Annotated in this window: 55 protein-coding genes and 1 riboswitch (1 of these 56 running past the window's edge); of the genes, 36 read left to right on the top strand and 19 right to left on the bottom strand. The window is 38.1% G+C overall.

Annotated features, from left to right (window positions below):
• The 3 genes from cbiD to SCALIN_RS13460 form a co-directional block, all read right to left on the bottom strand.
• Positions 1-610, bottom strand: a 610-nt coding sequence (gene cbiD / locus SCALIN_RS13450) for a cobalt-precorrin-5B (C(1))-methyltransferase CbiD (RefSeq protein ID WP_133111908.1), incomplete at its 3' end; no start/stop codon positions are given.
• A complete protein-coding gene (locus SCALIN_RS13455; RefSeq protein ID WP_162532316.1) occupies positions 588-1,355 on the bottom strand; it encodes a sirohydrochlorin chelatase in 768 nt (255 codons plus the stop codon). The genes SCALIN_RS13455 and cbiD, both read right to left, overlap by 23 nt.
• Entirely contained in the window at positions 1,348-2,760 is a 1,413-nt protein-coding gene (locus SCALIN_RS13460) for a cobyrinic acid a,c-diamide synthase CobB (protein WP_096894987.1), read from the bottom strand. Before SCALIN_RS13460 ends, SCALIN_RS13455 begins: the two co-directional genes overlap by 8 nt.
• 211 nt (positions 2,761-2,971) lie before the next feature.
• Positions 2,972-3,174, top strand: a riboswitch (cobalamin riboswitch).
• Between the two features lie 148 nt (positions 3,175-3,322).
• Here SCALIN_RS13460 and SCALIN_RS13465 point away from each other — a divergent pair.
• The 18 genes from SCALIN_RS13465 to SCALIN_RS13540 all read left to right on the top strand — a co-directional run bounded on the left by SCALIN_RS13465 (position 3,323) and on the right by SCALIN_RS13540 (position 19,760).
• Positions 3,323-4,090 carry an energy-coupling factor ABC transporter permease gene (locus tag SCALIN_RS13465; RefSeq protein WP_096894988.1) on the top strand — a complete coding sequence of 256 codons (768 nt, stop codon included), beginning with the start codon at positions 3,323-3,325 and terminating at the stop codon, positions 4,088-4,090.
• Positions 4,091-4,334: 244 nt separating this feature from the next.
• Positions 4,335-5,456, top strand: coding sequence for an IS110 family RNA-guided transposase (locus SCALIN_RS13470; RefSeq protein ID WP_096894989.1), 1,122 nt, complete (start codon positions 4,335-4,337; stop codon positions 5,454-5,456).
• Between the two features lie 430 nt (positions 5,457-5,886).
• Positions 5,887-6,222, top strand: coding sequence for a hypothetical protein (locus tag SCALIN_RS13475; RefSeq protein WP_096894990.1), 336 nt, complete (start codon positions 5,887-5,889; stop codon positions 6,220-6,222).
• A 201-nt stretch (positions 6,223-6,423) separates the two neighbouring features.
• Entirely contained in the window at positions 6,424-7,206 is a 783-nt protein-coding gene (gene cbiQ, locus SCALIN_RS13480) for a cobalt ECF transporter T component CbiQ (RefSeq protein ID WP_096894991.1), read from the top strand.
• Between the two features lie 148 nt (positions 7,207-7,354).
• A complete protein-coding gene (locus tag SCALIN_RS13485) occupies positions 7,355-8,224 on the top strand; it encodes an energy-coupling factor ABC transporter ATP-binding protein (RefSeq protein ID WP_096894992.1) in 870 nt (289 codons plus the stop codon).
• A gap of 299 nt (positions 8,225-8,523) precedes the next feature.
• Positions 8,524-9,261, top strand: a complete 738-nt coding sequence (locus SCALIN_RS13490) for a hypothetical protein (RefSeq protein WP_096894993.1) — start codon at positions 8,524-8,526, stop codon at positions 9,259-9,261.
• Between the two features lie 613 nt (positions 9,262-9,874).
• Positions 9,875-10,861 (top strand): protein rep, encoded by a 987-nt coding sequence (locus tag SCALIN_RS13495; protein WP_096894994.1) that lies wholly within the window; start codon positions 9,875-9,877, stop codon positions 10,859-10,861.
• Between the two features lie 336 nt (positions 10,862-11,197).
• Positions 11,198-11,527: an excisionase family DNA-binding protein gene (locus tag SCALIN_RS13500; protein WP_096894995.1), complete on the top strand. Its 330-nt coding sequence runs from the start codon at positions 11,198-11,200 to the stop codon at positions 11,525-11,527.
• Complete coding sequence (locus SCALIN_RS13505; RefSeq protein ID WP_096894996.1) at positions 11,511-12,689, top strand: tyrosine-type recombinase/integrase; 1,179 nt, start codon at positions 11,511-11,513, stop codon at positions 12,687-12,689. Before SCALIN_RS13500 ends, SCALIN_RS13505 begins: the two co-directional genes overlap by 17 nt.
• Positions 12,690-13,242: 553 nt before the next feature.
• Positions 13,243-14,265 carry a protein rep gene (locus tag SCALIN_RS13510; RefSeq protein WP_096894997.1) on the top strand — a complete coding sequence of 341 codons (1,023 nt, stop codon included), beginning with the start codon at positions 13,243-13,245 and terminating at the stop codon, positions 14,263-14,265.
• Between the two features lie 39 nt (positions 14,266-14,304).
• Positions 14,305-14,565, top strand: a complete 261-nt coding sequence (locus SCALIN_RS13515) for a hypothetical protein (protein ID WP_096894998.1) — start codon at positions 14,305-14,307, stop codon at positions 14,563-14,565.
• A 100-nt stretch (positions 14,566-14,665) separates the two neighbouring features.
• Positions 14,666-14,830: a hypothetical protein gene (locus tag SCALIN_RS22280; protein WP_162532317.1), complete on the top strand. Its 165-nt coding sequence runs from the start codon at positions 14,666-14,668 to the stop codon at positions 14,828-14,830.
• A 2-nt stretch (positions 14,831-14,832) separates the two neighbouring features.
• Entirely contained in the window at positions 14,833-15,138 is a 306-nt protein-coding gene (locus tag SCALIN_RS13520) for a hypothetical protein (RefSeq protein WP_096894999.1), read from the top strand.
• Between the two features lie 29 nt (positions 15,139-15,167).
• A complete protein-coding gene (locus tag SCALIN_RS23415; protein ID WP_261341031.1) occupies positions 15,168-15,290 on the top strand; it encodes a hypothetical protein in 123 nt (40 codons plus the stop codon).
• Positions 15,291-15,490: 200 nt separating this feature from the next.
• Positions 15,491-16,678 (top strand): hypothetical protein, encoded by a 1,188-nt coding sequence (locus SCALIN_RS13525; protein ID WP_096895000.1) that lies wholly within the window; start codon positions 15,491-15,493, stop codon positions 16,676-16,678.
• Between the two features lie 23 nt (positions 16,679-16,701).
• A complete protein-coding gene (locus SCALIN_RS13530) occupies positions 16,702-17,037 on the top strand; it encodes a hypothetical protein (protein ID WP_096895001.1) in 336 nt (111 codons plus the stop codon).
• A 424-nt stretch (positions 17,038-17,461) separates the two neighbouring features.
• A complete protein-coding gene (locus SCALIN_RS13535) occupies positions 17,462-18,850 on the top strand; it encodes a type II secretion system protein GspD (protein ID WP_096895002.1) in 1,389 nt (462 codons plus the stop codon).
• Between the two features lies 1 nt (position 18,851).
• Positions 18,852-19,760 (top strand): zonular occludens toxin domain-containing protein, encoded by a 909-nt coding sequence (locus SCALIN_RS13540; RefSeq protein WP_096895003.1) that lies wholly within the window; start codon positions 18,852-18,854, stop codon positions 19,758-19,760.
• A gap of 70 nt (positions 19,761-19,830) precedes the next feature.
• Here the strand turns inward: SCALIN_RS13540 and SCALIN_RS13545 are convergent, their stop codons facing one another.
• From SCALIN_RS13545 to SCALIN_RS13580, 9 genes are all read right to left on the bottom strand, one after another.
• Positions 19,831-21,600 carry a DUF2326 domain-containing protein gene (locus SCALIN_RS13545; RefSeq protein ID WP_096895004.1) on the bottom strand — a complete coding sequence of 590 codons (1,770 nt, stop codon included), beginning with the start codon at positions 21,598-21,600 and terminating at the stop codon, positions 19,831-19,833.
• Entirely contained in the window at positions 21,590-21,931 is a 342-nt protein-coding gene (locus SCALIN_RS24080) for an ABC-three component system middle component 6 (RefSeq protein WP_420885437.1), read from the bottom strand. The genes SCALIN_RS13545 and SCALIN_RS24080 overlap by 11 nt, the downstream gene beginning before the upstream one ends.
• On the bottom strand, positions 21,843-22,430 hold the full coding sequence (locus tag SCALIN_RS13555; RefSeq protein WP_096895006.1) for a hypothetical protein: 588 nt from the start codon (positions 22,428-22,430) through the stop codon (positions 21,843-21,845). Before SCALIN_RS13555 ends, SCALIN_RS24080 begins: the two co-directional genes overlap by 89 nt.
• A gap of 2 nt (positions 22,431-22,432) precedes the next feature.
• Entirely contained in the window at positions 22,433-22,630 is a 198-nt protein-coding gene (locus SCALIN_RS13560) for a hypothetical protein (RefSeq protein ID WP_133111912.1), read from the bottom strand.
• 453 nt (positions 22,631-23,083) lie between these two features.
• A complete protein-coding gene (locus SCALIN_RS13565) occupies positions 23,084-23,812 on the bottom strand; it encodes a hypothetical protein (RefSeq protein ID WP_096895008.1) in 729 nt (242 codons plus the stop codon).
• Positions 23,812-25,623, bottom strand: coding sequence for a restriction endonuclease subunit S (locus SCALIN_RS13570; protein ID WP_230406623.1), 1,812 nt, complete (start codon positions 25,621-25,623; stop codon positions 23,812-23,814). Before SCALIN_RS13570 ends, SCALIN_RS13565 begins: the two co-directional genes overlap by 1 nt.
• A gap of 59 nt (positions 25,624-25,682) precedes the next feature.
• Entirely contained in the window at positions 25,683-26,291 is a 609-nt protein-coding gene (locus SCALIN_RS24265; RefSeq protein ID WP_203415501.1) for a class I SAM-dependent DNA methyltransferase, read from the bottom strand.
• 11 nt (positions 26,292-26,302) lie between these two features.
• A complete protein-coding gene (locus SCALIN_RS13575) occupies positions 26,303-28,828 on the bottom strand; it encodes a DEAD/DEAH box helicase family protein (protein ID WP_096895164.1) in 2,526 nt (841 codons plus the stop codon).
• A gap of 51 nt (positions 28,829-28,879) precedes the next feature.
• A complete protein-coding gene (locus SCALIN_RS13580) occupies positions 28,880-29,161 on the bottom strand; it encodes a hypothetical protein (protein WP_096895009.1) in 282 nt (93 codons plus the stop codon).
• Between the two features lie 380 nt (positions 29,162-29,541).
• On the opposite strand from SCALIN_RS13580, the gene SCALIN_RS13585 reads away from it, so the two are divergent.
• Genes SCALIN_RS13585 through SCALIN_RS13595 form a run of 3 tightly spaced genes read left to right on the top strand, consistent with a single transcriptional unit; the run spans position 29,542 to position 31,801 of the window.
• On the top strand, positions 29,542-30,411 hold the full coding sequence (locus tag SCALIN_RS13585; protein ID WP_096895010.1) for a hypothetical protein: 870 nt from the start codon (positions 29,542-29,544) through the stop codon (positions 30,409-30,411).
• Between the two features lie 20 nt (positions 30,412-30,431).
• Positions 30,432-30,698, top strand: a complete 267-nt coding sequence (locus SCALIN_RS13590) for a helix-turn-helix transcriptional regulator (RefSeq protein WP_096895011.1) — start codon at positions 30,432-30,434, stop codon at positions 30,696-30,698.
• A gap of 53 nt (positions 30,699-30,751) precedes the next feature.
• Entirely contained in the window at positions 30,752-31,801 is a 1,050-nt protein-coding gene (locus SCALIN_RS13595) for a tyrosine-type recombinase/integrase (RefSeq protein ID WP_096895012.1), read from the top strand.
• A gap of 127 nt (positions 31,802-31,928) precedes the next feature.
• Here the strand turns inward: SCALIN_RS13595 and SCALIN_RS13600 are convergent, their stop codons facing one another.
• Positions 31,929-33,470, bottom strand: a complete 1,542-nt coding sequence (locus tag SCALIN_RS13600) for a sigma-54 interaction domain-containing protein (RefSeq protein ID WP_096895013.1) — start codon at positions 33,468-33,470, stop codon at positions 31,929-31,931.
• Between the two features lie 368 nt (positions 33,471-33,838).
• On the opposite strand from SCALIN_RS13600, the gene SCALIN_RS13605 reads away from it, so the two are divergent.
• The 8 genes from SCALIN_RS13605 (at position 33,839) to SCALIN_RS13640 (ending at position 42,333) form a co-directional block, all read left to right on the top strand.
• On the top strand, positions 33,839-34,270 hold the full coding sequence (locus tag SCALIN_RS13605; RefSeq protein WP_096895014.1) for an Hsp20/alpha crystallin family protein: 432 nt from the start codon (positions 33,839-33,841) through the stop codon (positions 34,268-34,270).
• Between the two features lie 112 nt (positions 34,271-34,382).
• Positions 34,383-34,802 carry an Hsp20/alpha crystallin family protein gene (locus tag SCALIN_RS13610; RefSeq protein WP_162532318.1) on the top strand — a complete coding sequence of 140 codons (420 nt, stop codon included), beginning with the start codon at positions 34,383-34,385 and terminating at the stop codon, positions 34,800-34,802.
• Between the two features lie 20 nt (positions 34,803-34,822).
• The gene (locus tag SCALIN_RS13615) at positions 34,823-35,233 is read left to right on the top strand and encodes an Hsp20/alpha crystallin family protein (protein WP_096895016.1); all 411 of its coding nucleotides are present in this window, start codon (positions 34,823-34,825) and stop codon (positions 35,231-35,233) included.
• Between the two features lie 314 nt (positions 35,234-35,547).
• Positions 35,548-38,154, top strand: coding sequence for a preprotein translocase subunit SecA (gene secA / locus SCALIN_RS13620; RefSeq protein ID WP_230406624.1), 2,607 nt, complete (start codon positions 35,548-35,550; stop codon positions 38,152-38,154).
• A gap of 108 nt (positions 38,155-38,262) precedes the next feature.
• Positions 38,263-39,492: a 3-deoxy-D-manno-octulosonic acid transferase gene (locus SCALIN_RS13625; protein WP_162532319.1), complete on the top strand. Its 1,230-nt coding sequence runs from the start codon at positions 38,263-38,265 to the stop codon at positions 39,490-39,492.
• Between the two features lie 127 nt (positions 39,493-39,619).
• On the top strand, positions 39,620-40,789 hold the full coding sequence (gene metK / locus SCALIN_RS13630) for a methionine adenosyltransferase (RefSeq protein WP_096895019.1): 1,170 nt from the start codon (positions 39,620-39,622) through the stop codon (positions 40,787-40,789).
• A gap of 149 nt (positions 40,790-40,938) precedes the next feature.
• Positions 40,939-41,649: an MORN repeat-containing protein gene (locus SCALIN_RS13635; protein WP_096895020.1), complete on the top strand. Its 711-nt coding sequence runs from the start codon at positions 40,939-40,941 to the stop codon at positions 41,647-41,649.
• A 105-nt stretch (positions 41,650-41,754) separates the two neighbouring features.
• Entirely contained in the window at positions 41,755-42,333 is a 579-nt protein-coding gene (locus tag SCALIN_RS13640) for a tetratricopeptide repeat protein (RefSeq protein ID WP_096895021.1), read from the top strand.
• Positions 42,334-42,533: 200 nt separating this feature from the next.
• Here the strand turns inward: SCALIN_RS13640 and ahcY are convergent, their stop codons facing one another.
• On the bottom strand, positions 42,534-43,907 hold the full coding sequence (gene ahcY, locus SCALIN_RS13645; protein WP_096895022.1) for an adenosylhomocysteinase: 1,374 nt from the start codon (positions 43,905-43,907) through the stop codon (positions 42,534-42,536).
• A 509-nt stretch (positions 43,908-44,416) separates the two neighbouring features.
• Between ahcY and SCALIN_RS13650 the strand changes: the two genes are divergently transcribed.
• Both SCALIN_RS13650 and SCALIN_RS13655 read left to right on the top strand, forming a co-directional pair.
• Entirely contained in the window at positions 44,417-45,223 is an 807-nt protein-coding gene (locus SCALIN_RS13650; RefSeq protein WP_096895023.1) for a hypothetical protein, read from the top strand.
• A gap of 174 nt (positions 45,224-45,397) precedes the next feature.
• A complete protein-coding gene (locus SCALIN_RS13655; RefSeq protein WP_096895024.1) occupies positions 45,398-46,081 on the top strand; it encodes a hypothetical protein in 684 nt (227 codons plus the stop codon).
• Between the two features lie 49 nt (positions 46,082-46,130).
• On the opposite strand, the gene SCALIN_RS13660 is transcribed toward SCALIN_RS13655, so the two are convergent.
• The 5 genes from SCALIN_RS13660 to SCALIN_RS13680 all read right to left on the bottom strand — a co-directional run bounded on the left by SCALIN_RS13660 (position 46,131) and on the right by SCALIN_RS13680 (position 53,247).
• Complete coding sequence (locus tag SCALIN_RS13660; protein WP_096895025.1) at positions 46,131-49,199, bottom strand: efflux RND transporter permease subunit; 3,069 nt, start codon at positions 49,197-49,199, stop codon at positions 46,131-46,133.
• On the bottom strand, positions 49,196-50,392 hold the full coding sequence (locus SCALIN_RS13665) for an efflux RND transporter periplasmic adaptor subunit (RefSeq protein ID WP_096895026.1): 1,197 nt from the start codon (positions 50,390-50,392) through the stop codon (positions 49,196-49,198). Before SCALIN_RS13665 ends, SCALIN_RS13660 begins: the two co-directional genes overlap by 4 nt.
• 127 nt (positions 50,393-50,519) lie before the next feature.
• A complete protein-coding gene (locus SCALIN_RS13670) occupies positions 50,520-51,824 on the bottom strand; it encodes a TolC family protein (RefSeq protein ID WP_096895027.1) in 1,305 nt (434 codons plus the stop codon).
• A 196-nt stretch (positions 51,825-52,020) separates the two neighbouring features.
• On the bottom strand, positions 52,021-52,380 hold the full coding sequence (locus SCALIN_RS13675) for a hypothetical protein (RefSeq protein ID WP_096895028.1): 360 nt from the start codon (positions 52,378-52,380) through the stop codon (positions 52,021-52,023).
• Positions 52,381-52,524: 144 nt separating this feature from the next.
• Positions 52,525-53,247 (bottom strand): tyrosine-protein phosphatase, encoded by a 723-nt coding sequence (locus SCALIN_RS13680; RefSeq protein ID WP_096895029.1) that lies wholly within the window; start codon positions 53,245-53,247, stop codon positions 52,525-52,527.
• 228 nt (positions 53,248-53,475) lie between these two features.
• Between SCALIN_RS13680 and SCALIN_RS22285 the strand changes: the two genes are divergently transcribed.
• From SCALIN_RS22285 to SCALIN_RS13695, 5 genes are all read left to right on the top strand, one after another.
• Positions 53,476-53,631: a helix-turn-helix domain-containing protein gene (locus tag SCALIN_RS22285; protein ID WP_162532320.1), complete on the top strand. Its 156-nt coding sequence runs from the start codon at positions 53,476-53,478 to the stop codon at positions 53,629-53,631.
• 926 nt (positions 53,632-54,557) lie between these two features.
• Entirely contained in the window at positions 54,558-54,725 is a 168-nt protein-coding gene (locus SCALIN_RS22290; RefSeq protein WP_162532321.1) for a hypothetical protein, read from the top strand.
• A gap of 57 nt (positions 54,726-54,782) precedes the next feature.
• Positions 54,783-56,495 (top strand): 2-oxoacid:acceptor oxidoreductase subunit alpha, encoded by a 1,713-nt coding sequence (locus SCALIN_RS13685; protein ID WP_096895030.1) that lies wholly within the window; start codon positions 54,783-54,785, stop codon positions 56,493-56,495.
• Positions 56,492-57,346: a 2-oxoacid:ferredoxin oxidoreductase subunit beta gene (locus SCALIN_RS13690; RefSeq protein WP_096895031.1), complete on the top strand. Its 855-nt coding sequence runs from the start codon at positions 56,492-56,494 to the stop codon at positions 57,344-57,346. The genes SCALIN_RS13685 and SCALIN_RS13690 overlap by 4 nt, the downstream gene beginning before the upstream one ends.
• Positions 57,347-57,380: 34 nt before the next feature.
• Positions 57,381-57,671: the 5' portion of a hypothetical protein gene (locus SCALIN_RS13695; protein WP_133111916.1), read on the top strand. It continues 63 nt past the right edge of the window; only the first 291 of its 354 coding nucleotides appear in the window; its start codon is at positions 57,381-57,383; its stop codon lies beyond the right edge, outside the window.

Below are 57,671 nucleotides of genomic sequence, written 5' to 3' on the forward strand. Positions count from 1 at the left end.
GTGCGTATGCTACATTAATTTCCTGAACAACACTGGCCTTGTAGGCAGCGGTAGAATATGGTTTTACAATTCCGGTTGTTCCCAGTATGGATATTCCATTAATAATTCCCAATCGTTCGCTAATCGTTTTCTTAGCGCGCTTTACACCATCGGGAACACTGATAATGACCTGGGCTCCTTTGTATTGTTTAACAGGAAGTTCTTCTAATACCATCTCTGAGATATTTTTACGCGGTATGGGTGTAATTGAAGGGCCGCCGATGTCCAGGCCTAGTCCCGGCTTCGTAACCTTACCCACACCCTCTCCATTGATTAAAGTAATACCCTCTTCTTCTGTTAAACTAACAGTTGTCGTAATTTCAGCACCATGCGTGCAATCCGGATCATCCCCGGCATCTTTAATAATACTGGTGATAGCTACACCCTCGCTTATTTCACAGCGTTTTAAAGGAAATGTAACCGTTTTTCGATTTGGCAATGTAGTTTTTATTTTCGATAATTTCTTTCCTGTTACCAGATAGCGCGCTGCTGCCTTGGCACTCGCAGCGGCACAGGCTCCTGTGGTAAATCCGGTTCTATGCCCCTTCTTATTCCGTGCCGGCAGTGTCATATGATTTTTCTCTCAAGCGATGTTCAAAAAGATCAAAGAATAAAGGGTCTTCTCCCAGTGTAGTTGCCAGTTTAATGGTTAGTTCAGGGATATTTTGTGCATAACGATCGACGAGAGCACTAAGCCGTTGGTACAATAATCCGTTAAAAATCAAATAAGGTTCCAATAAAATAGTCCTGTGACCTTCTTTTATAAGGTAATTAAGTGTTTCTTCAACTGTCGGTTTTGCCATGGCAATAAAACCGTGATCTACTCGCTTGTAATCTGCCTTTTCTGTAACCAGTCGTACCAATTTACAAAAATCACTGGTCGCATCCGGATCACTGGATCCACGGCCTATCATCAAAACCGCAGCATCTGATGTCTCGATCGCATTTGCGGCACATGCCTGGGTAATTCTCTTGTTCACTAAGTCCACCATTTTCTGATCCACACCCATGGCTTGTGATAAATAAATTTTTTTGTCTCTAAAAGTGTCCCTGATCTCATTGACAACATCCGCAATATCATGCTTGATATGTTCTGCTGTTAATAAGAATAACGGCAGAACCGAAACCTCTTCGGCACAAGCCAATGCATCATGGAGTGCGTCCTTCAAACCTGGTTTTGCCAACTCAACGAAAGCAGTTCTAAAATCAAAATCGGGAACCTGCCTGGCAAATTGTTCGACAAAATGTTCAAATGCATCATTGGATTTCTGAACACGGCTGCCGTGTCCTACAACGATAACAATGTTTTTAGGCATAAACCTGGTCCTTTCGCTGTTGTAATTGGTGAAAGTTTTGTGCTTGCGCAAGAAAATGCCTTGCTCTTTGCGGATATGAGAGAAAATGGCAATGCACATAGCTGGCCAGGACATTATTTAAACAATATCCTTCGTCTCGCTCTTGTCCCTTTCTTTTTTTGATTGATCGGTGGATGGCAGCAACTCCTTCTCCGTTCCATTGGGAGTAGTGGAATTCATGTCCGCGAAATTGTTCTCCCTTACGACCCAGGAAACAATCGTCAAGCATTTCATTTTCACAATACCCAAAATTCACAAGTTTTTTGGTCATTTCAATTTGTCCGGGAATTATCCCCAGCATGGGAAAGACTTTGCCGTCTAAAGATTTTACGGATTCAGCCAGGTAAATAAGCCCTCCGCATTCGGCATACGTGGGAATGCCATCTTTAATGGCCTGTTTAATTAAAGCATGCATGTCCTGGTTTTCTTTAATTTCTTTAGCATAAACCTCCGGAAAACCACCACAAAAATAAAACCCATGTATATTTTCCGGTAATGTCGTATCCTCAAGCGGACTAAAAGCAATGAGTTCGGCACCACAGTTTTTTAAAAAATCCAGATTTGCCTGATAATAAAATTGAAATGCACGGTCATAAGCATAGGCGATACGAATGGGTTCCTGGGGTAATGTTGCTTCAGGGATAATATTGAATGGTTTAACGGATAATGAATCTTTTTGCGCTCTCTTCGCATGGATCATAATTTGCTCCAGATCAATTTTTTGACAGCACTCTTCCAGCCTTGTCAGACAATCATGCAGCTCTTCATTTTCAGAGGCAGTTTTTAAGCCAAGATGACGTTCCGGGATCATAATGTCTTCATTTTTGAAGAGAGTACCCAATACCGGAATGTGATTATATGCTTCAACAGCTTCGGTTAATAATTTCAGGTGATTCTCCCCGGCCACTTTATTGAGGATCACGCCACATATATGAATGTCCGCATCCAGTGTTTGATAGCCTTTGATCATGGCAGCTGCTGAGCGTGCCATTTTACCAGCATCTACGACTAGAATAACAGGAGTCTTAAGTAATTTGGCGAGGGCAGAGCTGCTGCCTTCGTCGGTCGTTGGTGAAACACCGTCAAAGAGACCCATGACACCCTCAATAACGGCAATGTCACAATCCTGGGATGTCTTTTCAAATAACCACTGACATGCATCTTTACCCATCATCCATTCATCCAGGTTATGCGATGCCCGGTTTGTTGCAACTGTGTGATAACTAGGATCAATATAATCAGGGCCTACTTTATAAGCCCCGACACGTAAGCCGGCCCTGGTTAATCCAGCCATAATAGCCAGTGTAACTGATGTTTTTCCGACGCCGCTGTGTGTTCCGCTAATCATGATTCTCGGTATACTCATATCGTGCTTTTATCTTGGAATTTATGAAAATAAGTTTATGTTTTTACTGAATTTAAAGATATAACGATAGGCATACCGTGTCAACCCATTTTTTATCAAGTACTATCTGATCATAGCTTTTTTCTTCGTGTTTCCTGAATCGAATGATTAGGTTGACAGGGTCAAGTATTAAAAGTAGAATTATCCGTTCTCACTGTTGATCTTAAACAATTTAAAGAATATGGTTACCGGTAATTCCATCATGAATGTTAAGGATGGAATTTAAAAGGGAATCCCTGGTAGAACAGGGAACGGACCCGCCGCTGTAGTCGATGACGAAAATTGCCAGGCCACTGTTCGCCACAGGCGTATGGGAAGGCGCAATGAGTAGGATGACTCGATAGTCAGAAGACCTGCCGGTTAACTGCTTCACATGATCTTCGATGGTAAAGAAGGTGAAGGCGTATATGGTAATAAGCAGCTTATGCATTCGTATGCAGACTTACTAAAAGCCCGTACCTTTTTACTACGAAAAGATACGGGCTTTTTTTATATCTATTTTTTGTGACTATATACAATTCAAATGAAGAAAATATTATTAGGCATATCTGTTACCTTTGCTATTTTATTGTTACCCCATGTCGCGCATGCAATGCATATTACTGAAGGGATATTGCCTCCAAAATGGGTTATATTCTGGTTTATTTTAGTGATACCGTTCATTGTCATTGGTACGCTCAGACTGAAGAAAAAGAAAAAAGAAGTACCGGGTTTCCTGCCATTAGTGGGATTAGTTGGGGCCGCCGTATTCGTTTTTTCATGTTTTCCAATTCCGGTGGTAGGTTTGAACGGGATGGCAACTGCACATCCGGCGGGAACGGGAATGAGTGCGATCTTATTAGGGCCTTTTGTGAGCGTTGTTATCGCAGGCATTGCTCTTTTCATACAGGCGCTTTTTCTAGCGCATGGAGGACTTACGACTCTGGGCGTTAATATCTTTTCAATGGGTGTACTCGGTTCATTTTCAGGGTATTTTGCATTCAGACTGGCGCAGAGGATGGGGTTCAAGCTGTTCTGGTGTGGTTTTCTGGCCGGAGTAATTTCTGATATATGTACTTATATAGGGACTTCTATAGGATTAGGACTCCTGGTATTTAAAGAGGGGGAGACATTTTCTGTTGCTATAATGCACAGCGCGAAGGCAATGCTGGAGATTTTCGTTGTGTTTATGGCTACTTCTCAGGGACCATTGTGTATCGCTGAAGGTATTGTGGTTGGATTTGCTCTAACCTATGTATATAAAGTTCGTCCAAGTATTTTATACAACCTGAAGGTTGTTAAAGCACAATAATTTAATTATATAGGGATTTTCATTTAATCGCTTGTAGCAAGAATATACGCCCTTGTCATTCTGAGTGAAGCGAAGAATCTCTTGTAAGTAGGCCAAAAGTATTTTGTGAGTTTAATGAGATCTTCCTGCAGAGATTCTTCAGTCGTTCCTCCTTCAGAAGATATGGATGACAGTCCTTCCTTTAAATATTAGAATTAAAAGTTGACCAATTATTAGTTCTAATTTTAAGAAAGGAGTCATCCATATGAAGAAAGCAAAATATTATGGTTCAATAGATGTTGATGATAGTAGCTTTAACGTAGCTCTAATAAAAACTGTAGGTGAAGAGCTTCTCCATTTTAAATGTAGTTCTAATGTAGGTGCAATGATAAAAAAGATAAAGCAAAAAAATATTCATTTAAAAGATATCCAATTGTGCTATGAAGCGACTTATCTTGGGTATACTTTATACCGAGAGCTAAAGGGTAAAGGTATAAGATGTGAAGTTATAGCCCCTTCTTTAATCCCCAAAGCCCCAGGTAATAAGGTAAAAACAGACCGCCTGGATTGTATCAAATTAGCCAAATATTATTTAAAAGGGATGTTGACTCCTGTCCATATTCCTGACGAGGAAGATGAGACAGTTCGTGATTTAATCCGATCAAGAAAACTGTTAGTTGATCAAGTAAAAAAAATAAAAACACATATCATCAGCCTCTGTAAAAGAATGGGCCTTGACTATCGAAAACAGAGAGGAATCTCCAACGCTGCTTACTGGACCCAAATTCATTATAAGTGGTTAGAAAAAGAAATTAACCAACTTCCTAAGGATTCCCCCTTACGACTTAACCTTTCCAGCTTACTGAGTACTTGTCATAATATAGAGACCTTTATTTCCACTTATGACGAACAAATAAGCGTAATCGCTGAACGTCCTAAGTATAAAGACAAAGTAAAGGCATTGAATTGCTTTCGGGGTCTAAAGACCCTCTCCTCCCTGACTCTCACGACTGAACTGGGAGATATAAGGCGTTTTCCTCACCCTTCAAAGGTAACGGCCTATTCAGGGCTTTCCATCAGAGAATACAGCTCAGGAGGAAAAGAACTCCGCTTTGGAATTACAAAGCAGGGAAACCGTATTCTTAGAACTGTTGTAATTGAAGCATGCCAGTTTTCTTTCAAGCCTCCTAAAGTCAGTAATATTCTTAAAGAAAGAAGAATAGGAGCTGATCCTGAATATATTAATATTGCCGATCGTTGCATGCATCGGCTTAGTAAAAAATCTATTAGAATGTTTATGAATAAAAAACATAGAAATAAAATAAAGGTCGCCTGTGCTAGAGAAATGCTCTGCTTTGTCTGGGAAGCATTGCATAAGGCAGCTTGATAAATACAAACATATAAACTAATTTTATAAGGACAAGGTTGAATTTAATAGAAAATTATTTAGCAATAAGATCTTGCATGAGATAGCCCACGAGTCATTCTTAGGTTAATACACCTGTGCTCAGATTGTGGTATTCTCATCGAACACCATCTTAATGCGGTAACCAGCCCGCGAATATGAGGTTGATTGTACCAGATTCTCATTGCATTAAATAAATTTTCATTTTGGCCTATTTGACCTTGACAGACTGTCATCCATATGAGAATGACATGTTGGCGAACAACGTCAGCCCGAAGGGCATTAATTGTTATGTTAGGATTTTCCATTTTAAACCTTTTCGCTTAAATATGTTGTGAAAAAATATTTTACTATTTTCGTATTCATATTATGTGTCACTCAATCGCATGCTTTGTATGCGGCGGAACCAGACATGCCTGAGCCAATAGACGCTATTGAAGCTGTGCAAACAGTAGCGTCTGAGGAAGAGGGAAAATGGACAGGAATTGATGTAAGCATAGTAGGGAAATATGCCAAGAAATATGGTCGTCCTCCAAGGGACCCTTATATTAACACAGACCAGGGGGATCTTCTCTTATTTGTATTTACCTTTTTTGGCCTTGTAGGCGGTATCATCATTGGCTACAACTTCAGAAAATTATTTGTTGAGGGGAAAGATCAGGGTCTTCACCGCTCCTCGGACAAAAGGCGCCGAGGACAAGAAGACGCTGAGATCGCAAAGAAAAAATTAGAAAAAAAAATTTCATAATTACGAATTTGAATCTAAAAAAATCCCAAATCGTAATTCGTGCTGGTTGAATCATGTTGATTGAACCTAAACGTTTGGGTTCCGACTACAAGTCTGAACCAGTCTGTGAAATTAAGCGTAAAATAAAGAGTCTCGAATAACTGATAAACAGGATTTAACCTATCTTGTTTATCCTGTTATCCTGTCTAAAGATAGATAATCATGGAAATATTAAAGCATGTTGTCATGGATCATTTCGCTCAAAGGAGCAATTGGCTTACCAATATAGAGGTAAGGGTGAAACTGTTTTATATCGGTATAGGTTTGATCCTTAATACATTATCTCACGACATAACGGTTCCATTAGTGTTCTTTGTTACATCTTTAATATTGTTAATGACCATAAAGGTATCATTTTTGACTTTAGGTCTCCGAATGATGATGCCGTTCTGTTTCGGGATATTTATCCTGATTATCATGGGCTTGCATCAGGGTGAGACCGTAATGTTTTCCGGTACACTTTTCGGTTATGAACTTGCTTTCAAAAAAGAGGGATTACAGATTGGCCTCTTGTTATTCACAAAGGTGGCAGGGGGGGTAATGCTCATGCTTTTATTATCATTCACCACAACAATTACAAAAATATGTATGGCTGCTCGCTGGATGAAGATACCGGAAACCCTGATTGAAGTTTTGTCATTTGTATATAGATACCTTTTCTTACTGATTGAAGAGACGGAGACAATGATGTCTTCGCAAAGAAGCAGACTGGGCTATGTTACATGGTTTAAGACAGTAAAATCATTTGGAAGCCTTGGAGGCATGCTGATTATCAGGTCAATTACAAGAGCTGAAAATGCCCATATCGCAATGGTCTCCAGGGGTTATGATGGAGGGAGGGTGCTGACAGTCCAACTTACTCCAATAGCAGGAAAAGATTATACTATGCTTTTATCATGTGGAATTTTACTGGCACTTTTATCCTATTTTGGGTTTTTCTGGTAGGAGATTTATAAATTGAGAAAGATTGGCAAGCTTATAACCACCCCATTTCCCCTCCTTTGTAAGGAGGTGATTCAGAGGAGATCTTTCACTTTTATTAACAATATTATTAACTGCGAGTATCTGAGAAAATTGGTGTCCTATTTAAATTATGACGATTAAGATAAAGGTCGAAGAGTTAACTCATAAATACCCTGATGGCACGCAAGCACTCAATGGTGCGGACCTTGATGTTCGGGAAGGTGAATTCCTTGCTATTCTCGGTGCAAACGGTTCTGGGAAGACAACACTGCTCAAACATCTGAATGGTCTTTTAAAGCCTGTTTCCGGTTCAGTAGTTTTAGATAATAAAGCATTGAATGTGTTTACGCCAGGTGATGTTTTCAGGAAGGTTGGAATGGTTTTTCAAGATCCTAATGATCAGCTCATTGCACCTACGGTTGAGGAGGATGTCGCTTTTGGCCCTACTAATCTAGGCCTTAGCTATGATGAAATTATGAGTAGGGTTAATACTGCTCTCGATCTGGTTAAAATGAAAGAGTTTGCCAAAAAGGCAATCCATGCACTCAGTTATGGTCAGAGCAAACGAATATGCATTGCCGGCATCCTCGCCATGGAACCGGAAATAATCATATTAGATGAACCAACCAGTGGACTTGACCCTGATGGTGTAAAGACCGTAATGAAAATACTGAACGATCTGAATAAAAAACAGGGTATTACCATAATACTTGCTACAAACTCTGTTGACCTTGTGCCTGTCCACATGGACAGGGTTGCTATTATGGATAAAGGTATCGTTGTGCAGGAAGGTACTCCGGAAAGAATTTTTACCGGCTCAGAAAAACTTAACAGCCTTAAGCTGGAGCTGCCGCAGATAGCACAATTAATGGAAGTATTGCGTGACAAAGAAAGACTACCAATAGATTTACTCCCTTTGACAATCGGTCAAGCCAGGCAGGAACTTGTACATCTATTCAACAATGAAAACAATGTCCGGCATGCCAGTTCAATTTTGTAGATAGAACCTTTAATTTTCAAATACCAATCCTGTTATTCTGTCTAATATCCTGTCCCATGGAGCCTTCCTTACTGTTGTCCCAGTCCTTCGTAAATATTCGTAAGTGTTGTTTCCAGCGGGGATTGTCAAGTTGATTCATGATGAAAAAGACAATAAATTTTATTAAAACCATCCTATACACTGTCTTTTTTTGTTGAATAAATTATTAGTTGACAGTATATGGCCGTTGTGGTATATACGTCCAGAGTGTCCAGTATAAAAGTATTTGTGTTTGTAACTCTTAAGGATAGAGACGGTTTATGGCTAAAAAGAAAATTGTTAGTACAACCGAAACAATAAAAGATGGTATCCCTATAGTACTGACTGATGTAGTTGAAAAGTTAGGACTACAGACTGAACCTGGTGACAAGATATTATTTACCAGAATAAGTCAGAGTGCATTTATGGCTACAATTGAAAAACCTGTAACAAAAGAAATCGAAAAAGATGATAATACAATATACACTGGAGAAATATCTTCAGCTTTCATTGTGGAAGAATTATATAAATATAATAGGGAGAAGAAATTATCAATTAAGACGGAAGAAAGTAAAAGCTTAATAGCGTTTGCAAAAATAGGCATCAAAACCTTTTATATGATTGTTGAAGCACATTATCATATAAGTGACAGAATGATACGTAGATACATTAGTAGAGGGCTAATACCACCTCCGGAAAGACACGGAAAGAATGCATATTACGAAGAATTGAAAACTAATGTTTTTAGCTATTTGAATGTAATTGATACTTTCAAGAAACGTTATAATCTTTCGTTAGACGACATAGGAGTGATAATAAATAATTATCGTAATCAGATTGTTGAACTGGATTTTATATTGTCAGGTATTGAGATTGAATATAACAAGCCTAGACGAACATCTCCAAACTATATATGGATAAGGAAACGTTTCTTAGAAAGGATTCAAGCCAAAACAGAAAATCTAGAAAAGTTAAACATAAAGGCTCTAGAAAGAGAGATAAAGCGTAAAAAATCTTAAAATTTTTTGCACTCATGATGGACATTGCGTCCATCATGACCATTAAAATATTACTCAATCTATGTATATCTGTAAAAAAAATGCAATCAAATATTCAGTATAAAACAAAAAAATTATGGAAAGGCGAAAACGCGGCAACATTGCCCTGAGTAATTACCGAATGATGGAGAAATTGAGCCAATTGCACATTTGAAGGGACGTAGAAAAAGAATAGAAATTCAAAATTTATTTGATGTTAAAAGTAGGTGAAACACATCTGTACTTTTTTTAATTTGTTTATTGTAGTTTTATTATTGCAAAAAAAAGGAAGACATAAGCAGCAACTTATGTCCTCCGGTTTATTATTCCCATTCACCAATGAAAAAGAACAATAGGATGTTCATATTAGTTAATAAATCCAATATATCAACAAAAAAACCAGTGTTGAGTACGCCCACCATGCGCACGCAAACACTGGTTTTTTTTTGGCTTCAAATTGGCTTGTTTACCAGAAAGAGGCTATAGACTTGATACTAAGAAACAACCGGAACACTATTTTTTAAGATATTGAAATACAATGACTTACAATATGGCAGTTTTTGACCGTTTTTATAGCCTTTTCAGGAGTAAAATTATGTGTAAATGCGCAGTGAAAAAAGAGGAAAAACCTAGAGTTATGACCGTTAAAAATAGCTGGAGACTTAGAGCACTTTTCCGTATTGAAGAATATATCCGTGATGTTGGCCAGGACTCCAGAGCTAAAAGGATGGGTTATTGTGGAAATACTATTTTTGTAAAAGTTAAGAAAGGAGACCCATCCAATGTTTTGTATGAACCGCAACTACGTTGTAAAGATCGAGTTTGTCCAGTGTGTAACTCATACCGTGCGTCTATTCTATCTCGAAAGGTGGAAAAACTTGGTAAAGATATGGAAAACCCTCATTTACTGACAATAACTGCGAATACATTAAACAGAGATAGTTTGAAAACTGCGGTTGAGTGTTTTAAAAAATCAACAAGTTTACTCAAAAAAGAGCGTTCATGGTGGAAAAGATATATCCGGGGAGGAGTAGAACATATTGAAATTACATACAAAGAAGAGACTGGCTGGCATGTTCACTCACATATGCTCGTTGATCTGGCTATTGATCGTAAAGTTGAGAATATGCAGCTTACAGATAATGGTTATTTTCTAGACCCAATAAAGAAAGACTTTGAACACGTTCTTAGGAAAGTTGGCCTTGGCACTATTTCTGATATCAGGCCGGTAACTAAAGGATACGGAAAAGAAATCTCAAAGTACTCAATGAAATTTGGTCTTGATATTGAAGAAGCCAGGCTTAAAGAGATAATTGTTGATATGAAGGGAAAAAGGATGGTGTCAAGGTTTGGCAATTGTTATGGCCTTAAAGACATGGAAGAACTTACTCCGAAAGAGGAAGAACAATATGAAACACTTGGAACTATTAAGGAAGTTGTTGATAAATGCTTTAAAGAGACGGGTGTTGATAGTGATCTGGTCGGGTTTGCACTCGGAGCGGTAAAGATAGGACTCATAGAGTTATGGTCAGCTAGCTATGAACCTGAACCTTTTCAAAGCAGAAAAAATGATTCATCTTAATGTGATTTCTACTTCCCTGATCCTTTAGTAAAAAAATGGAAAGGAAAATCACAAACCCTTTTCGTTTACGCTTTTTTTATAATGCTTTTAAACAAAAGGTTTCTGGAAGTATATAAAAGCATGACAAACGCTTTTTTTTGCATGATTTTTTTTTACTGTAAGAAATTTCAATATTGAAAAGGAATTCACATAAAAGCTTAGAATACTCTGTGGGTTTAGTATTTGTAATATGTTTTTTTACTCCTTAAAAAAAGAAACCAGAAAAAACTTTTTACAAATACGGCTAAAACAAAAGGTGTTGAAATAGGGATGTTAAGTGTTTGACAGGTCTGTATTATGAAATTTGAAATTGATAATTCACAATTAATAAATGATATTGTTGAGAAGGTTGTTAAACGAATAACTCCCCTACTCACGCAGAATCATAAAAATAACGATAATGAATTAATGACCGTTAGTGAATTAGCAAATTATCTCAAAGTAAAAATATCATGGGTTTATGAGAAAGTACATGTCCGGGAGATTCCATTTCATAAAGCAGGTAGGTTTCCACGATTCCGAAAAAAGCATGTTGATTTATGGTTACTTAATCCATATCATCCTGATTTGAGCGCGTATAATCTTAATCACGGAAAGGAGGTGAGAAATAATGAAAGGATTGTATAAGCGTGGCAAGAAGTACTGGATGGCCTACAGTGTAAACGGACAGATGCGTTTTGAAAGTACAGGAGTAACTACAAGGCGTGACGCTGAGTACATTCTGGGTTGTCGTAGAAAAGAGATCAAAGACGGTAATATACCTGAGATTAGACAAGTCAAGAACTATAAGTTTGCAGAACTAGCGCAGAATTATTCAAAGTGGGCTGAAAGGCAACGGATATTTAAGACAAAGAGAATTTGGATAAAACAGCTAGTTGAGGTCTTTGGTAATCTCGATGTGAAAGACATGGATACAAGAACCATTGAACAATGGCAGAGTAAGCGACTGAAATACAATAAACCTGCCACTGTGAACCGTGTACTTGCATGTCTAAAACATATGGTTAATAAAGGTGTTCAATGGGAAATGGCTAATGAAGAAACATTGAAGAAAGTCCGCAATGTTAAGCTGCTTGAGGAGAATAATGAAAGGCTCAGATTCTTAACCGTTGAGGAGTGCCAAACACTCATTGATTGCTGTTCAACGCACTTGAAGCCTATTGTAACGGTTGCGCTTCATACTGGTATGCGTAAAGGTGAAATTCTGGGCTTAAAGTGGGAGCAGGTGGATTTAAAACACGGCTTTATTTTGCTTGATACAACCAAGAACGGTGAACGCAAGGAGATTCCCATTGACAACACACTGAGGAGGATGTTTGAAGATATGCCGCATAGTATTGAAAGCGTTTATGTTTTTACTGATAAAGATGGAAACCCATACAAATCAGTTAAACGTAGCTTCAGTACAGCAATGAATAAGGCTGGAATCCGTGATTTCAGGTTTCACGATCTTAGACATACCTTTGCAAGCCATCTTGTTATGAATGGCGTAGATTTGACCAGCGTGAAGGAGCTGTTGGGGCATAAGTCTTTGAAGATGACTTTGAGATATGCACACCTTGCACCAGGGCACAAGATGAAGGCGGTAAATATACTCGATAATGTACTAACAAAACCACATGCAGAAAACATGCAACTTGACAATTACTTGACAGTTTTCAATTCTGAAGAACCTACCACTTATCCTAAGTCCTTGTTTGATAATATGGGCGATACTGGACTCGAACCAGTGACCCCTTGCTTGTCGAATGAGGGCACGGCATTTTTTACAAATTTCATAACCGCCTGATTCAGTATCAGTTATGTCGCTATCACATTAACTGACATTGATTTATAACTTTATTCTTTTCCTGTTGAGTCCTGTGGTGTCTTGGTGATTACGCTGGATTCTACTACAATCTGACTACAATTGGAAATACGGTAAGAACCAATAGCTAAAAAGACAATGGAGAGTTTTGAGGTTAAGAGAAAAAGGAGATACAGTACTTACCAAATAGTTTTTTAGAATTTGTTTTTAATTTTATTATTTCAAAAAAAAGGAAGACATAAGCGGCAACTTATGTCCTCCGGTTCATTATTCCCATTCACCAATGAAAAAGAACAATAAGTATAGCTTAGTTAAAATTAATAATATATCAACTAAAAAACCAGTGTTGAGTACGCCCACCAAGCGCACGCAAACACTGGTTTTTTTTTGGTTTCATTTTGGCTTGTTTTCAAGAAAGAGCCTTAGACTTGATACTAAGAAGCAATTGGCACCCGATTTTTTAAGTCGTTGAAATAACAGTATTTACAATTTGGCTATTTTTGGCCGTTTTTATGACCCTTTTGGAGGTGAAATTATGTGTAAATGTACCGTGAAGAATGAGAAAAAATCTAGCTTTGTTACCGTTAAAAATAGCTGGAGGTTAAGAGCTTTATTTCGCATTGAAAAGCTTATTCGTGAAGTTGACCAGGACTCCAGAGCTAAAAGGATGGGTATGTGTGGAAATACTATTTTCGTGAAAGTTAAGAAAACAGACCCAACCAATATTTTGTATGAACCGCAATTACGTTGCAAAGACAGGGTCTGCCCGGTGTGTAATGCATATCGTGCTTCGATTCTTTCTCGCAAGGTGGAAGAACTTGGTAAAGATATGGAAAATCCTCACTTATTAACCGTTACTGCAAATGATCAGAATAGGTCGAGTCTGAAAACTGCTTTCCAATGCTACAAGGCATCAATGAGACTCTTAAAGCGTGAGAAGACATGGTGGAAAAAGTATATCCGGGGAGGAGTTGAACACATAGAGGTCACGTATAACGAGGGAACCGGCTGGCATGTTCACTCACATATGCTCATTGATCTGGCTGTTGATCGTAAGGTTGAGAATATGCGGCTTACAGATAACGGCTATTTTCTAGACCCTCTAAAAAAAGACCTTGAACATGTTCTTATGAAAGTTGGACTTGGCACAATTTCAGATATCAGACCGGTAACTGAAGGGTACGGAAAAGAAATCTCAAAGTACTCAATGAAATTTGGTCTTGATATAGAAGATGACAGACTCAAAGAGATTATAGTTGATATGAAGGGTAAGAGAATGGTTTCAAAGTTTGGAAACTGTTTCGGACGCAAGAAGGAGGATGATAAGGGTAGCGAAGATATGGAAGAACTTACACCGGAAGAGGAAGATCAATATGAGACATTAGGAACGATAGAGGAAGTCGTGCATATGAGTTTTCAAAAGTCTGGTGTTAACAGCAAATTGGTCAAGTATGCTCTTGAAGCCGTAAGGATTGGATTGATTGAAATAGTATCTAATGAAATGATTATTCGTAAGTCTCAAGAGGCTTTTTTAAATGTGGATTTGGTAACTACCTGATCCGGTTATATTTTTTTAGTTTTATGAAAGGTGGTGTATATGGAATTTACTGGAACGATATTTAATGGAATGGTTGTAAGTGCTGTAAGTTCAGGTGAGAAAGGCGTTGGATTAAAGGTTATGTGTAGGGAGTTACAAGACACGTATAGGGTTTACATCCCTGCTGACAGGGTAAGAGGTGAACAGCTTTTGAAAATATGTGACTCCGTCTATATCCATTACAACAAGTTATTTCCTTCGGGTAATGAAATACGTATGGATGCACAAAATATCGTGCTGAACAGCGGTAAACAAAAGTAGTCCATTCTTAGGAGGGAGGTACGCGCTACTGCACATGGAGAGATTTCCCCAGCCTCCCTCTTAAACTTAGCTTGAACTTAAAATTTGAAAGGTGTGAATAATGTTTGTTATAGGTGCTTTTGGTGATTGGGGTGGAGTGTGGGACATTCTTCCGGTTAATGTAACCGGAAATGTGATGTTCGATTATTTTTTTACCTTAGTGTTGTCATTCGGTGTTTTGTCCATGATGGTTGGATGGTTGTTTAACATAATGACAAGGAGTTAATCTTGGCTATTACAAATTATGATTGCGGTGATATGTCTGACGTTGTTATCAGTTCAAATAATTATGATGGCCTGATCAAGCTAATGTCTGATGGCGTTCGTGGTGAAATTGTAATGTCGTCAGGAATGGAACCAGTCAGTTTTATCTGTTCTGGCCAATTGTCAATTAGTGCTCCACTGAATTCAATACATGTTTTTCTCTCTTCCGTATCCTTGCAGGGTGTATGGTCAGAGAATTTTCTTATGGGCTTGGCTGGTGTGGTCTGTGGTTCTCTCTTGGCATACGTTTGCGTTAAATATGCAGTTTAACCTTTATAACAGGAAAGGAGGTGATAATCGTGGATTTTAGCACATTAACCATTGATACCGCTCAGGTGCTTGTTCTGGCAGGTGTAATTGTAACTGCTATTGCAGGTATATGGGCTGTAAAAAAGGTTATCAAACTGGCAAATCGTTCTTGACGATACGTTGCCGGATGTTGGTTGGCTTTCTAGGGGCTGGCCAGCATTTTTATTCACATGAAATGAGGTTTTAAAAATGGATTATTCAATGATCAGCATCGACACAACAAAAATTTTTATATTTGCTTCTACAATCGTAGGACTATTAGCGGTTATTTGGGTAGTTAAAAAAGTCATTCACACAATTACATATTCTTAAAATGAAAATCAAAAAAATCCTATTAATTATCTGTTTTACTTTGTCTTTGACCTTTGCCTCTTTACATTACCAGCAAAAGAAAGCAGAAGCAATTGCGCCATGGGTTGCCTATGTGGCAATTAATGCTGCCATTAGTCTGGCCGTTGGTGCAGTAATGTATTATTTCGATAGTGCGGGTAATGGACAAATGCAGACCATTACGGCAGTTGATACAAATACAGGTCAGGTAGATTTTGATGTTAAAGGTAGTGGTTCTTATGTTTATCCAATTTGGACAAGTACCGTAAATGGGAAAAAGATTTATCCTGTTGATGGTGCGACTTTCACTGCTTTAGATGCTGCCTGGACTTGGAATGCTCAAACGTTTGGCATGACTCAAGAATGGTGTGACATACAATTAAGTCAACCCGGTGTAGAATTTGGTTATTATGCGTCAACCGCCGCTTACCATTTTGCAAAATATACTGGCGGTGATCTTATTATTGATGGTGTCCAACAAAGCACGTTTCAATCTGTTCCTGTTCCCGGTGGTTTGGGTAATTCATTTTCGGGCACAATAGATGATTTCCCGGTTGAATTTTACGAATTCCTTGAAGATGTCCCCCCTGCGCCTGATTGTTTTGATGGTATACAGAATCAGGATGAAACCGGTATTGATTGCGGTGGAGTTTGTGAATTAAACTTTGGTCTTGTGTGCCCTCCGGCTGAAACTTGCTTTGATGGGATAATGAACCAGGACGAAACCGGTATTGATTATGGTGGTGTATGTGGTACGGGAACTCCGGTTTCACAGCCTCCGGGAAATTTTACTGATGCTAATCAAGACGGTATAGACGATATATCAGGTCTTGATAGCACTGGTTCTATTCCTGTTGGTACTGTCTCCGGTTCTATTGGTACTGCGGATAGTTCTACCTATGATACAAGCCTTCCGGGTGATGTCTCAGAAGTTGGGGAAACGGACTGGACTGGCTTAATTACCGGATATCTTGCCTCTAATCCTCTGGTACTTCTGGCCACGGGTAGCCAGATCAACGTTACTGGTGCTACGTGTTCACTTCCCATGACACTGTTTGGGAAATCCATGACGATTGATTTCTGTTCACTTGATTGGATGGTTGATCTGTTTGGAAGCTTTGTATTGGGATTAATGGCCATAAGGGCCGTTTTTATAGCAATGGGAATTTAATTTAATTCAAGGGAGTTTAACAAATGACTGCATTAATAAGCTGGTTACTATCGGCCTTTGGCAGTTGGGTAGGATATAGCGTTGTCCGGTTTACTGCTATGAAGTTATTCATCTGGACAATAGTTATAACGGTTCTACCTGTTCTTTTTAGCCGTCTTATCTATATGTTGATTGAAGGCGTTATGAGCACGTTAAACACTATTGATGGTACTTATGGCGTCAACAGCTATCTAATCAATTTTACCGGGATTACGGCATGGTTTGCGGTACACCTCAAAATCGTTGAAGGGTTCTCGTTAATCATGTCTGCGGTAGCCTTCCGTATGGCAATCAGGATGATTCCCTTTGTCCGATTATAAGCAACTATCATATTTTTAAACTAAACGTTTCTGGAAGTATATAAAAGCATGACAAACGCTTTTTCTTGGCGTGATTTTTTTTACTTCCAGAAATTTCAATATTTGAAAGGAATTCTTATAAATGCTTAGAAAATTTGTGTCTTAGTATTTGTAATATGTTTTTTACATCGGGATGCACTCTTTAAAAAAGAAACCAGAAAAAACTTTTTACAAATACGGCAAAAAAACAAGAATTTTACTTCCATGATTTTTTAGTAATAAAACGGAAAAGGAAATCACAAACCCCCTTTTCATTTACGTTTTTTATCAATGCTTTTAAACTAAAGGTTTCTGGAAGTATATAAAAGCATGACAAAAACGCCTTATCTTTGGCGTGATTTTTTTTACTTACAGAAATTTCAATATTAAAAAGAAAGTCCTATAAATGCTTAGAAAAATCTGTGTCTTAGTATTTGTAATATGTTTTTTTACTCCGGGATGCGCTCTTTTAGATAAGAAACCAGAGAAAAAACTTTTTACAAATACGGCTAAAACTAAAAATGTCGAAAACTGGCAATGGAAGGTCAAAGATGGCAAGGCAAAGGAATTTGAAAAAGGTGCAATTGATGTTGATATGCAGTTTGAGAAAGTGAAACTCAAAGATGTTGTCAGTCTCTTGATGGGTATTATCAAAGAGAATTTCATTATTGTTGATGATCTTATCGGTTCTGTAGATATTGAAATTAAAGGCAAGTTCAAAAGAGATGAAATCATGAAAATGGTTCGCACTGTTCTAAATAGCAAAAACTATCAACTGATAAAAAACGGTGCATTATATGGAATTCATAACAATGAAAACCTGAATGATCTTAATATCCAGATTTCACCGGATGACTCAAAAAATGTGTATCTCTATCGCCTTCAATATGAAAGCTCTGAAAATCTTAAATCCTTACTGAATGATGTCTTCCCGGAAATTACAATTACAGAAAATAGAAGTATCAATGTATTAATCATTAAGGCCAGTATAGAAGACTATCAAAAAGTTAAAGATGTAATTAAAACATTTGATAAACGTCCAAAGCAAGTACTGGTCGAATTTACTATTATGGAAGTCACTTTGAATGATGCTCTTCAATATGGTGTCGAGTACTTCTTTAACACGAACAATAATAGAGGCGGCCAAGTATCTTTGCTAACAGAGGGAATAACGTCTTTAGCCTCTGGTCTTTCCGGGAAAGGTCTCAAGGCTTTTACTTTCCACAGAGATGTAAACTCTTTCATCACCATTCTAAATTCTGAAAGTAAAGTAGAGATACTTTCAAAACCTCATGTATTGGTCCAGGACGGACAGACCTCCGTTATTAAAATCGGTAGGTCTGAGCCTATTCGAAAAGGTACTTCTGTATCAGAAAATGGTTTAAGATCTGAAAACATAGAATATCGAGACGTTGGTGTAATACTAAACGTCAAGGTTGATGTTGAAGAAAACAATGTTGTTAAATTATATCTTAGTCAGGAAATTAGTGACATTATTCAAACTGTTCAAAACCCTTTGATTGACTCTCCATCGTTTACAAAAAACTCACTTGAAATGACTACATTGATTAATGACGGACAGAAAATTTATGTAGGTGGCTTAATGGAGAATTCTACAAATAAGAAAACCAGAAAAATACCGCTTCTTGGTGATATCCCTTATCTTGGGAAGATGTTCAGGTCTGAGGATACCAATAAAACTAAAACGGAGTTGATCTTGCTTCTCTCTGTTGAAATTCTCTTTAATGAAAAGGACTTTGAAAACCAGAAACTCAAATTTGTGAGGAAAATATAAAATGGCTATAAGATTAATTCAGGGAAAAATAGGCTCCGGTAAAACTTACTATGCAGTTAATCATGTTTTAAAATCATACTACACCTGGTCTGATGAATTAGACTCCTGGGTTCCTAAAGCAAAAGACATTGATGTGAGAGTATATACAAATATAAAGAACATGAAACTTGGTGAAGACCTGGACAAGTTTATTTCTGATGCCGGTGGACTTTCTACTTTTTTTAATAATAAATATCAAGAGACTTTCTGCATGAACTCTAATGTAATTTATATAATTGATGAAGCACAGTCAGGAAATTATTTTCATCGCAAGTTTTATGATGTTAATGTGTTTCTTTTCTTTCAAATGCATCGTCATTTGGGTTGTGATATCTATTTGATAACCCAAGACGTCCGTTGTCTGGCGAGAGAGTTACAACAGTTGGCTGAGTACGTAATAAAGGCGGTACGTCGTTCTAATTCTATTGGCAAGAGTTTTACTTATAAATTTTATTCTGGTGATGAATGCTTTAAGACAAAAAGAATAAAACAAGATCAAAAGGTCTTTGGAATGTACCGTTCAATGATACTTGGTGAGGGTGAAAAAATTAAAAGTATTCCGTTTAAGCATATACTTATTTTTGTTGGTTTGGTTGTATGTGCAGGATTGATTTTTCGATTTGGTTTTATGAAGATCTTTCACAATATGAATAAACACAATATTCGAACTCCTGTGTCTGTTATTGATGATGTTCAGAAACCTCAACTTGAACCGGAAGAATTAAAGAGGGAGGATAACAACATGTATAGAATCGTTGGTATTATTGACGGTCATTATATTGTGCAGACGTCTAAAGGATTAAAAAAAGTAAAGGTCATTGTACCAAATAAAAAAAGTATACGTGATGAAATTAGAATTGAGAAATTATAGCTTTGGAAGCTATTTTTTATGTCAATGGATCAGATTTAATCCTGTTCTTCCATTGAAACTCCTAATTGCCTTATCCCCAATCACTTCCAAGCAATCTGTTTGATGGAGTAAGGGTCAAGATTGCCTCTTGTTCTATTTTTTGAGGATTAACTTTATCTGCATTGCCAAACTCATCACTTAAAGTTCCTTCTTCGTTAACTGTTAAAATGTATTGAAATGTTTCGCTTCTTGCTTTTTTTTCTAAGTATTCGTAAACAGCAATAAAATGTGCTTTGTCCATATGATCAAAAATTCCGTCATGAATTAAAAAATGTGGAAGATTAATATCCCTTTCAATGGCATGAAATAATACAGAAATATCATAAATCAATGTTTTTGCACTATTTTTCCCTGTAGATAAATCTGCTGGTAAAAAAACTTCCATATTAACCTTACTATCAGCACGTGGCTTTGGTTCAAAGGTAAATCCATAGCTTTTATCTTTATTTTCAGGATATATCGCATTGTGAACTTCAAAAAATATTTTTCTAAAGATAGAAATGTCATTCTTTATTTCTTGAATAAAGTTTGTGATTTCTGAATATAATTTAGCGATTTCAGCTTCTCTTTCTGCTTTTTCGCTATTCAAATCTTGATACAACTTTATTTTCCCTTCTAGGTCATTTAGTTTTTCTCTTTTTTTACTCAAATTTAAATATGCTTCAGATAAATCTTTTATTGCATCTCTTGTTTCTAAAAATTTAAATATTTTAGCTCTTTCTAATTCAAAATCATCAATTTTATTTTTCCTCTTTTTTATCTCTATCTCTATATTTTTAATTTCAGATGATAAAAATTCTTTTCGTGAATCCGCAATATTTTTTCTAAACAGCACTGCATCATCGAGCGTTTTCTTTATATTTCCTGCTAAAAGTTCATTCGCTTCAGTATATAACTTTTTAATTTTCAAAGTTTGTAATGAATCGTCTAATTCATAACTTTCTTTATAAGACTTAACTTTATTCAGATCTAAATGATTCTGATACCATAAATCTTTTATTATAACGGTTAGATTGTTACTTTCTTTTTCAATGTCTTGATATTGTTTTGCCAACTGAAATTTTTCAATATTTGTTTCGTGCTCTTGAACCTCTCCCTTTAATCGATCAATCTTATTTTCAGCTTGAGGTATATCATGTAGATTATAAGTATCTGTAATAATGCTTCTTATTTCTTTTAATGCTTCAATTTTATTTTTTAAATCTGATTTAATATCAAAATTTTTCCAAAAAAGAGAATTATCAATTCCCAAGAAAAATAAATGATACGGTATCAGCTCCATTTCTGGAGAAATTGAAAATTTTATAGGATCTAAAAAGTTTACTTTTGTTTTAGGATTTTCCTGCTTTTTAATAAAAAATGGTAATAATTTTCTTAACCAGGTGTTGTGATATTTACCCTTGTAATCTTCATTTTTGAAAATTAAATCACAAAGATATTCCTTCGCCTCTTTGATTGATTCAAAATAAATAGGGTCATTTGTTTTTCCCACAACTATATTTTTACTCGATTCCATTAGAGACCTCTTGATTACGTAGTTACTATCTTGAATTGTAAATTCCAAAGCAATAGAATAATGTCCAATTTCATTGTTCTTCATTGCGGATTTGATATGCTTTGTTTTTGATGAAAGAAGTGCGTAATCAAGAAAGTTTAATAGTAAAGATTTTCCAACTCCATTTAATGAGTTTCCGGGATCACTATTTTTGTCTTTTTTTGCAAATATAAAATTTACTCCGTTTATAAATTTAACAGTTTCAAAAAGCCCCAATGGTTCAGAGTAAAGTTTATTAAGTATCATTTTTTTGTTTCAATGAAATATTGTGTTTGTCAACTCGTATGATGTCTGATAACCAAAGAAAAGTAATACTGTTGTAATATTGGTTCAGATTGATAGATTTAATTTCTTTTAAATTTTGAAAAAGCTCTTCAATATTCCAAATTCTTCTTTTTTTTAAAATACTCAAAATGTCCCCACCAATTACTAGTAGATTTTTTTCAAGTCGTTCATGTTTTGACGGAATTAACATAAATTTACTATAATCAAAAAATAGCTTCTTTAATTGCTCTAGCTTTTTCACTTTTTCCAAAATCACACATTTCAAAAAAGTATAAAACAATAGCAAGAGCATTCATGTTATAATCAGGGTTTTCTGTCTTTGATTCTTCAATACAATGCACTGCCATTTGTTCAATAATGTTTACATTTTCTATTTTTTCATAATTATTTTCTGAATTTTTTAAAGTTCTAAAATCTTTTTGTAATTTAAAAATTAATGCATCAATTTTAGACTCATCTATTTCTCTTTGAGAATTAACAAACTTTTTTACTAAATCTCTTTTTTGCGTTGTTTTTAATGCCATTTCATTGACTGTTTGCAAACTATCTCCAGAAAAATTTAATGGAATTTTTTTTAAGCCCTCTCCAATCGATAATTCGGTAAAATCTGATTCTGCAATATTTTCTTTGAACAGGAATTCGAAAATTTCTCCAATAATACCAAAGTCTTTTTTCTCTTGCTTATCTGGTGCGTGATAATTAATCGTTATGCTCTTATCAATAGCATCTCTTTTGCCTTGAAGTCCTTTGGAATTATCGTCTATATTCTGATTTTGAGATTTACCAAACATAGTTAGTTTTCAAAATTAATACTTTTATCAACTGCATCTCTTCCGCCTTGAAGTCCTTTGGAATTATTTTTTATATCCTGATTTTGCGCAATTTTTGAAATATTTCTGTTTATACAAAAACCAATTATTGCAATTACAATACTCACAATAACCCCTATTGCAGCGATTAGTCCTTGGTTATTATTTAAAAATTCAATCATAATTTTAAGAAAACCAAGCAAGTGTATTTAGTATAATATTTTTGTGTTTTAAATTGAAATTCATTTTCTTTAGTGAAAGCATGGAGTAAAAGACAATATCAGATTACAGCCCCTCTCTTTTTAATTAAGGTATGATCTGATAGAGACTTTTATTTGATATTTTCAAAATTCCATCAAGAGGTAGTTTCATATTAACCTCCTAACATAGATTAGACTGTCTAATTGCGGTAACATAATTCAAATATTTGACATAAAACTATGGTTAACATATATGCCTTAAGTTATTACGTCAATAGAAATATACCATTGGTGGATTGATTATGCTGCTATTGAATTCATATATTTCCCCTTTACTTCCTTATAAGGAAAATAACAGTTCGAAATATTTAAATAACATTGGGCAGTGTATTTTCTTATCATAAGTTTTGCCCTACTCATTTTGCTAACGTTGAGCTAAGTGGCAACTGTTTCTTCCTGTGAATATTCATTTTTTAGTTCTTCAAATATCTTTTCAATCTCTGCATAGTTTGGTTGTTCGCTCAATTTTATAATATCGTATTCCAAACAGAACTCCAAGTCTTTTTGAGATAGATAATGCTCATGTATCAGTTCTTCATTGATTTGCTCTTGAACATTAATGTACCGTCTATCATCTTCGTTCTGGCTTTCAATTAAGAATCGCTCAAAGCAGTCTTGAATTGCAGACTTGCTATGCTGTTGAATCTCTTCTGAAAATCGCAGTATTTCAGTGATTTTATCGTCAACTGTGTCCTGGGTGTTGTAATAAATATGTCCGTTACTGTGAACCACATCATTTCTTGCGTCGACAATCTTCTTGTATTGGCCAATTTTCTCTTTTCCAAGACCGAAGAACCTGAAGAGAGTAAATATCCTTCTCTCCTGTTCCTGGCTGAAAGTGAAAGGAGAGGTTGCTGACTCAAAACAAGTGTGAAAACCTAAGGTAATCTTTTCGAAATCTTCTTTATGGATTTTCTTGATTTGCCAGACATTGAAATAGACAAAACTCATGAAGAGCATATGGTAAGCGATAAATGAGAACTGATACTTGTCGTTCTGATAGTTGCTCTTGAAAGAATCCCACAGAAACTCAATGTATTCTTCTTCGTTTTGGTTTTTAAAACGAATTGGCAAGTAATTTGATAGTTCAAAAGATTCTTCCATTACTCTCCCCAAACCTTAGCAATCCTGTCCTTTATCTTCTGTTCAAAGATGTCAATAAGCTGCTTGTTGGCATTCACCAATGCCAGTTCTTTTTCGATTTCCTCTACGATTTGGTGTTGGATTTCTAGAGGAGGAAGAGGAACAAGCGTAGTTTTAATAAAATCAGTTGGAACCCTTTGAAGTCCACCCGTCCCTGTCATATTTAACTTTCCTCTTTCTCTGAAATTATCTGTGATTATGTTTAGATAGATCCATGTAGAAAGAATTTTTTCATTTGGTCTAACTACATAATATTCACTTGAACCAAATCCAATTCCATTTACTAAGTCTCTTGCTATTCCGGCTTTACCATTTTCAAAACATGGAGTGACTTTTGCCAATAACACATCATCATTTTTGAAATATGTATATCCTTTAATTACTTCACCTAAAGGCTTCGTTTGATTAGCTATGAAGCCAATTTGATTTTCATTTAAATCGGCCATAGGAACGAATGAAACTTCTAATTCCTCATCTAAATCTTTTAACACTGATTTTTTTGGATTTATCTCACAAGTTTTCCCCAACTCCACCATCTCCCAATCCGGGTTAATGTCAATTTTGGGCTTGTAGTTGTTCACCACGGCTTTGGCGCCATCTATGATTTTTTGATAGCCTTCTATTTCGGCTACTATTTCTTCCTGAATGGATAAGGGCAGGAGCGGGATTTTTATTTGTTTAATTCTTGATAAAGCTAACTTTGGAACTCCTACAGCATGTGTTAGTGAAATTATCTGATTTTTTGAATTGTCAGTCCTAAGAATCAAGGATAAAAACCTATTATTAACCTTGCTCTTATTTTTAATTATAAGTTTAGCTGCATTTTCTGTAAGGTTAGCGTTATCAAGTTCTTCGGGAATTACTCCTACCAATCCAATTGTTCCGGCTATTGATATATAAACATCTTCCTTGTCAATGGTGTAATTTGAAATTTGAGATTGAACTTCTTGGGTCAAATACTTAATGTCACTTTTATTCAATTTCACATCATCAAAATCAGCAACTCTTATATAAGGATAGTCTGTTTTTACATCAGAGTATGTTGCTCCCTTAGGCAATCGTTTTCCACCTTTGACATCTACAATTTCTCCCAGGTTGATAATAGGAAATACTGTATTTTCTACATGGTGTATTCTATACCTCTCCCCACTCAGATTATAATCACCATTCTTAGTGATTTCGGTCTTGACGACAGCATGAGCAATCAATGAGTCCTTGGAATCTCCTGTTCGCACAAATTCACGTGTCAGCTCAATGGCTTCATCCAATTGGCTGCCTTTTACCACTGTGCGTTGTGCCCCAAGGTTGTAGCCGTCGTTGTCAATTTTTACAAAGAGGATTTCGTTGCGCAGCTTGGCGACTTCTTTGCCCATCAGCAAAATGGAAGTCTTTACGCCACTGTATGGATTGAATACACCAGCGGGTAAACTTACTACGGCATAGAGGTAATTCTCTACCAGCATTTTTCGCAGGTCTCTGTAAGCCGTACCACTCTGGAAAATCACGCCTTCAGGTACAATGATGCCCGCCTTGCCTTTTGGATTCAGGTGTTCGGCTATATAATCCACAAACAACACTTCACTGCGGTTACTACTGATGGTAAATTTCTTGTGCGGACGTATACCACCCTTCGGACTCATAAAAGGCGGATTGGCGAGAATCACATCATAGCTGTCGTTCCAGCGTTCCTCACTGCTCAAGGTGTCATATTCGTGTATGTGCGGGTCAGAAAAACCATGTAGATATAGATTCACCAAACTCAATCGCACCATGTCTGGTGAAATGTCGTATCCCTCAAAGTTTTGAATCAGTTTTTTGCGCTGGTCAGGCGTTAAGCCTTTTTTGTTTTTTCTTTTATGTGCTTGAAGGCAGAAATCAAGAACCCTGCTGTTCCACAGGCAGGGTCAAGAATGGTATCGGTCTTGCTTGGGTCAACAATCGCCACCATAAAATCAATGATATGCCTTGGAGTTCGAAATTGTCCTGCATCTCCTTGCGAACCCATTACCGAAAGCAGGTATTCAAAGGCATCTCCCAGTTTTTCGCTGTGGGTGTATTCAAACTTGCCAATGGTTTTCAGAAACAGTTTCAGCGTTTCCGGGTCACGATATGGCAGGTATGCGTTATTGAAGATATCCCGAAACAGTTGCGGAATGTTCGGATTTTTTACCATGCTTTCAATGGCTTTCGCATACAAGCTGAGCATTTCGGTAGCGGTTACCTTGGTATCAAACAGGCTGTCCCAACTGTACTTTTCAAAATCACCTGAAAAGAATTTGGTCGTTCCGCCTAGTTCAACGGCTTCTTTGTCCATGTCGTCCATGAACTTATAAATCAAGCCAATGGTAATCTGCTCTATCTGTGCTTTTGGGTCGGGCAGTTTGCCTACCAATATGTCACGGCAATCGTCTATTCTTTTCTTTGTTGCGGTATCTAACATAAATTCCCTTACTAAGCAGCGAACCGCTCTAAATTGACGTAATCATTAATATAAACCGGAATTACTTCACGGTATTTGGTGGCCACTTCCTTAAACTGTGAAATGGTCAAAGTTGGGTTGGTTTGCAAAGCGTGAAAGTCCTTTGCTTCAATGATTTTGCGTATGCCCTGGTCAACGACATACGCCTTGAAGAAGTATTTTAAGGCTCTCAGGTTCACATCTTCTTCAGGCGGATAGATGGAGATGAATTTGTCAAATTCCGCTTCCAGTAATTCGTCTTTCGATTTGAACTTGGGGATTATTCCAAAAATCTTTTCTACCACTTCACGGATGGAAACCTTACGGTCAATCTTGGCTGCTTTTCGCAATTTTTCCAGGTTGAAATATTCTTCGGGTTTATCAAAAATCTCCTGTTGAATATGGCTTATCACATGTTCCCAGTTACCCAGTTCTACATTTTTTTTGATGATGTCATCCATAATTATGCGATCTTCAAACTTATTGAACAGCATGCGATCTACCTTCATGCCTTCATAGCCTATATGTTGTTCTTTTAAAGTCGCTATAGGGTCAGGACGATAACTGGTGTATTGGTCAATGTCGACACCACCACCGCCTTCACCGTCACCTTTTTTAGGCTTTGGCAGTTTCAGTTTCTCGTCATAGTCGAACTTCTCTTCAAAATATTCACAGTTGGCAAAGAAGTCGAAGAGTTTAAAAACCTCTTTATCATGCTTAATGATTTCTTCTTCTCCCAATTCGTTTTTATGCTTAAAGTCGAATGTGTTATTTCGGGTACCTCTGCCTTTTATCTGTACAAAATCAGCAGGACTGAAAATCGGTCGCATCATGCAAATGTTGAGCAAGTCCGGGCAGTCATAGCCTGTGGTCATCATGCCGACCGTAACACAAACTCTTGTTTTACTGGATTTGTAACCTTCCAGCCAGGTGGTTTTCCCATTGAAGTTGTTATGGGTAAAGTTGATGGTCATTTGTTGAGCATCACCAACCTGTGAAGTAACCTGTACCGCAAAATCAGAATTGTATTTGCCCGGGTAAAGTTTTTCTGCGAAATCGTTTAGAACCTCTGTCAGCTTTCGAGCATGGTTCTGGCTTACAGCAAAGACGATGGTTTTCCCAATTTCATTGGTAATCGGATCACCCAAAGCGTTTTCTAAAAAGGTTTGACAGAAAACGATGTTGGTTTTGTCCGAGAAAAACTTTTTCTCGAAATCACGGGAAACAAAGGTTTCTGTTTCTTCCCCTTCTTCGGTGGTTACGGCTACTGCATAGCCTTCGTCAGAAAGCAGTTGGGTTGTAATTTCTGTTCGGGCATCCAGAACTCTCGGGTTAACCAGGAAGCCATCTTTTACACCGTCCAATAAGGAATAGCGATAGGTTGGATCGCCACCTTCACAGCCGAAAGTTGCATAGGTATCCCGCAGCATTCTTCGTTCAATTTCTCTCGGATCTTTTTTATTTACCTTGTCTGGATCAACACCTTTTAGATAGTCTCTTGGTGTTGCGGTTAAACCTAATTTATACCCATGAAAAAACTCAAATACGGCTCTTGCATTACCTGAAATGGAACGGTGAGACTCGTCTGAAATAATCAGGTCAAAATCTGTCGGCGTAAACTCGTAACGGTACTTATCATTGAACATCAAAGATTGAATGGTCGTTACGATAATATCCGCTTGCCTCCAATCGCCTTTATGCTCTTTATAGATGAACGTGCTGTAATCAGGTTTCAGGTTATTCGTAAATGCTTTCCAAGCCTGATCTTCAAGTTCTAAACGATCAACTAGAAACAAAACCCGTCTTGAGTTTTGTGTTCTAAGAAATAATCGGATAATTGCAGCAGAAATCAAGGTTTTACCGGTCCCGGTTGCCATTTCAAAAAGAAAGCGGTCTTTGCCTTCGGCTACTGCTTTCTGTAAGTGTCTAATAGCGCTTAATTGATAAGGCCTGAGAAATTTTAATCCGTTTGCCCAAATGAAATCCTTGCTGGCTTCAATGCTGCCGTTCCATTCGGGTCTTTCAGCATAGTCAGGCATTTGAATAGATGTAATATAATCGTTGGCAACAGGTTCATTAGCTAATGCATTTCGGTCAGGATTCCACTCTTTGATGGCTCCAATTTCGCCGGGCGATGGAAATTTATAAATAGGTTTTGGATTGCCTTTTTTTGTGTCCCAGAGGTAATGTACAATACCGTTCGAAAGAATTATGAATTGAGCATCAACAGTTTTAGCATATTCTCTGGCTTGTACTTTGGCAACTAAAGGGTGAAGGCTTTCCTTTTTCGCTTCAAGTACGCAAATCGGTTTGTTGTTGCTATCATGTAGCAAAAAGTCTAATGAACCATTTTTGGTCTTTTCATAGTCATTTCCCCAAGCGTCAATCTCTTCCTGGGTGATCTTCACATGATTTTCGAGCAGAATGTTAGCTACGCCTTCCTCATTGTCAAAGAATCTCCATCCTGCTTCTTCGAGTAGCTGGTTTATTTTAATTCTGGCATGAGCTTCATTTTTCATTCTTCTATTATCTTTTGTCATGCGATGGTTTGATTGGTTTGATAGCTTCTCTTATATCCTAGCCCACAAAGCACATTTGTTTGCTTTGCCACGAATATTGTAGCTCCAAGATTGTCTTGGCAGTCTCTCTACTATGCTTCCTTCGAATGGAGTAATAAGTTTTGCGATTTCACTGTGTGCATATTCCGTAACGCCTGAAGTTGCCAAGTGGGCAGAGACAAAGGTAAGATAATCATCGCTGTAGTCTCTAATCAAAGTATCAATTATAAAATGACTATCAAATGCAACTCCTCTTTCAATTTCCTTTATAATATTTTCTATTATTTCTCTCATTTTTTCCCCTTCTCATTAATCTTCTGGTTAATAGGGATAACCTCTGCGAATGATAGATATATATGAAAAATCTTACTTATACGAAAAAGTAAAACTATACCTTTGAAGCTGTTTAAAATGTGACAAAAGCGATCTGTTGCTGCTTACTGTTCAGGTTTATTATAAAAGAGTGGGATTGTTTTGCAACATAAAACATCTTAGAGTAAGAGGTTAGTAACATGATACTAGAGGGAATAATAATTTAGTCTTTTCGGCGGAAATTTGATTTCCTTTTGACTCTTGAAAGTTTTAGAATGCTAAATGTGTTTTGAGATATTCAATAAAAAAACAATGAATTAAGGATTTAAATTGATCAAAAATTGTTCCGTTACGGAGGGGTCATGAATAATACATTCGTAAATAGAAGCAAATCAGGAAGATTTTTTTGGTGGGCTCACTCAGCACCAATTGATGTATTAACTCGTAAAGATACTAATCCACCAAATATTACAGGTACGCTTCATATGTTAAGAGATAGCACAGCATGTCTATATTTAGCGGATCTCGTTAATGAAAATTATAATTTTGGTGGTGTTTTATACAACCTGCCTCCTGAAATTTATAAAAGACCAAAGTCGAGATTCTCGCAACTTTCTCTTCTGTCACACAATGATCTTATTTTACATACAACTCGTCCTGCATTAAACGATCATAAAAAAAAGAAAAAGAGATGGCTCTTCAAAAGCGGTTCGGAATTAGAGAATATAATATTTCTAAACTTGAATAGTTTTTTTCAATCTTGTGACAGGAAGCATATTATTTTATCTGATAAAATTGCGGATAAATTGCAATCAAAGGACGATAGTTCTTATCGAGCAATAATATTTGATATCTACATTGATGCTTATATGGCATACAAAGCAAATGTAGATAAATTAGTCTACCTGAAGAATTCCAAAAATAGAGTTTCCAATGCTAATACAACAGTTGGTTATATTGTATACATTCCAAAGCTTATTGATGAAGATGCCGAAGAGACTGATACTCCAGGTCTTTTATCAGTATTCAGTCTCAATGGCACCATGACTCTGGTTTGGTTATATTTAGTTTGGGCTAAATTCTCAAATTTGATAAATCAGATGATATCTTCAAAAAAACCAAGAATAATTTTAGCAGAGTTTAAACCGGAAATATCAAATGATATTATTCCCAATGATTTATCTTTTGTTGATTCTACAAAATGTGAAATAAAAATTGATGTATCAATTTAGTTTAAAAAAAGTGGATTAAAATGAAAAATGAATCAAATGATAAATGTGGGGCAAATAGAGAAAGATATGTGGATATCAAAAAAGTGTCCAGGTACACATCTTTACCAGTAAAGACTATATACGATTGGTCGAATCAGGGGAAATTCCCTTGTATAAAATATGGGAGACGTATTCTATTTGACATTCAAGACGTAGATAAGGCAATGGCGAACTTGAAACAACCGTATCTTCAGTGTGAAAAGACTGTTAATAAAATCATTGGAGACCTTCATGGCAATGGTATATAATACTGCCGATAGCGACATACAGATACAATCAGGCTTCGGGAAAGGATAGACAAATGTTTAAACGAAGCGATATCTGGTGGACGTGTATTAGTCATAACGGCAGGAAGGTTCAAAAGAGTCTTGAAACCTCTGACAAAAAGCTTGCACAAGCTATAGAGGCTAAGATCAGGACTGAGATTGTTGAGGGAAAGTATTATGAGAGATTGACAGGACAATGCAAAACCTTCAAGGATATGATGGATAGGTTTATGAAGGAGTATGCTCCCACAGTTTCTTTGAATACTCAAGAAGGATACAAATATTATTTAAAAAATCTTAGCAGGTTTTTTGACAATCCTGGGTTGATGACTATAACGCCTAAGATTGTGGCAAAATATAAATTGTATCGCAGAGATAACGGAGCAAGCCCTTCAACCGTAAATCGTGAGCTTTATATGTTGTCAAAGGCTTTCAATCTTGCAGTCAAGGAGTGGGAGTGGCTTAAGGACAATCCTGTTTCCAGGGTACAGAAGGAGCGGGAAAACAACGAAGTTGACAGGTGGCTGACAGAGGTTGAAGAGAGGAGGCTTCTTGACAATAGTCCTGACTGGTTACGTAAGATAATAGTTTTTGCATTGAACACGGGTTTACGACAGGATGAATTGCTGTCCCTTGAGTGGAGCCGTGTAAATCTGCTCCGTAAAACTATTCTGATACAAAAGACTAAGAATAATAAGCCCAACACTCTTCCTCTGAATAGCATAGCACTGAATGTCCTTATGCAAAAGCATGAAGGTAAGGTGAGAAGCCTTAAGAATGATCTTGTGTTTATCAGTAAGTCAGGTACAAAGATTGGTAAGCGTAACCTGATAAGGGCATTTGCCCAGGCATTAGAAAAGGCGGAGATTAAGGAGTTTACCTTTCATTGTCTTCGTCACACATTTGCCACAAGATTAGCCCAGAATGGTGTAGATATTTACAAAATAGCAAAGCTCTTAAATCATAAAGACCTGAAGAATACGCAACGCTATTCGCACCATTGCCCGGAAAGTTTAATGATTGGTGTTCAGATTTTGGAAAAGTTTGACTACAATCTTACTACAATGGCTCAAAAAGGTGGTTGAAAATGTTTCTTGTTTTGTCGTAAGTCCTTGTTTGATAATATGGGCGATACTGGACTCGAACCAGTGACCCCTTGCTTGTCGAACAAGGGGTCACTGGCTGTTCTTAACTATTTTACAAGTACCTCAATTAACGTTCTTTAAACATACTTTTTTTGATAGAGAACTTTTTCATTTTGTTTAAGATAGTGCGTCGGTTCAATCCTGTTGCCTCAGCTATATCGCTTATTTTGCCTTTGTATTTTTTAAATACCTCAATGAAGTACTCTTTCTCAATTTTGTCTAAATGTTCCTGCATATCATCGTAAGAAGTGACTGCCGATCCGGTGTCTATCGGTGATGGTAAAAGTTGTGGTTTTTCAGAATGGTCTGTTGATAGATCTATTTTTTCAATAGTGTTATACTCTTCCAGCAGGACAGCTTTCTCAATTACTCCTTCTAACTCTCTTATATTTCCAGGCCATGAATATGACATCAGTTTTCTCAAAACAGTGGACGAGATGCCGGATATGTTTTTTTTGAAACGGTTGTTGAATTTTTCAATAAAATGGTCGACTAAAAACGGAATATCATCAGCGCGTTCTTTCAGAGACGGAAGTCTTATAGCGATTATGTTGAGCCGGTAAAAGAGGTCCTTCCTGAACTCTCCCTTCTCTATCAACTCCAGGAGATCCTGGTTTGTTGCGGCAATAATACGAATATCCACTTTTAAACTCTTCTCACCTCCCACCCTTTCTATCTCTCTCTCCTGTAATACTCGTAAAAGCTTAACCTGAGTGAGGGTTGACAATTCTCCAATTTCATCCAAAAATATGGTGCCTTTATCCGCAAGCTCAAACTTCCCTTTTTTATCCCGAATCGCCCCGGTAAAAGAGCCTTTAACGTGTCCAAAAAGTTCGCTTTCCAGAAGGGTTTCGGGCAACGCCGCACAGTTAACAGCTACCATGTTGTGGTCTTTCCTGAGACTGTTATAATGAATAGCTTTTGCGACCAATTCCTTACCTGTTCCGGTCTCTCCCGTGATAAGAATGGTAGAATCGGTCTGAGATACCCTGTCAATCAGGTTGTAAATATTCTGCATCAGGTAACTTTTGCCGATTAAATTATGAAAATGGTATCTCTCGCCTAATGTAGTCTGCAGCTTCCTGATTTCGTTATTTTTGATGTCCAGCTCTTCAGTCAGGTCTTTCAGGAGTTTCCTTGTTTCCTGGTACTGGATCTCTTTGGTTACCCGTTTCGTGACATCCTTGCTGATTGAAAGAACACCCTGTATTGAACCGTCTTTATCAAAGATGGGGGCGCAGCTCTGGTCAAAAAAGTGGGTGGCATTGTCAGGAGAGGTGAGCTGCAACTCTCTAATATTCAGCCCCTTCCCGGATTTAAAAACCTTATTCAAGTTATTTGCCAGGTTTTGTTCGATAGATTTGAGCCGAAGCGCCAAGTAACTTGTGCCTTTTACCTCTTCAAAACTAACACCACATGACTGTTCGGCGGTCTTGTTCATGAGTATGATGTTAAGGTCTCTGTCTAAAAGAATGACATCAGAATCAAGATTATCAATTATTGATTTGTCAATACTACCGTCACTATCGAGAAACTGTGGATGGACTTCAGCCCCGTTCCCTTTGTCAGAGATAAGTAATTTTTGCATTGAATACTTTTTCTTTGCCATAGCCGCCTGGTATTAACGGGAACGATACTTCCCATATATGAATTGTTCGCTATACTTACTAAGCCTTTAAAATATAGGTACCAACATCAAGTAATCATTATTTCTTCCCACTTTTTCTACAGTTTAGTCTATTTAAGAATGGAAATCCAACACAAAAGGGAAATTATATGCCCATTTGGCTAATAAAATACTATTATTGTGTTGCAAGAAAGCATAAGAATAGTAATAATAATGACTTGCACAATATGGCACATTCTTTGCGGTACTAAACAAGTGAAGAGAGAAAAACTCTCAAATATACAGCAAAGCTTAGCTGTAAGAATTAATAAGATTATGTTATTTATTATATTTTGAAGGAGGGACATAAAATGAAAAGGGAATTAATAAGATTGAACAGGTTGCCTTTATTTGCCGCATTCCGTGATGATATGAGTACGATGTTAGACGATTTTTTGGACACAAAATCTCCTGGTAGGGGATGGAACCCTGATATTGATATTGTAGAAACGGATAACAATATTATAGTAAAAGCAGAATTACCCGGAGTTGACCCGAAAGAGATTGACATTTCAATCTTAAATGACACGCTGACAATAAAGGGAGAAAAAAAGGAAGAGAAAGAGGATAGTAGTAAGTCTTATCACCGTGTAGAAAGATCGTATGGCCGCTTTACCCGTACAATTAATCTGCCCAAACATGTTAAAAGAGATGAGATAGAGGCAAAGGAGCATAAGGGTGTACTGGAAATTACACTGCCAAAGATGGAGAATGCGGAGACAAAGAAGATCACCGTTAAGTAAGAGTGACTAAACCTGGCTAATGTTGAGATGCGGGAAACCCGGCGTCTCAACATGGCCGAACGGAATAATAGTTTATAAGAAAATATACCTTAACTTTGAGAGGAGGTCTGACATGTTACTATCAGGAGCACTTGAAACTTTATTAGGATTACAGGACGCCGTGGACCGTGCGTTTGACACCGGTTTCTTTGATAGCACAACAACCAGTCGAGGCGTGCATCCACCGGTTAATATTTTTGAAAAGAGTGGTGATTTGGTCCTTGTCGCAGAATTACCCGGAGTAAAAAAGGAGGACCTGAACATAGAAGTAAAAGGAAATACCATTCGACTCGCTGGAGAACGCATCATAGAGTACAACGAAAACGTCAGTTATCACCGTGTTGAACGTAACTCCTCTAAATTTGACAGGACGTTGAGACTGCCATTTAACGTTGAATCCGATAAGGTAAAAGCGGAATATAAAGACGGCCTTCTGGTAATCTCCCTGTCACGCGCAGAGTCGGATAAATCCAAACAAATAACTATCCAATAATTAATTGAAAGGAGGATATCATGAGTAAGGAAACGAAAGAAATTACGAAAGCTGAAAACAGGAAGCCGGAAAAAACCGAATTTACCGGAGAGAGGACTATTCCTGGAAAATATTATATTCCTAAAACCGATATTGCGGAAACTGAAAAAAGCCTGGTTGTAATTATGGATGTTCCTGGCGTTCGAAAGGAGAACGTAAATATCACCCTGGAAAATAATAACCTGGAGGTTGATGCCAAGATAGACCATTCACCTTATGAAAATCTCAATCCGGTATATACCGAGTACAATGTAGGTCATTATACCCGACGATTTACCGTATCAAATATTATTGATACAGCAAAAATTGATGCAGGCCTAACTGATGGGGTCTTGACCTTGACATTACCAAAGGCTGAGGAATCGTTGCCAAGGAAGATTGAGGTTAGCTGAATAGAGATTGGAACAAGTGTTTTGAGAAAAAAACAATGAATTGGTTGCTAAATCCAGCAATCAGTTATTACCTGAATCGAAAAAAACAGATTAGGAAACATAGGTATTCTTTGCGGAGTCATTGAGTACTCAATATGTAAAAAAAGGGCAATCATTGAGATTGCCCTTTTTTTATCAATGATTACCACGTGTTTCTGTTTCTTTAAAAACCTGACATTTCTAAATGGCTTGACAAGATATCTAATTTGAGTTGACACTTTTTCTTAAATCTGGTTTAATTAAATTTTTCAATTTTTCAGACATAAACCATAATAATGAGTATATTTACAAAGATTTTTGGTACTGCAAGCGATCGGGTTTTAAAAACCCTGAAGCCGATAGTAGAACATATAAATTCACTTGAAAGCGGCCTACAGGCGTTAACTGATGCAGAACTCAGGCAAAAGACTGACACATTCAGGGAAAGGCTTGCTGCCGGAGAGACGCTCGATGATATTTTGCCGGAGGCTTTTGCCGTTGCCAGAGAGGCCAGCAGAAGGGTGTTATTAGTACCCAATGCAGACAGCCCGGACAAGACCATGAGGCATTTTGATGTTCAGCTGATTGGAGGGATTGTATTACACAGGGGAAACATTGCGGAGATGACAACAGGTGAAGGTAAAACACTTGTAGCAACATTGCCGGCATATCTTAATGCTATTGCGGGTAAAGGCGTTCACGTTGTTACCGTAAACGATTATCTTGCCAATAGAGATATGAACTGGATGTTGCCCATGTATGAATTTCTGGGCCTTTCTGCAGGCGCGATACAGAGTAATCAGAGCTATGACGATAAGAAAGCCGCTTATAAAGCGGATATCACTTATGGTACCAATAATGAGTTTGGTTTTGATTACCTGAGAGACAATATGAGAGTGCACCTTGAAGAACAGGTACAGGGAGCATTAAACTATGCCATTGTTGATGAAGTTGACAGTATCCTGATCGACGAGGCCAGGACACCTCTCATAATTTCAGGTCCATCTGACGAATCAACGGAAAAATACTTTACTGCTGACAAGATCGCCAGAAAGTTGAAACCGGGTAAACATTACGAAGTAAAAGAGAAGGAAAAAGGTGTTAATTTAACTGATGAAGGAATTGGTATTGTAGAAAAAGAGCTTGGCGTTGACAGTATATATTCTGACATTCACATGGACTGGCCCCACTATATCGAACAGAGCTTACGTGCCCACTCACTGTTTATAAAAGACACAGACTACGTTGTTCAGGGAAAAGATGTTATCATCGTAGACGAATTTACGGGAAGATTGATGGAAGGCAGGATGTGGAGTGACGGACTTCACCAGGCCATACAGGCAAAAGAACAGCTAAAGATAAAAGAAGAGAGTCAGACACTTGCCACAATTACGCTTCAGAATTTTTACCGTCTCTATACTAAACTTTCAGGGATGACTGGTACGGCCTATACAGAAGCGGCTGAATTTGCCAGTATATACGGATTGGGAGTAGATGTTATACCGACAAACAAACCTTTACAACGCCAACACTATCCGGACAGAATCTATGGAACGGGAAAAGAAAAAGAAAATGCTATAATTGAAGAGATAGCTGAAGTGCATGAAAAGGGCCAACCAATCCTGGTCGGGACTATTTCAATAGAAAAGTCTGAAATGTTCAGCAATGCGCTAAGACGGCGTGGTATAGAACATGAAGTCCTCAATGCAAAAAACCATGAACGAGAGGCCGCAATAATTGCAAAGGCCGGACACAAGGGAAATGTCACAATTGCGACAAATATGGCCGGAAGAGGTACGGACATTGTACTGGGCAATGGAGTTAAAGAGTTAGGGGGTCTTCATGTAATAGGAACGGAAAGACATGAGGCGCGGCGTATTGATAACCAGTTACGAGGTCGTACAGGACGTCAGGGAGATCCGGGTTCATCACGGTTTTATGTTTCACTCGAAGATGACTTAATGCGTATCTTCGCACCGGAGAGGGTTGGCAACATATTAAAGAAATTTGGCATGACAGATGGCATGGCGATAGAGCACTCCATGGTATCCAAATCAATCGAAAGGGCGCAAAAAAAGGTTGAACAACATAATTTCGAAATACGTAAAAATCTTCTTGAGTATGATGAGGTGATGGACGAACAGAGAAAAACCATTTATACATGGAGGCAGAGGGTCCTTGCTCAGGAAGACCTCAGGGAAGACCTGCTTAAAATGATTGAAGAGAGCATTGTAGAGACAGTAGACCATTATATCGATCCGAAATCACACAGTGACGAATGGGATTTAGATGGTCTGCATAAATGGTATAAACAGAAATTCGGTATAAAATTTGACTTAAAGGCGCAAAATGTAGAAACAAAGGAAAATGTTGAAGACCTGTTACTTGATACTGCAAGTGATGCTTATGACGCGAAAGAGAAGGAGATTGGAGCAGAGGAACTGAGAAAAATTGAGCAAATTCTTTTGCTTGAAAAAGTTGACACCAAATGGAAAGATCATCTCTATGCAATGGATCACCTGAAATCAGGTATTGGGCTGAGAGGCTACGCCCAGGTTGACCCAAAGATAGAATACAAGCGTGAAGCGCTGATAATGTTTGAAAGCATGATGGCATCTATCAGGGAAGAAGTTACAGATCTGATTTTTAAATTACGAGTCAGGCCCGAAATAATAGATAGTAAAGATGTGTGGAACCCTGACAACTTTGTCTATCAGGACTCTCTCAATACCATGCCTGAGATGCCAGCTCCAAGAAGGGAAAGAGATGAGGCAATGATAACCAATAGTGGTCAGACCAAACAGAGACCGGAACCCATTCGTGCCACTGCTAAAGTCGGCAGGAACCAGCCTTGTCCTTGTGGAAGCGGGAAAAAGTATAAAGCATGCTGTGGCCAAAACTAACCACATGAGAAATTTCCATTTTAACAACTATAAAACAGGATGCCATTAATTTTTGATTCATTTTATTTAACCGCATCTTTATTTGGCTCGCCGTATTTATTATTCAAAATGGTAACAAGTAAACGCTATCGTACCGGATTGAATCAAAGATTTGGAATAACAACAGACAGGACAGGCAATAAACCGGGTATCTGGGTACATGGCGCGTCTGTAGGTGAAGTCATTACAGCGAAAAGCATTGTAAAGAGGATTGATGAAGAGTTCCCTGAATGCGAGATTTTTATATCCGCGACAACAAATACCGGTTTCTCGGTAGCAGAAAAAACCTTTTCTGATAAAAACGTTTTCTTTTTACCTGCCGACCTGAGCTGGATAACAAAAAAAGTGATTTTGAAGAAAAAACCGAATTTTATTCTTCTCGTCGAACTTGAAATATGGCCGAATTTTTTAATATCGGCTTATAAGAAAAAAATACCCGTTATCATAGTTAACGGACGAATATCCGATAGATCTCTTAAGGCATACCGAGCTCTCAGTTACATTTCGAAGGATTTTCGTAAAAGCCTGACTAATGAAATGAATACTTTTTGTGCAAGGACTGAGCTTGACGCACAGCGTTTTCGTGATTTAGGTATAGCCGATAAACAAATTTTTGTTACCGGCACAATGAAATATGACAATATACCAACCCGTATTGATGAAGGCGTCAGTAAGGAGCTGAAAGGACTATTTCATATAAACGATGATGATTTAGTGCTTGTAGGTGGAAGTACGCATGATGGTGAAGAAGAGGTCTTAGTCAGAATCTATGCAAAGTTGAATGAAACCTATCCGAATTTAAAATTAATTCTGGTACCAAGACATATTGAAAGAGCCAGAGACGTTGCCAGGCTGATAGAAAAAATGGGGTTTGTGTCTGTACGAAAAACAGAGGCAGAACGCTCTCATTACGAATGGCAGAAGACAAAGAAAACAATCATATTAATTGATACTGTCGGTGATTTAGGAAAGATTTATTCTCTGTCAAATTACGTTTTTGTTGGGAAGAGCCTTATTCCATCCGGAGGTCAAAATATGATGGAACCGGCTGGGCTGGGAAAACCGGTTGTCTTTGGTCCGCATACTTTTAACTTTAAAGAAGAAACCGAACTTCTTCTCAAAAACGATGCGGCCAAAGTCGCCAAAACAGAAGTCGAACTTTTTGAAACAATTGAAACTTTTATCAGGGATCCTGAAACTGCAAAGGAGATGGGGCTAAAAGCACAAAAGATAATTAATGAAAAAAGAGGTGCGACAAATAGAAATATAGAAATAATAAGAAATATTATAATGAATTAATCATTTATTTTATTCTTGTAAAACAAAAAAGTAATGAAAGTTTAAGACAGTGTGTAAGTAAACTGTCCTCTTCTATTTTATATAGATTGAATTTGAACAAGAACTTTGGAAAGGAAAAGAGAATCAAATGAAAAAAGGAAACCATTTATTTACTTCTGAATCTGTATCCATGGGGCATCCTGATAAGATTGCCGACCAGGTGTCCGACGCCGTATTGGACGCAATCTTAGCACAGGACCCGATGTCACGAGTTGCATGCGAAACACTGGTAACAACCGGAATGGCATTGGTTGCCGGTGAAATATCTACTAAAGCGGTTATAGATATACCAGGTATAGTCAGGCAGACTATTAAGGATATTGGCTACAGTGATTCATCTATGGGATTTGACTATGAAACCTGCGCCGTTATGACAACTCTTGACAAACAGTCTCCGGATATTGCACAAGGTGTCTCAGAAGGTGAAGGTCTGCACAGTGAACATGGGGCGGGTGACCAGGGTATGATGTTCGGCTTTGCCTGTAACGAAACGGAAGAGCTAATGCCTCTGCCAATCTGCATGGCTCATCATTTAGTCAAAAAACTTGCTGACCAAAGGCAGACCGGGGTCCTGGGTTATCTTCGTCCAGATGGTAAATCACAGGTAACTGTTGAATATGAAGGAAGCAAACCGATCAGGGTGGATGCGGTGGTTATCTCCTCCCAGCACGCACCTGACGTTTCACATGTTCAGCTTAAAGAGGATATAATAGAGAAAGTTGTAAAAGAGGTTATTCCCGCAAAATTCCTGGATGACAAAACCAAATATTATATAAATCCGACCGGACGATTTGTAGTTGGCGGACCACAGGGAGACTGTGGTTTAACCGGAAGAAAGATCATTGTTGATACTTATGGCGGCAGAGCGAGGCATGGTGGGGGAGCATTTTCCGGGAAAGACCCGTCAAAAGTTGACCGAAGCGCCGCCTATGCCGCACGATACGTAGCCAAGAATATCGTGGCCGCGGGGTTAGCGGATGCATGCGAAGTCCAACTGTCTTACGCTATTGGTGTGGCAAAGCCAATGTCAGTACTGGTTTCAACAGAAAATACGGCTAAAATTCCAGAGTCAAAGATAGAAGAACTGGTTGACAAACATTTCGATCTTACACCAAAAGGCATCATCGATGGTCTGCAGTTGAGAAGGCCTATATACAAGGCTACGGCCAGTCATGGTCATTTTGGAAGAACTGAAGATTCCTTCTCATGGGAAAAGACAGATAAGGCGGAGATACTGAAAAAAGAGGCAGGGTTATAATCAGAAATTAATTTGATTGTTTCACCGTACAGTAACTAATGAAAAAGGAGTGACGCAGACATCTTACTTCTGTGTCACTCCCTCATAAGAAAATTCTTATCTAATTTAATTGCTGTAATAACATTTTTGTACAGAAAGGCTTCTTTACAATGAAAGACATAAGAGAATATAAAGAATATTTAAAATATTTCGTAACAGTTTTTGGAATATTAATGTTGGGAGTCTGTTTTTCTCCTCTGTATTCTTTTGGTGGACTTGGAGTTTGTGTAGAAGGGGATTGTGAAAACGGACATGGTACTTATACTCTCTTTGGCATAGAAGAATATGTGGGAAATTTTAAAGCAGGGGTATATGACGGAGAAGGCACTTTAACATATTTTGACGGAACAAAATATATTGGAACATTTGATAATGGTAAATACAATGGTCAAGGCTCTTTGACTCTGCATGATGGTTCAAGTTATGTTGGAGATTTCAAGGGTGGCGCGTTTAGCGGCCAGGGTACTTTTACCTGTTTTGATGGCGCAAAATATGTAGGGAATTTTGAGAATGGTAAGTATAACGGTCAAGGCACATTAACCTTATCTGATAATTCAATTTATGTCGGAGAGTTTGCGGATGACAAATATGAAGGCCAGGGTACTATGACTAAGACAAATGGTGAGAAATATGTGGGAATGTTCAATAATGGTGAGTTCAACGGCAAGGGCGCTTTAACCATGCCTAACGGAGAAAAATACGTAGGCGATTTTAAAGACGGCTTATTACACGGTATGGGAACTTTAACCTCCTCCAATGGTTCAGATTATGATGTACAGTTCGAATATAATAATTTGATATCCGTGTCTCCCAGTCGATAATCCTGTAACTTAACTCATGATAATAGTATACAAAGTTACCAGGTTGTCAGTATTATGTGGTTAGTCTTACTTTACCTTGTACTTTCTTAACAGGAATACATATTTATGACGATATTCGTAAAAATTATAGAACAACTGGTATCATTCAGGGCTAAAGTCGTTTTTATAATAATGGCGATGGTATTATCTTTTTCCATATCCGCTTATGCCCAGGAAGTCCTGTGGGAGAAATTGAACAATAAGGCAGATACACTTATTAACCAGAAACGATACCCGGATGCATTAAGTGTGTCAGAAGAAGCATTAAAAGTTGCGGAAGATACATTTGGTCCTGATAACCCAAAAGTCGCGATATCTTTGAACAAGATTGCCGAACTTTACGTCATCAAAGGTTCTTATGCTGAAATTGAACCCCTTTATAAACGAGCATTAGAGATAAATGAAAAATCCCTCGGGCCAGATCACCCTGATGTTGCGATATCTTTGAACAATCTGGCGGAGCTTTACTATAATCAGGGTAGATATATAGAAGCAGAACCTCTTTATGAGCATGCCTTGAAAATATTAAAAAAGACCCTTGGTCCAGACCATCCGGAAGTTGTAATTACTTTAGAAAGCATGAGGGCTCTTTATAAAAAAATGAGTAAGGATAAAAAAAAGAAGAAATGTTTTGAAAATGTGTAGCACCGGTTTCCCCGCCTGAATGACAAGTCGGGCAGGCCTGACGGGCTTCGTTATGGATGCTCCGTTTGAAAACAGGCGTGATAATACATTTGTTCTTGACGCTCCAATTTGATAATTTGACTGGATAAGCCTTTAAGAAAAAAGCACAGGAACACTGGTTTCCTGTGCTTTTTTCATAGAGTATCTTAATAAAAGGACCATTAGTATCGATAAGTTTCAGGCTTAAATGGACCTTCAATTGGAGTACTGATATACTCAGATTGTTCCTGTGTCATGCGTGTAATCACTCCTGAAAAACCTTTCACCATCTCTGCAGCAACCTCTTCATCCAGCTTCTTGGGAAGGACCTTTACATAAACAGGTTCTCTTTCAGACTCAGGTTTGTCTGCCCATGCTTCCTTGTAGAGAAACATCTGCGCAAGTACCTGATTAGTGAATGATCCATCCATAATGCGTGACGGATGGCCGGTCGCGTTACCAAGGTTTACAAGACGTCCTTCAGAGAGAAGAAGAATATAGTCTTCAGCGTCATCAGACCTATAGACTTTATGGACTTGTGGTTTCACCTCTTCCCATCTCCAGTTGTCGCGCATGAATTGAGTGTCTATCTCATGATCAAAGTGGCCGATATTACAAACGATAGCTCCTCGTTTCACTGTAGCCAGCATATTACGGTCGCATACATTTACATTACCGGTTGTTGTTACGATCAGATCAGTTTTTTCCAACAACTGTTTGTCGATACAATCAGGAGAGCCGGTGTTGTTTCCATCAACATAAGGAGAAACAACTTCGAATCCGTCCATGCATGCCTGCATGCCACAGATAGGATCAATCTCAGAGATTTTTACGATCATTCCTTCTTGATTCAGACTCTGGGCAGAGCCCTTACCGACATCACCGTAACCTACAACGAGGGCTTTTTTGCCGGAAAGAAGAGCGTCTGTTCCGCGCTTAATAGCATCATTCAAGCTGTGGCGGCATCCGTACTTATTATCATTTTTGGATTTTGTTACAGAGTCGTTGACGTTGATGGCCGGTACCTTTAACTCTCCTTTTGCCATCATGTCGAAAAGTCTGTGAACACCGGTTGTAGTCTCTTCTGTAATGCCGTGGATCTTGTCAAGCATCTCCGGGTATTTCTCGTGGACCATGGCTGTGAGATCTCCGCCGTCATCAAGTAATACATTGGCATCCCACGGTTTTCCGTCCTTGATAATAGTCTGTTCGATGCACCATGAACCTTCCTCTTCTGTCTGGCCCTTCCAGGCATAAACAGCAACACCTGCAGCAGCCATAGCTGCGGCGGCGTGGTCTTGAGTGGAAAAAATGTTACATGAAGACCAGCGTACTTCCGCTCCAAGGGCAACAAGTGTTTCGATCAAAACAGCAGTCTGTATTGTCATATGGATACAGCCGATAATTTTAGCGCCCTTCAGGGGTTGCTCATTCTCATATTTTTTCCTAAGGCTCATTAAGCCGGGCATTTCACCTTCGGCAAGAGTGGTTTCACGACGTCCCCAATCCGCCAGGTTTATGTCGGCAACCTTATAATCTAACGTAAGGGTGGTCATAGCATATTCCTTTTTGAAAAGTTACAAATAAAAAAAGTGATTAATAAAGAGTGGATGTCAAGCAGACTAGACATACTAAGAATTATTTATTTTTAAGTAAACTTTGCATTATATAGTAAAAGGCTGTAAGTTTTCAACTATTTTTTTCAGGTTTTCTTCACGTTGCCAGATTAAGCTATATTGTTGTTACAAAAGTGTCCACTTTATGTACAATAACTACCCACTATATTCTCTTAACAACAAGAGCGCAAATGTTAAATGCCACACAATTCTTTTATAATACGTTGTAAAAATGACAATTAATATGCTTTTGGTACAAATATTGCTTTTTAATATTGCAAATCATAAACTATTTTCGTGTAACTTATCGGTATAAGTAGATATAATCTGTTACATAAACAAAGCCGCCCTCTCTTTCTAAAGAGAGGTATGTCTTTTAACTCTTTGTACTAATAAGATAAGGTTCGATTTTCTAAATGTAAACTTTTCAAATTACCAGGGAGAAAACTATGGAGAAAGACGAAGCTGTTAAGGAACTTCAAAAAGAGAGCTTACAAGGATTATCCGACAAAGACCTCCTTTTCCTTATCGAAAGCTATGTGACCAAAAGGAATGATTACGATAAAATTGCAAGTTTGATAAACGGGGATGAAGATGTAATAGCTAAAATGATCGACAGTGACAGGGTGTTCAACAAAGTGATGAGCTGTACGGAACGTATCCTGGCTATTTCTCCCTACTTCCTGTTTTCTTTACTTATAAGAAGGGCGTTTAAAGAGAAAAGAGAAGACACAAAATTTATTGAAAAGACAATAGACGCATTAAACAAAACCGAACCTATCATCCCATGGAATGAGAACAGGCTTATGTGCCTGCTTGAAGACAATTACGTTTCAAACTATATTGCAAACATGTTGGCACAATTTATCGAAAGTTCAAAATTATTCAGTATGGGTGATGATGAAAAAAAGTCTCATCAATATATCGTAGATATGATCGCGGATTCTCTAAATTCAGATAACCTTGAAAAGTTTTATATCTACTGTCATATAGGAAATTATACTCTTTTCCTCACAGGGATGATTCCGGAATATATCAAGTACCGATATGAATACAAGCGGAGACCTCTTGATGAACATTATTATGTGGGTTTTGGGAAAACGTATTATGGCCTTGCATCGGAACACACCAACGCAAGAAGAATCAGGTTGACAGGCACACTATCACAATTATCAGAAGGGTTTGAGGCTGTTTCTCAGGTTCTCAGTTTTATGAACAAAGAATATCTTTGTTCTACAAAACCAGGACTTGCATAGCGCGGTATATCCGCCAGCCTATCAGGCGGGAAGCGAACTACCCGCCAAAAGACCTGTCGGACAGGCCGTTCGCCAGCTCAACGACGTTCTGGCGGAGAGAACGGGAAGTGCCTAAAGTAGAAAAGATTCCTGATAAAAGAAGATTTTATGGCTTAACAGTTTAATAAGATTAAAATGAAAACTACACATCCATTAATTAAGGAATTACAAAGAAAGATAGAGAAGACCTACGCACTGGATACGGGTATTACCAATATTGAACAATATATTATTGGTGATAGAGGTTATAAAGAGTTCTATGCAAAGGAGAAAATAAGGACGGTTGTTAATAGTCATTCAGGTGCAAAAGTTTTGATAAGGAACGACGGAGTTACGCTTAAAGTCAGCATTTATTACCCGGACGCGTTAATCAGAGAGTTGGAAAATAATGACCCGAGGCTTGGCATACACGATGAAAATGTCGATTTGTGTGCAAGCTTTATTGAAGAGCTGGACCACTTCCTGTTTATAGCCCGGAATTACAGATTGAATCGCCCTTTCAGCCTTCTGGAACTGGAGTTACAAGCAAATGTAACGAAATACCTGGTACTAAAATACTTTGTAGCACTGCAGAACAGATCATTGAAGCTGAGTAAATTTGACAAAGAGTATATAAGGTATCATCTCTTTTACAAACGTAAATTCGATATTGAAAACAGATCAGAAAGGCAAAGATATGAGGATGCCGGAAAATTCGGTATGCAGTACACAAAATACATAGATCTTCTCCCACAAGAAGATCGTCTGCGTGACCTGAGACAATTCAGCAGGATGACCTGCCCGTCAAAGATTAGACATATCCAATCAACAAGAAATTAGCCATATTTACTTCTCCTTGAAATATGTTGTCAGATGTTCTCTTTTTAAGCTATACTCCCTTTTTCTCAAACCAACCGTAAAGCGTTGGAAGTACAATCAGGGTAAGAAACGTTGATGATATCAAACCTCCAACTACAACAGTTGCCAACGGTTTTTGAATCTCCGAGCCGGTCCCATGGCTGAGCAGTATCGGGATTAACCCTAATGCCGTGGTTAATGCAGTCATGAGTACCGGGCGAAGCCTGTTTTCAGCACCTTTCAGGATTGCTTCATGCAGACCAAGTCCCTCCTGCCTGAGTTGGTTAAGGTACTGTATCATTATTATTCCATTCTCCACTGCTATTCCAAATAGTGCAATAAAGCCTACTGAAGCGGGGACACTGAGATTCTCTCCCGCTATCCACATGGCCGGGAATCCTCCTATTATGGCAAATGGTATGTTCATGATTATTAATGTAGAATTTCTCAGAGAATTAAAACTGCTGAACAGCAGAAGGAAAATAATAAGTATTGTTAAAGGTACTATTATCGCAAGTCTCTTATTGGCACGTTGTTGAAGTTCGAATTGCCCTCCCCAGACAATATAATAGCCAGAAGGTAAATCTACGTTTCTTTCAATCTTTTCCTTTGCCTCAGAAACAAACCCTCCAATGTCTCTACCCAAAAGATTACACTCAACCGCAACCCTTCGCTGGCTATGTTCTCTGCTTATCTGGGCAGGACCTTCCTCTATCGTAATGCTGGCCAGTTGGCCCAGGGGGACACGCTCGCCGGCAGGCGCATTGATAAGAATGTTCTTTACACTGTTAATATTATTCCTGCTTTCATGAGGATACCTGACTATTAAATCGAAGCGTTTTTGCCCTTCTAATACCTGAGTGGCAACTTTTCCGCCTATTGCGGTTTCAATAACATACTGAACGTCATAGATGTTAATTCCATATCGGGAGATTGATTCCCGGTCAATCTCTATTTGCAGTACGGGCAGACCCGCCACCTGTTCCACCTTAGGTTCTACAACACCATCCATCACGGAGATAACCCCCTTAATCTCTTCTGCCTTTTCCTTCAAGATTGACATATCTTCACCAAAGACCTTTATTGCGATGTCCGACCTTACACCTGAAATAAGTTCACTTACTCTTAACTCGATTGGCTGTGAAAATCCGTACGCAATACCGGGGATCAGATTCAATTCTTCATTCATTTTTTCTATTAATTCATCCTTGTTTTTTACGTTCCACTCTCTTCTCGGCTTCAATATTACATAAATATCGCTTATTTCCTGTCCCATCGGGTCAGTTGCAATTTCAGCCCTGCCTGTCTTGGATACAACTGTTTCAACCTCCGGAAACTTCATGATGGTTTTTTCTATTGCCTCACATGTTCCTATTGAATTTGTTAAAGATATACTTGGTAGCCTGATGGCCTGAACAGCTATCGCTCCTTCATCTAATTGAGGCATAAACTCAGAGCCCAATCTGGACATAATTCCAAAACTTATGGCGAGAAGAGCAACTGCTGTAATTACGGTAATTCGATTATGGTGTAGTGCTTTTTTGAGTAATGAGAGATACGGTTTTTTCACCAGACGGAGGATAACGTTTTCATTTTCCTGCGTCTTAACTTTTAACATTAAACTGCATAAAGCTGGTGCAAGTGTCAGGGACAAAATCAGAGAACCCAGCATCGCAAAACTTATGGTGAAGGCAAGCGGCTTAAACATCTTGCCTTCTATGCCCTGGAGTGTAAAAAGGGGAAGAAATACAACAATTATGATCAAAATGGCAAAGACAATAGGTCGAGCAACCTCTTTGGCGGATATCAAGGTAATTTTTACAATACTTTTGTCTCTATTGCTGTCTTCATATAAATGCCGGTAAATATTTTCCACCATTACGATAGAGCTATCCGCCATCATACCAATACCAATGGCCAGACCTCCAAGCGACATCAAATTAGCCGACATTCCCTGTACCTTCATTAAGACAAACGCTATTAAGGCCGCGAGCGGTATGTTAATGGCCACAATAAAAGCGCTTCTCAGATTTCCAAGAAATCCAAACAGGACTATAAACACCAGGCCACCTCCGATTATTAGAGCATTTGTTACAGTCTTTATACATTTATTTATGAGTTCCGATCTGTCGTAAAAAGGTTTTATCGTTACGCCTTTCGGTAATGACCGTTTTATTTCTTCAATCTTTTTTTTTACACGATTTACAACCTCTCTGGAATTTGCTCCTATAAGCGACATGACGATGCCGGTAACAACCTCCCCTTTCCCGTCCTTTGTTACAGCGCCATATCTCACTTCAGGGCCAATCAAGACTTTTGCAACATCTTTGATATGGACCGGTGTTCCATCACGTGCTTTGAGTATAATATTTTCCACATCTTTTGTTGAAGAGATAAGACCTATTCCTCGGACTATGTATTGTTCCGAAGCATGCTCTATATAAGCACCTCCTACATTCGCATTATTTTCTTCCAATGATGTAAAGATATCCTTTAACGATAAATCGTGGGCAACAAGCCTGTCCGGATCAACTATTACTTGATACTGTTTTGTAAAGCCGCCAAAGCTATTTACTTCAGTTACACCTGGAATGGTCAGTAACTGATACCTGACAATCCAGTCTTGAATAGTCCTGAGTTCCAGTAGAGTATGGCCATCTCCTTCAACTGTGTATTGGTATATTTCACCCAGCCCTGAACTGATAGGGCCCATAACAGGAGTACCGATGCCTTTTGGTATCTGCGCTTTTGCCACCTGTAAACGTTCCATTACCAGTCTACGTGCAAAGTAAATATCCACCTGGTCTTTAAATACTACAGTGACTTGAGACAATGCGGTTTTGGACAGTGACCTTATCTTATCGATATCAGGCAAACCCATCATGGAGGCTTCAATGGGAAATGTAATCAATTTTTCCACCTCAACAGCACCCATGCCGGGAGCATCCGTATTAATCTGTACCTGAATGTTCGTAACATCCGGCACCGCGTCGACAGGAAGGTGCATTGTCATATAAACACCTGTTCCAATTAATAGAATAGTAAGTGTTATTACCAGAAACCGGAACTTCACAGAAAAATCAACAATTCTTTCAATCAATGCGCGTGTCCTTCCCCGAGGGTATCCTGCAGTAGTTCTGACTTCAGATAAAATGAGCCTTCGGTAACCACTTTTTCTCCTTCTTTTAACCCGTGTAATACCTCAATGTCCGATCCGAATTCTTTTCCCGTTTTTACGGTATAACTTTCAAACACACCATATCTTTTTTCAACAAAAACAACATTCTTGCCTTCCAGCCTCTGTAATGCGGATAGTGGAACTGTTAATATCTTCTCCGGTTTACCCGTTACAATCTTTGCTGTAGCAAACATACCGGGTTTGAGCATCCTTTTACTATTATCTATTTCAACCCTTACCTTAACGGTCCTCGTCGCTTCTTCCACCACATGGTTTATAAAAGAAATTTTTCCCATAAATTTATCATCAGGGAAGGCAGGAACATATACTTCAACTTTCTGGTCTAATTCTATTGTTGAGAGATCTTTCTCATATATATCCAGGATAATCCAGAGAACATCCAGATTTGCAATGGTAAAAAGTGTTTTTTCCGGTCCTGTCATTTGGCCCAGTGTAATATGTTTCTCAATTACGGTTCCGTTATAAGGAGACAAAAGCGGAAAATGCTCGAAGGAGTGTAATTGAGAAGTAGTCTTGTGGATGTCATCTTCGGAGAGGCCCAGGAGGTGTAGCTTGTTTTCTGCTGCCTCAAATTCCGCCTTTGCCAGGAAGTACTCTCCTTTAGCATTAAACATCTCTTTTTCAGATGATATTTTTTTTTCCCATAACCCTTTTTCCCTCTCGTAATCTGCCATTGTAATATCCATCTTTGTCTTTGCCCTGAGATAAACCGACCTTGCCTCACCAAGTTCAATGCTATCGAAGAGTGCCAGTTTCTGCCCCTCTACAACCTCATCCCCGAAATCCGCAAAGATTTCATCAACTTTCCCTTTTACTCTCGGGCTGATATGAAATAGTTTGTTAGCATTAAACTGAATCTCTGCGGTAGCATTTACACGTTGATAAACAACCTTCTTTTTGACCACCTGTGTCTTAAGTCCTATGAGATTAATGCGCTCTTTATCAATCTCAATGGATTCTTCATGATCACCATGATCACCATGTTTGCCGTGTCCCACATGTTCCTCAGTGTCTGTTAAAGCCGTTCCTGGTTTTTTGCATGAGACCTGAAAAAAAATCAGCAATATAACAATCAAAATTCTCAATAATCGCATGTTCACCTAAATCCTTCCTTAGCTAAAAAAAACCTGGAAATCCAAAGTTTACCACTCTTCGACTCTGCTCAGTATGATATCATTCAAAGCGCCTGCCTGGATGAATACAGACGGGGAGGCAAATAATTTAATCTAAAGCCTTCATCTGTACTCCGGAAGCAGCTTCAAGGTTTATGATAGCTTTATTGTAACTTAATAACGCTTGGAAAAATGTGGTTTGAGTCTCGATGAGATCACTTTGCACGGTAAGGAAACCGACAAAATTTATCTTACCCTCTTTGTATGAAATCTCATTAAGCTTAAGATTTTCATTTACCTGCGGCATAATATCTTCTGTGTAGATAGCAATGCCCTGTTTTGCTGCCATGAAAGTACGATACGCGGTCGCCACATCATTTTGTATCTCCAGCCGTTTGTTACTGATATTAATACTTGCCGTGCTCTTTGCAGTCCGTGCCTTTTTAAGTTCAGGCTGTTTTCTGTCCCAAACCGGTATGGAAATAGACACAAATCCACCTACGATATCATCCGTCCTTTCTTCTCTACTAAAAAAACCTGACAGAGTCGGGTTTGGAACAATCTCTGCTTTGCGCAATGTTATCTCTTTTGATGCCCTCTCTTTCTCAATTTCAGCAACTTTCAGGTCAGGCCTTGTTTTATAAGCAGAGACCAGAATATCATCCATACTGATTTTCAATTCTTCATAAGAGAGTTTACCTTGAATATTCAACACTTCATCCCTGGGTTTGCCCAGAATAAGTTTCAAATCAAGAAGGCTGTTCTGATAGTTGTTATCTGCGATCAGATGTTGTTGTCTTGCTACTCCATATCTTATTTTCATCGAGTTGAGTTCCAGGGCTGATATTGCTCCCGCTTTGTAACGTTCTTCGGATGCGCTATGAATTCTTTCAAATATGTTTTCGGCATATTCGCGAAGTTTAACAATTTCCAGAAAAGTCAAAACCTCATAGAAATTAGCCTTGACCTTCGCAATAACATCTCTTTCCATGTCAGAAATTTCAAACTTTACTCTTTCAATCAATTTATTGGATACGTTTATTCGTTTTCTTCTCTGGCCAAAAACCTGAAATTCCTGAGATAATCTAACCATATAATCAGTAGTCCTTGCTCCATCTGGACCATCTCTCTCCCCAACCTTACTAATTACTTTAGGGTTTGAAGGTAAAAGGAAAGATGCCTTAATACGATCTGCCTCCGCGATTCCCAACCTGTTTCTTGCGGCTACAAGCTGTAAATTATTTGCATACGCTATTTCAATACAATCTTTGAGGCTGACAGTTTGAACCTTTGCCTCTTTCCACCCGGTCGGATCAGATATTTCCGCCATAGAAGTGTTAGAAATCAAAAAGAATATAGATACTATTAATGTGACAACAGTCACATATTTAATGTGATGTACAGGATTGATCATTTATTACCTCTTAGTAAATTTTTTACAAATCCGGTGTATATCGGCAGCTGCAGGGGCACGTTGCAACGTGCCATGATCCATGGTGTCACAATATTTTCCGGATACAATGTCTTTTAGTATGGTGTATAAGGGTACGAAGCCTCGTGCCCTTACCGTTAACAGATGCACTAAAATACGTAAAATAAGAATGAAAGGACTAAAGAGTTGATTGCGGAGGACGAAAGAGGGTTTTTGCAAAGAGTTCCTTGTAAAGAATGTCTTTATCCATAAAAAAAACCTGAGGAGTGTTGTCGAAATGAAAATTAACACTGCTTAATTGATTTATAAAAAAATGTGAAATGGCACAACAAACAGCACAGTGGTGGAAAGGTTTATCGGGAAGAACAGGACAGTTATGTTCATCACAAGAATTTGTTCTTTGAGAAGAAGCAAACTCTATTTCTACTTTACCGTAAATATCTTTCTGAGAAAAAACAACCTCCGGAAAGATTGAAAAAAACAAAACAAATACCAAAGAGACCTTTAATAGATAAATATACCTTAAGTTGATTTTCATAAATATTTCATAAAATATTTTTTCGATTTGCCAGTATTACCTATATCCTGAAAACAATTACTTACATAACATAAAGTGAATATAGCTAAAAGATTTGTATTTTGTCAATAAAAACTCTCAGGAAAAATCAGGAACCATAGAGAGCTAATTTATATCAATACCATTTATTATCTGCTGCGGATTGTGGTAGACAAGTTTTCTCGCCTCTATTTCACCTACAATGCGGGAAGCACATTTTACTGCTTCAGATAAAATAGGTGGCCTACCCTTTAGCGAATGTGTATCAGAAGCAATAAAATGCACCAATTTATTCTTTAACAGCCATTCGATACATTTTCTTTCTCTGGAGCTTGCCCTTTTTGTCAGCCCATGCGCATTTACCTGAACGCGCGCGCCAATCGCAACCAACTGCTCCAGGAGTTTCGGGTTCTTCTGAAATCCTTTTATTCTCTCTGCATGAGCAAGTATTGGGACAATACCGTTTACCTTGAGATTGAAAATAAATTTATCAGTACCTGGAGGTATGAAGACAAAGGGGAGTTCAAAAAGAATGAATTTTCCGCCATTATTGATAGTAAGCGCATCTTTGTTTTTTATATTTTCTAATAGCCCCTCATGGATATGTATCTCTGCTCCGGGAAGTATTTCAACATCAATCTGATTTTCTTTCAACCTGTGGTTAAGCGTTTCGACTGCTTTCAGTATCTCACGGCTTTTTGCCTCGTACACTCCATCCTTTGTGTGTGGTGTCGCAACGATCGTTTTAATTCCATCTTCCTCTGCGACCTTGCAAAGTGCAATCGATCCCTCAATCGTTTCAGGTCCATCATCTATAGAAGGAAGTATATGTGCATGAATATCAATCATTAAAGAGCCCTTTTCTATCGTTTTTGGTAAAGGCTTGGTTTAGCGTCTGTTATGACGGTATCATATTATAGCATAGTGGGTTATATTTCCAAATCAATTCTGTTGATTCCTATGGAATCCTGCTGGTTTCGGTGGAGTTGACTACGTTTTGACTACAGTGGAATGAGTGCAATAGTAAAGTTGAATTTCAGTTTACATGATTACGCATACTAAAAGAAGGTCAATGTAATGAGCAAGCGAAACAAACTACCTGTTAAGCAGGAAGTCATACATAAACTGGCTATTGTTGAATCTCAAAACAGCATAGCCCGACAAGTCGGAGTTGATCAATCTACTATTTCACGCTTTGCTAACAACGATGAAGGTGACGGCTTTATCACGTGAGATTCTTAAATTTTCAGATTCCTTTAATATTTTAATGTTACCGTCTATTTTATTTGCCATAGGCGCACCTGATCATAACGTTAGTGGCAGCACAAAGCCGCTTTACTTATTGTTTAGCATCAAATATTGCTGATGACTAAACCCAGTGTTTCACCGCTGGTATTCCAGGAAGGCATGCGTGTTGGTGCATCCATATAGGTATGCAAGCTCTTCCAACAAAGTACCAAAGGCTCTTTTTGAGTTGAGGAAGAAACCGTGAGGTGGATACCCTCCTGTTAGCCTCATATCGGGTGAGGGCCAGGATTGTATAATAAGGCTAATTTATGTGAACATCTGTAAGCATCGTCATTGAGAACAAGCCAAAGAGGCTGAAAGGCTTGAACCAAAAGGTAAGTGGGGAGGCTACGATTCTCTAAAGTGGCCATAAGTGAATGCACCTCCACCGGCGTACAGGATGAGTCTAAGTTATCTGCAAGTAACTATAGCACAACGAGGAACACTATCCTGACCCTCTTGCTTAAAACAAGTAAACTGTTATATAGTAATGATTAAGTGCTTAACCATAGGGATGAAACTAACTGCTAATTTACATGCCCTTTAAACATTTTTCTGACTTCCTTTATACACGTTTTTTTGCTACTATGCCGATTGAGCAAGCGGATTAGGCAGGTGGCATTTTAACTAATCGTCCATCTTGCAAAATCCTCAGGGATGCCTTACAAACCCAAAGAACCAAGGCCAAATTCCATTGCAAACAAGACAACAAGTATGATGTCCCTTGAATATTTTATATCAGGAGAGATAATTTGATAAAAGAGCCATGTTAGCAGACGAAGAAAAAAACCATTGCGTTCTGCTGGAAACTATGGTTAGTTTTGTATAACAACCTGATAATTGGCTTGATAATTCTGAGTGATACCATGTAGATGAAGATTGAAGTATATGTTTTACAGACTGTCTGGCATCAGTTCGCCAGCTATCTTTCTCTCGGACATTTTGTTGATGAGATGCTTCGCGTAGTTGAAACAATACCGTTGACGAGCAGCATGAAGAGGCATGCCCATCCTGTTCGCAGAAGTGTGAGTAAGGCATGAAACCAACAGTAGATGATGTGATCTATTATTTTTATCAACATTGACAAGGAAAGATAAATGTCTTTTGATTTTAATATTACCATTGCTGGAAGTGCCGGGCAGGGGCTACAGACTATCGCCAATATTCTTCTTAAAATACTTGCCAGAAACGGCTACCATGTTTTTTCCTCACAGGATTATATGTCAAGAATTCGTGGCGGCCACAACTTCACCAATATCCGTGTGAGTAACAAGCCGATATATTCTACAAACGTTTCATCCCAACTACTTATTGCACTCGATCAACAAAGTGTGGATATACATTACAAATACTTAGCTGATCCTGCGATAATTATTCACGACTCAGATTCCATAAAAGTGAAAAAATCAACAAAGATACAAGACGTTTCGGTTCCCTTGGCAAAATTATCTAAAGAAAGTGGTAATCCTGCGTATGTAAACTCCGCGGCAGTAGGCGCACTGTTTGCGCTATTAAAACTTGATCTAAACGATCTCGTAAGCTTTCTTGAAACTCGTTTTAAAAAGAAATCTATCGAACAAATCAAAGGAAACATAAATGCTGCCACAAAAGGATTTACATATGCTTCAGAAAATTACAAAAATATTAAAACCAGTATTGACAAGGTGAGAAAGAAAAACAGAATGCTGATAAATGGGGCCGAGTCAATATCGATTGGGATGATTGCCGGTGGAATAAGGCTTATCAGTGCGTATCCAATGACCCCTTCCACAGGAATTTTTACTTATATAACAGGCAAGGCCAGGAAATTTGGCATAATATCCGAACAAGCTGAGGATGAAATTGCGGCTTGCAATATAGCGCTTGGTGCCTCAGCTGCGGGTGCACGAGCCGCGGTAACAACCTCAGGAGGTGGCCTTTCTCTGATGTCTGAGGGTATCAGTTTGGCCGGGGCGGCTGAAATCCCTATAGTAATAGCAAATATGCAAAGACCCGGACCCGCAACAGGTCTTCCAACACGCACTGCTCAGGAGGACCTGAACTTCGTCTTGAATATTGGTCATGGAGAATTTCCACGTTTTGTTTTTGCTCCAGGAACTGCTGAAGAAGCCTTTTATACATCAATACATGCATTGAACCTTGCTGAGAAATATCAGGTACCAGTGTTTATACTTGGAGATCAACATCTGATTGACTGCTGTACTACTTTAGACAAGTTAAATCTAAACAAGATTAAGTATAAAAGCTATATGGTAAAAAGTGATAAACTGGAAAAACCTTATCTTAGATACAAAAACAGTAAAAATGGAATATCCCCTTTGGCATATTATGGACAGGACAAGGTAACTTTTATTGTAGATAGCCATTTACATACTGAAGATGGACATATTTCTGAAGATAAGGATGTTGCAAAAAAATTAACTGAAAAACGCTTTAGAAAAATCAAAGGTATGAAAAAAGAGTTTTATGGGCCACAATATTATGGTTTGAAAAATGCTAAATCAATTTTTATTTCCTGGGGGTCCACTTATGGTGCTGTTAGAGAGACAGTAGATTATTTACTTGAGAAGAAAAAAAGCGTAGCAATGATTCACTATAATAAGATATGGCCGTTCCCTGTAGAGGAATCAATCAAACTTATAAAATCCAGGAAAGAAATCTATGTAGTTGAGAACAACTATCAGGCACAATTTAACTGTTTACTTATGAGGGAAACTAATGTAAACACAGCAGAGCCTATCCTGAGGTACGACGGACGTCCTTTCAATGTACAATATATAATCGAAAAGTATGAAAAGAGGCAGAAATGACAAAAGAAAACTATTTTCATTATTCTGGTGAACAAGCATGGTGTCCAGGATGTGGCGATTACAGCATACTTTCGTCGGTAGAAAGTGCACTAGTGAATTTAAAGAAAAAACCACATGAGGTTCTTATAGTATCAGGGATTGGACAGGCGGCAAAACTGCCACATTATATTAATACAAATGGATTTGATGGCTTACATGGCAGGGCATTACCTGCAGCCTTCGGAGCAAAGGTGGCAAACCATAAACTCATGGTACTTGTTACGAGTGGGGATGGGGACATCTATGGGGAAGGTGGCAACCACTTCATACATGCAATACGCAGAAATATAGATATTACTTTAATAGTCCATAATAATCAGGTGTATGGTCTTACCAAGGGACAAGCCTCACCCACTTCTGATCTCGGAATGGTTACCAAAACTCAACCCGATGGTGTAATAACCACTCCTTTTAACCCATTGACGATGGCAATTACTTTAGACGCGGTGTTTGTCGCACGAAGTTTTTCAAAAGAAGTTGAGTTTACTACTAAGTTAATAGAAGAAGGCGTTAAAACTCCAGGATTTTCACTCATTGATGTACTTCAACCGTGCGTTTCATTTAACCATATCAATACATACAAGTGGTACAGCGACAAGGTATACAAGCTTGACAATTCTTATAATCCTACAGACAAGTTAAAAGCATATAAAAAATCAACGGAATGGGGAAACAAAATACCGATAGGTGTTATATATAAGAATCCCAGAAAAACTTATCTGGACAATTTTATAAAACCCAGGGATATTCCCCTAATAAAAAGAAAAACAAATATTAAGAGAGTAGAATCATTAATTAATGATCTCTATTAAACAGATTTTTAATCTTAAACAGAAGGAGATAAATGTGGCTACTAAGACAAAAAAAGTAACATCTAAAAAAATTTACACCTGTAAAACATGCGGAAAGATCACTTCAAAGAAAGGCCATCTATGTACTCCCGTTTCACAGGAAAAAACGGTTTATTGTGATTTTTGCGGCGAAGTAGAAACAGACTTAAGACATGTCTGTTCTCCCAAAGTCCTCAAACTAAAATACTATTGTGATAATTGCGGCAGGGTTTCAACAAGCAGGAACAATGTCTGTGTGCCTAAATCGATACCACAGACAAAGGCTAAAACCAAGGTAAAGACGAAG

Source organism: Candidatus Scalindua japonica, assembly GCF_002443295.1.
In the GTDB taxonomy this organism is placed as follows: domain Bacteria; phylum Planctomycetota; class Brocadiia; order Brocadiales; family Scalinduaceae; genus Scalindua; species Scalindua japonica.

Bases quoted from the DNA above. Each gene is read 5' to 3' on its own strand.
- SCALIN_RS13685 (WP_096895030.1), top strand. From the start codon at position 54,783: ATGTCTTTTGATTTTAATATTACCATTGCTGGAAGTGCCGGGCAGGGG.
- SCALIN_RS24265 (WP_203415501.1), bottom strand. From the start codon at position 26,291: ATGTTAGATACCGCAACAAAGAAAAGAATAGACGATTGCCGTGACATA.
- SCALIN_RS13635 (WP_096895020.1), top strand. From the start codon at position 40,939: ATGAAAGACATAAGAGAATATAAAGAATATTTAAAATATTTCGTAACA.
- SCALIN_RS13505 (WP_096894996.1), top strand. From the start codon at position 11,511: ATGAAAGGATTGTATAAGCGTGGCAAGAAGTACTGGATGGCCTACAGT.
- SCALIN_RS13650 (WP_096895023.1), top strand. From the start codon at position 44,417: ATGGAGAAAGACGAAGCTGTTAAGGAACTTCAAAAAGAGAGCTTACAA.
- SCALIN_RS13580 (WP_096895009.1), bottom strand. From the start codon at position 29,161: ATGAGAGAAATAATAGAAAATATTATAAAGGAAATTGAAAGAGGAGTT.
- SCALIN_RS13530 (WP_096895001.1), top strand. From the start codon at position 16,702: ATGACTGCATTAATAAGCTGGTTACTATCGGCCTTTGGCAGTTGGGTA.
- SCALIN_RS13690 (WP_096895031.1), top strand. From the start codon at position 56,492: ATGACAAAAGAAAACTATTTTCATTATTCTGGTGAACAAGCATGGTGT.
- SCALIN_RS13500 (WP_096894995.1), top strand. From the start codon at position 11,198: ATGAAATTTGAAATTGATAATTCACAATTAATAAATGATATTGTTGAG.
- SCALIN_RS13555 (WP_096895006.1), bottom strand. From the start codon at position 22,430: ATGTTTGGTAAATCTCAAAATCAGAATATAGACGATAATTCCAAAGGA.
- SCALIN_RS13540 (WP_096895003.1), top strand. From the start codon at position 18,852: ATGGCTATAAGATTAATTCAGGGAAAAATAGGCTCCGGTAAAACTTAC.
- SCALIN_RS13485 (WP_096894992.1), top strand. From the start codon at position 7,355: ATGACGATTAAGATAAAGGTCGAAGAGTTAACTCATAAATACCCTGAT.
- SCALIN_RS13455 (WP_162532316.1), bottom strand. From the start codon at position 1,355: ATGCCTAAAAACATTGTTATCGTTGTAGGACACGGCAGCCGTGTTCAG.
- SCALIN_RS13515 (WP_096894998.1), top strand. From the start codon at position 14,305: ATGGAATTTACTGGAACGATATTTAATGGAATGGTTGTAAGTGCTGTA.
- SCALIN_RS13655 (WP_096895024.1), top strand. From the start codon at position 45,398: ATGAAAACTACACATCCATTAATTAAGGAATTACAAAGAAAGATAGAG.
- SCALIN_RS13575 (WP_096895164.1), bottom strand. From the start codon at position 28,828: ATGAAAAATGAAGCTCATGCCAGAATTAAAATAAACCAGCTACTCGAA.
- cbiQ (WP_096894991.1), top strand. From the start codon at position 6,424: ATGGAAATATTAAAGCATGTTGTCATGGATCATTTCGCTCAAAGGAGC.
- ahcY (WP_096895022.1), bottom strand. From the start codon at position 43,907: ATGACCACCCTTACGTTAGATTATAAGGTTGCCGACATAAACCTGGCG.
- SCALIN_RS13615 (WP_096895016.1), top strand. From the start codon at position 34,823: ATGAGTAAGGAAACGAAAGAAATTACGAAAGCTGAAAACAGGAAGCCG.
- SCALIN_RS13610 (WP_162532318.1), top strand. From the start codon at position 34,383: ATGTTACTATCAGGAGCACTTGAAACTTTATTAGGATTACAGGACGCC.
- SCALIN_RS13590 (WP_096895011.1), top strand. From the start codon at position 30,432: ATGAAAAATGAATCAAATGATAAATGTGGGGCAAATAGAGAAAGATAT.
- SCALIN_RS22285 (WP_162532320.1), top strand. From the start codon at position 53,476: ATGAGCAAGCGAAACAAACTACCTGTTAAGCAGGAAGTCATACATAAA.
- SCALIN_RS13665 (WP_096895026.1), bottom strand. From the start codon at position 50,392: ATGCGATTATTGAGAATTTTGATTGTTATATTGCTGATTTTTTTTCAG.
- SCALIN_RS13585 (WP_096895010.1), top strand. From the start codon at position 29,542: ATGAATAATACATTCGTAAATAGAAGCAAATCAGGAAGATTTTTTTGG.
- SCALIN_RS13640 (WP_096895021.1), top strand. From the start codon at position 41,755: ATGACGATATTCGTAAAAATTATAGAACAACTGGTATCATTCAGGGCT.
- SCALIN_RS13545 (WP_096895004.1), bottom strand. From the start codon at position 21,600: ATGATACTTAATAAACTTTACTCTGAACCATTGGGGCTTTTTGAAACT.
- SCALIN_RS13670 (WP_096895027.1), bottom strand. From the start codon at position 51,824: ATGATCAATCCTGTACATCACATTAAATATGTGACTGTTGTCACATTA.
- SCALIN_RS22290 (WP_162532321.1), top strand. From the start codon at position 54,558: ATGAAGATTGAAGTATATGTTTTACAGACTGTCTGGCATCAGTTCGCC.
- SCALIN_RS13475 (WP_096894990.1), top strand. From the start codon at position 5,887: ATGCCTGAGCCAATAGACGCTATTGAAGCTGTGCAAACAGTAGCGTCT.
- SCALIN_RS13535 (WP_096895002.1), top strand. From the start codon at position 17,462: ATGCTTAGAAAAATCTGTGTCTTAGTATTTGTAATATGTTTTTTTACT.
- SCALIN_RS13600 (WP_096895013.1), bottom strand. From the start codon at position 33,470: ATGGCAAAGAAAAAGTATTCAATGCAAAAATTACTTATCTCTGACAAA.
- SCALIN_RS22280 (WP_162532317.1), top strand. From the start codon at position 14,666: ATGTTTGTTATAGGTGCTTTTGGTGATTGGGGTGGAGTGTGGGACATT.
- SCALIN_RS24080 (WP_420885437.1), bottom strand. From the start codon at position 21,931: ATGCTCTTGCTATTGTTTTATACTTTTTTGAAATGTGTGATTTTGGAA.
- SCALIN_RS13605 (WP_096895014.1), top strand. From the start codon at position 33,839: ATGAAAAGGGAATTAATAAGATTGAACAGGTTGCCTTTATTTGCCGCA.
- SCALIN_RS13470 (WP_096894989.1), top strand. From the start codon at position 4,335: ATGAAGAAAGCAAAATATTATGGTTCAATAGATGTTGATGATAGTAGC.
- metK (WP_096895019.1), top strand. From the start codon at position 39,620: ATGAAAAAAGGAAACCATTTATTTACTTCTGAATCTGTATCCATGGGG.
- SCALIN_RS13560 (WP_133111912.1), bottom strand. From the start codon at position 22,630: ATGATTGAATTTTTAAATAATAACCAAGGACTAATCGCTGCAATAGGG.
- secA (WP_230406624.1), top strand. From the start codon at position 35,548: ATGAGTATATTTACAAAGATTTTTGGTACTGCAAGCGATCGGGTTTTA.
- SCALIN_RS13525 (WP_096895000.1), top strand. From the start codon at position 15,491: ATGAAAATCAAAAAAATCCTATTAATTATCTGTTTTACTTTGTCTTTG.
- SCALIN_RS13510 (WP_096894997.1), top strand. From the start codon at position 13,243: ATGTGTAAATGTACCGTGAAGAATGAGAAAAAATCTAGCTTTGTTACC.
- SCALIN_RS13570 (WP_230406623.1), bottom strand. From the start codon at position 25,623: ATGGTGCGATTGAGTTTGGTGAATCTATATCTACATGGTTTTTCTGAC.
- SCALIN_RS13490 (WP_096894993.1), top strand. From the start codon at position 8,524: ATGGCTAAAAAGAAAATTGTTAGTACAACCGAAACAATAAAAGATGGT.
- SCALIN_RS13675 (WP_096895028.1), bottom strand. From the start codon at position 52,380: ATGAAAATCAACTTAAGGTATATTTATCTATTAAAGGTCTCTTTGGTA.
- SCALIN_RS13595 (WP_096895012.1), top strand. From the start codon at position 30,752: ATGTTTAAACGAAGCGATATCTGGTGGACGTGTATTAGTCATAACGGC.
- SCALIN_RS13680 (WP_096895029.1), bottom strand. From the start codon at position 53,247: ATGATTGATATTCATGCACATATACTTCCTTCTATAGATGATGGACCT.
- SCALIN_RS13495 (WP_096894994.1), top strand. From the start codon at position 9,875: ATGTGTAAATGCGCAGTGAAAAAAGAGGAAAAACCTAGAGTTATGACC.
- SCALIN_RS13625 (WP_162532319.1), top strand. From the start codon at position 38,263: ATGGTAACAAGTAAACGCTATCGTACCGGATTGAATCAAAGATTTGGA.
- SCALIN_RS13460 (WP_096894987.1), bottom strand. From the start codon at position 2,760: ATGAGTATACCGAGAATCATGATTAGCGGAACACACAGCGGCGTCGGA.
- SCALIN_RS13465 (WP_096894988.1), top strand. From the start codon at position 3,323: ATGAAGAAAATATTATTAGGCATATCTGTTACCTTTGCTATTTTATTG.
- SCALIN_RS13565 (WP_096895008.1), bottom strand. From the start codon at position 23,812: ATGGAAGAATCTTTTGAACTATCAAATTACTTGCCAATTCGTTTTAAA.